This window comes from Micromonospora sp. CV4 (genome assembly GCF_003667455.1).
Classification (GTDB): domain Bacteria; phylum Actinomycetota; class Actinomycetes; order Mycobacteriales; family Micromonosporaceae; genus Micromonospora.
In genome coordinates, this window is the sequence record NZ_RCVI01000439.1 from 1 (window position 1) to 51,119 (window position 51,119).

General features: G+C 71.3%; 49 protein-coding genes. 27 read left to right on the forward strand and 22 right to left on the reverse strand.

Annotated features, from left to right (window positions below):
- Window positions 1–323: 323 nt before the first annotated feature.
- Both EAD98_RS31105 and EAD98_RS29930 read left to right on the forward strand, forming a co-directional pair.
- On the forward strand, window positions 324–863 hold the full coding sequence (locus tag EAD98_RS31105; RefSeq protein ID WP_158609855.1) for a hypothetical protein: 540 nt from the start codon (window positions 324–326) through the stop codon (window positions 861–863).
- Window positions 856–3,585: a M48 family metalloprotease gene (locus EAD98_RS29930; protein WP_158609856.1), complete on the forward strand. Its 2,730-nt coding sequence runs from the start codon at window positions 856–858 to the stop codon at window positions 3,583–3,585. Before EAD98_RS31105 ends, EAD98_RS29930 begins: the two co-directional genes overlap by 8 nt.
- A 7-nt stretch (window positions 3,586–3,592) precedes the next feature.
- On the opposite strand, the gene EAD98_RS29935 is transcribed toward EAD98_RS29930, so the two are convergent.
- From EAD98_RS29935 to EAD98_RS29965, 7 genes are all read right to left on the reverse strand, one after another.
- Complete coding sequence (locus tag EAD98_RS29935) at window positions 3,593–4,687, reverse strand: hydroxyneurosporene dehydrogenase (protein ID WP_121657296.1); 1,095 nt, start codon at window positions 4,685–4,687, stop codon at window positions 3,593–3,595.
- 74 nt (window positions 4,688–4,761) lie between these two features.
- The gene (locus EAD98_RS29940) at window positions 4,762–5,577 is read right to left on the reverse strand and encodes an NAD(P)-dependent oxidoreductase (RefSeq protein WP_121657297.1); all 816 of its coding nucleotides are present in this window, start codon (window positions 5,575–5,577) and stop codon (window positions 4,762–4,764) included.
- Between the two features lie 15 nt (window positions 5,578–5,592).
- The gene (locus tag EAD98_RS29945) at window positions 5,593–5,997 is read right to left on the reverse strand and encodes a cupin domain-containing protein (protein WP_121657298.1); all 405 of its coding nucleotides are present in this window, start codon (window positions 5,995–5,997) and stop codon (window positions 5,593–5,595) included.
- A gap of 41 nt (window positions 5,998–6,038) precedes the next feature.
- Window positions 6,039–7,436 (reverse strand): PLP-dependent aminotransferase family protein, encoded by a 1,398-nt coding sequence (locus tag EAD98_RS29950; RefSeq protein WP_121657299.1) that lies wholly within the window; start codon window positions 7,434–7,436, stop codon window positions 6,039–6,041.
- Window positions 7,437–7,573: 137 nt separating this feature from the next.
- Complete coding sequence (locus tag EAD98_RS29955; protein ID WP_233584033.1) at window positions 7,574–8,545, reverse strand: RNA polymerase sigma-70 factor; 972 nt, start codon at window positions 8,543–8,545, stop codon at window positions 7,574–7,576.
- A 17-nt stretch (window positions 8,546–8,562) separates the two neighbouring features.
- Window positions 8,563–8,925: a sigma factor gene (locus EAD98_RS29960; RefSeq protein ID WP_121657301.1), complete on the reverse strand. Its 363-nt coding sequence runs from the start codon at window positions 8,923–8,925 to the stop codon at window positions 8,563–8,565.
- 29 nt (window positions 8,926–8,954) lie between these two features.
- Complete coding sequence (locus EAD98_RS29965) at window positions 8,955–9,389, reverse strand: hypothetical protein (protein WP_121657302.1); 435 nt, start codon at window positions 9,387–9,389, stop codon at window positions 8,955–8,957.
- A gap of 176 nt (window positions 9,390–9,565) precedes the next feature.
- Between EAD98_RS29965 and EAD98_RS29970 the strand changes: the two genes are divergently transcribed.
- The 7 genes from EAD98_RS29970 to EAD98_RS30000 all read left to right on the forward strand — a co-directional run bounded on the left by EAD98_RS29970 (window position 9,566) and on the right by EAD98_RS30000 (window position 14,452).
- Window positions 9,566–10,177, forward strand: coding sequence for a copper resistance CopC family protein (locus EAD98_RS29970; RefSeq protein WP_121657303.1), 612 nt, complete (start codon window positions 9,566–9,568; stop codon window positions 10,175–10,177).
- Window positions 10,178–10,429: 252 nt separating this feature from the next.
- The gene (locus EAD98_RS29975; protein ID WP_233578240.1) at window positions 10,430–11,092 is read left to right on the forward strand and encodes an SDR family oxidoreductase; all 663 of its coding nucleotides are present in this window, start codon (window positions 10,430–10,432) and stop codon (window positions 11,090–11,092) included.
- Complete coding sequence (locus tag EAD98_RS29980) at window positions 11,089–11,586, forward strand: hypothetical protein (protein ID WP_121657305.1); 498 nt, start codon at window positions 11,089–11,091, stop codon at window positions 11,584–11,586. Before EAD98_RS29975 ends, EAD98_RS29980 begins: the two co-directional genes overlap by 4 nt.
- A 265-nt stretch (window positions 11,587–11,851) precedes the next feature.
- Complete coding sequence (locus EAD98_RS29985) at window positions 11,852–12,265, forward strand: DUF6069 family protein (protein ID WP_121657306.1); 414 nt, start codon at window positions 11,852–11,854, stop codon at window positions 12,263–12,265.
- A 38-nt stretch (window positions 12,266–12,303) separates the two neighbouring features.
- Window positions 12,304–12,657, forward strand: a complete 354-nt coding sequence (locus tag EAD98_RS29990) for a YciI family protein (protein WP_121657307.1) — start codon at window positions 12,304–12,306, stop codon at window positions 12,655–12,657.
- Between the two features lie 20 nt (window positions 12,658–12,677).
- The gene (locus EAD98_RS29995; protein ID WP_121657308.1) at window positions 12,678–13,877 is read left to right on the forward strand and encodes an RNA polymerase sigma factor; all 1,200 of its coding nucleotides are present in this window, start codon (window positions 12,678–12,680) and stop codon (window positions 13,875–13,877) included.
- On the forward strand, window positions 13,874–14,452 hold the full coding sequence (locus EAD98_RS30000) for a dihydrofolate reductase family protein (protein ID WP_121657309.1): 579 nt from the start codon (window positions 13,874–13,876) through the stop codon (window positions 14,450–14,452). The genes EAD98_RS29995 and EAD98_RS30000 overlap by 4 nt, the downstream gene beginning before the upstream one ends.
- Window positions 14,453–14,587: 135 nt before the next feature.
- Here EAD98_RS30000 and EAD98_RS30005 read toward each other — a convergent pair whose 3' ends face one another.
- From EAD98_RS30005 to EAD98_RS30015, 3 genes are all read right to left on the reverse strand, one after another.
- Window positions 14,588–15,571, reverse strand: a complete 984-nt coding sequence (locus tag EAD98_RS30005) for an aldo/keto reductase (RefSeq protein WP_121657310.1) — start codon at window positions 15,569–15,571, stop codon at window positions 14,588–14,590.
- Window positions 15,572–15,650: 79 nt separating this feature from the next.
- Window positions 15,651–16,535, reverse strand: a complete 885-nt coding sequence (locus EAD98_RS30010) for an aldo/keto reductase (protein ID WP_121657311.1) — start codon at window positions 16,533–16,535, stop codon at window positions 15,651–15,653.
- 299 nt (window positions 16,536–16,834) lie between these two features.
- Window positions 16,835–17,872, reverse strand: coding sequence for an alcohol dehydrogenase catalytic domain-containing protein (locus EAD98_RS30015; protein WP_121657312.1), 1,038 nt, complete (start codon window positions 17,870–17,872; stop codon window positions 16,835–16,837).
- Between the two features lie 190 nt (window positions 17,873–18,062).
- Between EAD98_RS30015 and EAD98_RS30020 the strand changes: the two genes are divergently transcribed.
- Entirely contained in the window at window positions 18,063–18,941 is an 879-nt protein-coding gene (locus tag EAD98_RS30020) for a helix-turn-helix transcriptional regulator (RefSeq protein ID WP_121657313.1), read from the forward strand.
- A gap of 126 nt (window positions 18,942–19,067) precedes the next feature.
- Here the strand turns inward: EAD98_RS30020 and EAD98_RS30025 are convergent, their stop codons facing one another.
- From EAD98_RS30025 to EAD98_RS30040, 4 genes are all read right to left on the reverse strand, one after another.
- A complete protein-coding gene (locus EAD98_RS30025; RefSeq protein ID WP_121657314.1) occupies window positions 19,068–19,778 on the reverse strand; it encodes a flavodoxin in 711 nt (236 codons plus the stop codon).
- 165 nt (window positions 19,779–19,943) lie between these two features.
- Window positions 19,944–21,101 (reverse strand): aldo/keto reductase, encoded by a 1,158-nt coding sequence (locus EAD98_RS30030; protein ID WP_121657315.1) that lies wholly within the window; start codon window positions 21,099–21,101, stop codon window positions 19,944–19,946.
- A 310-nt stretch (window positions 21,102–21,411) separates the two neighbouring features.
- A complete protein-coding gene (locus EAD98_RS30035) occupies window positions 21,412–22,266 on the reverse strand; it encodes a phosphotransferase family protein (RefSeq protein WP_121657316.1) in 855 nt (284 codons plus the stop codon).
- Window positions 22,267–22,477: 211 nt separating this feature from the next.
- On the reverse strand, window positions 22,478–23,452 hold the full coding sequence (locus EAD98_RS30040) for an LD-carboxypeptidase (protein ID WP_199723620.1): 975 nt from the start codon (window positions 23,450–23,452) through the stop codon (window positions 22,478–22,480).
- A 481-nt stretch (window positions 23,453–23,933) separates the two neighbouring features.
- Here EAD98_RS30040 and EAD98_RS30045 point away from each other — a divergent pair, with 481 nt between their 5' ends.
- Window positions 23,934–25,442 carry an aminotransferase class I/II-fold pyridoxal phosphate-dependent enzyme gene (locus EAD98_RS30045; RefSeq protein WP_158609857.1) on the forward strand — a complete coding sequence of 503 codons (1,509 nt, stop codon included), beginning with the start codon at window positions 23,934–23,936 and terminating at the stop codon, window positions 25,440–25,442.
- Between the two features lie 15 nt (window positions 25,443–25,457).
- On the opposite strand, the gene EAD98_RS30050 is transcribed toward EAD98_RS30045, so the two are convergent.
- Together EAD98_RS30050 and EAD98_RS30055 are read right to left on the reverse strand one after the other, a co-directional pair.
- Window positions 25,458–26,066, reverse strand: a complete 609-nt coding sequence (locus tag EAD98_RS30050) for a bifunctional 2-polyprenyl-6-hydroxyphenol methylase/3-demethylubiquinol 3-O-methyltransferase UbiG (protein ID WP_121657340.1) — start codon at window positions 26,064–26,066, stop codon at window positions 25,458–25,460.
- 702 nt (window positions 26,067–26,768) lie between these two features.
- Complete coding sequence (locus EAD98_RS30055; protein WP_158609858.1) at window positions 26,769–29,474, reverse strand: BTAD domain-containing putative transcriptional regulator; 2,706 nt, start codon at window positions 29,472–29,474, stop codon at window positions 26,769–26,771.
- Window positions 29,475–29,859: 385 nt separating this feature from the next.
- Between EAD98_RS30055 and EAD98_RS30060 the strand changes: the two genes are divergently transcribed.
- Both EAD98_RS30060 and EAD98_RS30065 read left to right on the forward strand, forming a co-directional pair.
- The gene (locus EAD98_RS30060) at window positions 29,860–30,330 is read left to right on the forward strand and encodes a phage holin family protein (protein WP_121657320.1); all 471 of its coding nucleotides are present in this window, start codon (window positions 29,860–29,862) and stop codon (window positions 30,328–30,330) included.
- 83 nt (window positions 30,331–30,413) lie between these two features.
- Window positions 30,414–31,343, forward strand: a complete 930-nt coding sequence (locus EAD98_RS30065; RefSeq protein ID WP_121657321.1) for a diacylglycerol kinase family protein — start codon at window positions 30,414–30,416, stop codon at window positions 31,341–31,343.
- On the opposite strand, the gene EAD98_RS30070 is transcribed toward EAD98_RS30065, so the two are convergent.
- Window positions 31,340–32,266: a 5'-3' exonuclease gene (locus EAD98_RS30070; protein ID WP_121657322.1), complete on the reverse strand. Its 927-nt coding sequence runs from the start codon at window positions 32,264–32,266 to the stop codon at window positions 31,340–31,342. The genes EAD98_RS30065 and EAD98_RS30070 overlap by 4 nt on opposite strands.
- A gap of 58 nt (window positions 32,267–32,324) precedes the next feature.
- Window positions 32,325–32,552 (reverse strand): hypothetical protein, encoded by a 228-nt coding sequence (locus EAD98_RS30075; protein WP_121657323.1) that lies wholly within the window; start codon window positions 32,550–32,552, stop codon window positions 32,325–32,327.
- A gap of 119 nt (window positions 32,553–32,671) precedes the next feature.
- Between EAD98_RS30075 and EAD98_RS30080 the strand changes: the two genes are divergently transcribed.
- Window positions 32,672–33,772, forward strand: coding sequence for a DUF4037 domain-containing protein (locus EAD98_RS30080; RefSeq protein WP_121657324.1), 1,101 nt, complete (start codon window positions 32,672–32,674; stop codon window positions 33,770–33,772).
- On the opposite strand, the gene EAD98_RS30085 is transcribed toward EAD98_RS30080, so the two are convergent.
- The gene (locus tag EAD98_RS30085; protein ID WP_121657325.1) at window positions 33,753–35,030 is read right to left on the reverse strand and encodes an MFS transporter; all 1,278 of its coding nucleotides are present in this window, start codon (window positions 35,028–35,030) and stop codon (window positions 33,753–33,755) included. The two genes, EAD98_RS30080 and EAD98_RS30085, sit on opposite strands and share 20 nt — an antisense overlap.
- A gap of 84 nt (window positions 35,031–35,114) precedes the next feature.
- Between EAD98_RS30085 and EAD98_RS30090 the strand changes: the two genes are divergently transcribed.
- The gene (locus EAD98_RS30090) at window positions 35,115–35,996 is read left to right on the forward strand and encodes a winged helix-turn-helix transcriptional regulator (RefSeq protein WP_121657326.1); all 882 of its coding nucleotides are present in this window, start codon (window positions 35,115–35,117) and stop codon (window positions 35,994–35,996) included.
- Between the two features lie 66 nt (window positions 35,997–36,062).
- Here EAD98_RS30090 and EAD98_RS30095 read toward each other — a convergent pair whose 3' ends face one another.
- Window positions 36,063–37,433 (reverse strand): glycosyl hydrolase family 18 protein, encoded by a 1,371-nt coding sequence (locus EAD98_RS30095; protein WP_121657327.1) that lies wholly within the window; start codon window positions 37,431–37,433, stop codon window positions 36,063–36,065.
- Between the two features lie 251 nt (window positions 37,434–37,684).
- Here EAD98_RS30095 and EAD98_RS30100 point away from each other — a divergent pair, with 251 nt between their 5' ends.
- The 3 genes from EAD98_RS30100 to EAD98_RS30110 all read left to right on the forward strand — a co-directional run bounded on the left by EAD98_RS30100 (window position 37,685) and on the right by EAD98_RS30110 (window position 40,563).
- A complete protein-coding gene (locus EAD98_RS30100; RefSeq protein ID WP_121657328.1) occupies window positions 37,685–38,800 on the forward strand; it encodes a Xaa-Pro peptidase family protein in 1,116 nt (371 codons plus the stop codon).
- Window positions 38,797–39,939, forward strand: coding sequence for an acyl-CoA dehydrogenase family protein (locus EAD98_RS30105; protein WP_121657329.1), 1,143 nt, complete (start codon window positions 38,797–38,799; stop codon window positions 39,937–39,939). The genes EAD98_RS30100 and EAD98_RS30105 overlap by 4 nt, the downstream gene beginning before the upstream one ends.
- A gap of 117 nt (window positions 39,940–40,056) precedes the next feature.
- On the forward strand, window positions 40,057–40,563 hold the full coding sequence (locus EAD98_RS30110; RefSeq protein ID WP_121657330.1) for an Lrp/AsnC family transcriptional regulator: 507 nt from the start codon (window positions 40,057–40,059) through the stop codon (window positions 40,561–40,563).
- On the opposite strand, the gene EAD98_RS30115 is transcribed toward EAD98_RS30110, so the two are convergent.
- The gene (locus tag EAD98_RS30115) at window positions 40,493–41,104 is read right to left on the reverse strand and encodes a histidine phosphatase family protein (protein WP_121657331.1); all 612 of its coding nucleotides are present in this window, start codon (window positions 41,102–41,104) and stop codon (window positions 40,493–40,495) included. The genes EAD98_RS30110 and EAD98_RS30115 overlap by 71 nt on opposite strands.
- A 176-nt stretch (window positions 41,105–41,280) precedes the next feature.
- On the opposite strand from EAD98_RS30115, the gene EAD98_RS30120 reads away from it, so the two are divergent.
- The 3 genes from EAD98_RS30120 to EAD98_RS30130 all read left to right on the forward strand — a co-directional run bounded on the left by EAD98_RS30120 (window position 41,281) and on the right by EAD98_RS30130 (window position 42,880).
- Window positions 41,281–41,475 (forward strand): CsbD family protein, encoded by a 195-nt coding sequence (locus EAD98_RS30120; protein ID WP_121657332.1) that lies wholly within the window; start codon window positions 41,281–41,283, stop codon window positions 41,473–41,475.
- 73 nt (window positions 41,476–41,548) lie between these two features.
- Window positions 41,549–41,890, forward strand: coding sequence for a YnfA family protein (locus tag EAD98_RS30125; RefSeq protein ID WP_121657333.1), 342 nt, complete (start codon window positions 41,549–41,551; stop codon window positions 41,888–41,890).
- Window positions 41,891–41,977: 87 nt separating this feature from the next.
- Complete coding sequence (locus EAD98_RS30130; RefSeq protein WP_233584034.1) at window positions 41,978–42,880, forward strand: polysaccharide deacetylase family protein; 903 nt, start codon at window positions 41,978–41,980, stop codon at window positions 42,878–42,880.
- 127 nt (window positions 42,881–43,007) lie between these two features.
- Here EAD98_RS30130 and EAD98_RS30135 read toward each other — a convergent pair whose 3' ends face one another.
- The gene (locus tag EAD98_RS30135; protein WP_121657334.1) at window positions 43,008–44,414 is read right to left on the reverse strand and encodes a KamA family radical SAM protein; all 1,407 of its coding nucleotides are present in this window, start codon (window positions 44,412–44,414) and stop codon (window positions 43,008–43,010) included.
- Window positions 44,415–44,569: 155 nt separating this feature from the next.
- Here EAD98_RS30135 and EAD98_RS30140 point away from each other — a divergent pair, with 155 nt between their 5' ends.
- From EAD98_RS30140 to EAD98_RS30165, 6 genes are all read left to right on the forward strand, one after another.
- Window positions 44,570–45,619 (forward strand): zinc-binding alcohol dehydrogenase, encoded by a 1,050-nt coding sequence (locus tag EAD98_RS30140; protein WP_199723621.1) that lies wholly within the window; start codon window positions 44,570–44,572, stop codon window positions 45,617–45,619.
- A gap of 4 nt (window positions 45,620–45,623) precedes the next feature.
- Window positions 45,624–47,189 (forward strand): amidohydrolase, encoded by a 1,566-nt coding sequence (locus EAD98_RS30145; RefSeq protein ID WP_121657336.1) that lies wholly within the window; start codon window positions 45,624–45,626, stop codon window positions 47,187–47,189.
- Window positions 47,186–48,745 (forward strand): lysine 5,6-aminomutase subunit alpha, encoded by a 1,560-nt coding sequence (locus EAD98_RS30150; protein WP_121657337.1) that lies wholly within the window; start codon window positions 47,186–47,188, stop codon window positions 48,743–48,745. Before EAD98_RS30145 ends, EAD98_RS30150 begins: the two co-directional genes overlap by 4 nt.
- Before the next feature lie 65 nt (window positions 48,746–48,810).
- Window positions 48,811–49,560: an OAM dimerization domain-containing protein gene (locus tag EAD98_RS30155; protein WP_121657342.1), complete on the forward strand. Its 750-nt coding sequence runs from the start codon at window positions 48,811–48,813 to the stop codon at window positions 49,558–49,560.
- Window positions 49,557–49,949 (forward strand): hotdog domain-containing protein, encoded by a 393-nt coding sequence (locus EAD98_RS30160; protein WP_121657338.1) that lies wholly within the window; start codon window positions 49,557–49,559, stop codon window positions 49,947–49,949. The genes EAD98_RS30155 and EAD98_RS30160 overlap by 4 nt, the downstream gene beginning before the upstream one ends.
- A partial coding sequence (locus tag EAD98_RS30165; protein WP_121657339.1) for a glutamate mutase L occupies window positions 49,946–51,119 on the forward strand: 1,174 nt, incomplete at its 3' end. The genes EAD98_RS30160 and EAD98_RS30165, both read left to right, overlap by 4 nt.

Consider the following 51,119-nt stretch of genomic DNA (forward strand, 5'->3'; position numbering starts at 1 on the left):
GATGGCCTTCGGCTTTCACTCACCCGACGCCCTGATCGCCCTGGCCATGCTCAGCCTGGGCGGCCACCGACCCCAACTCCCCAGAAGATGAGCACCATCGACCCACACACCCAACAGAAGACCCATAAATATGCCCCTGAGGTACAGCGCTCGTTGGCAACCCCGTCCGGGATCGCCCCGCTCGACCACGTCCGCCGCAGGGCCGGCGGATCGGGTGACGTCACTGAAGGTGACTGTCTGATTGCTGATCGCGCCGCTCGGGCTCGGGTCCTAACGTGATCGCCGCACCGCGCAGCGACCACCGGCCCGGAGACACGATCGTCATGAGCCCGACCAGGCAGGCCGCCAGCGGCGGTGCGGAGGAGGACCTCGCCCGGCTGGCGATCCGGGCGGTGGCTCCGGAGGAGGAGCCGCTGCTGGTATTCCTGCAACCGGCGTACCAGCGTCGGCCGTGGCGGTGGCGCGAGGACCCGCGTGCTCTTCTGCGGGTGGGCGGCGGCGAGGCCGGCGGCGGGGGCTTCGCGGAGACCGTCGAGCCGCTGCTGCCGTACGTGATGGTGCTGACCGGCGTCGCCCTCGCCGGGTTGCGCGACGCGGTCCAGGCACAGGCCACCGATGCGATGCGCGGGGGATTGCGCCGGCTCGGCCGGCGGTGGTGGACCCGCCGCTCGGGCGAGGTGCCGCCCCGGACGGTGCGGCTGCGCCCCGGTCAGGTGCTACGTATCGAGGAGGCGGTCACGGCCGCGGCCCGCGACCCGCGCTGGGCGCTCACCGAGGACCAGGTCGCGGTGCTGCGCGACGCGGTGCGCGAGGCGTTCGTCGCCCGGTTCGGGATGGACGCCGGGAACATCGACGGTGAGTGACCCGACAGCCGGCCCCGCCCTGGCCGGGGTGACCCCTCCGTTGCCGTCACCGGCCCTCGGCCGGTTCGTCGCCGCGGTGACCGCGGTCGTCGGTACGAGCGTCTTCGGTTGGCAGACGGTGCTCATCGACGCCGCGCGCACCCGCCAGCGGGCCGAGTGCATCGACGGACTGCGCGGGCTGCCCGCACCGATCGACGTGCGGACCGGCACGGTCAACGAAGAATCGGCAGCGGCGGTGCGACACTGCCTCGGCACGCTGCACGCCGACGCGGTCCGTCAGATGCTCGTCGGGATGGCCGTGCTGGCGGGGGTGACGGCCGTGATCTACCTGGCCGCGCCGTGGTGCGAACGACGGCTGCGCGACCTGCGCCGCCTGGACCGGATGCCGGGCACCGAAGCGCTGCGCGCGGACCTGTCCGCCCTGGTACGCGAGGCGGGGCTGCGTCGGGCGCCGACGTTCGTGGTGTCGCGGTCGGCACGGGTCAGCGGCAACACCTTCGGCGCGTTCCCCGTCCGCTACGTCCGGCTCGACCTGGGGCTGGTGCACGCCCACCGGGTGGCGCCGGGCGTGTTCCGGGCGGTCGTGCTGCACGAGCTGGCCCACCTCCGCAACGCGGACGTGGGCCTGACCCGGCTGACCATCGCGCTGGCCTGGGCCTTCCCGCTGGCGGTTCTCGTACCCGTCGCGGTCAACTACGCGGGCGCCGTGCCCGCCGCGCACCTGCTCGACGACGTCTGGCGGTTGGCGACGTTCGCGCTGGTGGTGCAGGTCTCGGCCTGGTCGGTGCTGCGGGCCCGGGAGTTCGCCGCGGACGCCCGGTTGACCGGGGCCGACGCGGCGACCATCCGGGCGCTGCTCGCGACCAACCCCACCCGCGCCGGACGCTGGCCCCGCCTCGCGGCGATGTTCCGGTTCCAGCCGCTGGCCCGGGCACGCGCCGACGAACTGGACCGGCCGGTGCGTCGAGTCTCCGCTCGCCCCGTCGAGGCGCTGGGCGCCGGCCTGGCTGCCGGGATCGCCGCGCCGCCGTTGGCGGACCTGATGGCGCAACTGCCCCGTACCCTCGGCGGTCCTGATCCGCTCACCGGCGGCGCATTCCTGGTGGGGTTGCTGCTCGGTGTGCCGTTGGCCCTGGTCACCACCGGCGCGCTGTGGCGGTCGGCCTGGTGGGCGCGGCACGGTGGTGGCACGGCGGCCGGCGGCGGTCTGTTTGGTGCGGCGCTGGCCGTGGGGCTCCTCGTGGGCCGCCGGCTGGCCTGGTCGGCGGCGTATGCCAGCGACCGGCCGGCCTGGTGGATCGAGCTGGCGTGGGCCGTGCTCGGGATCGCCGCAGGCGTCCTGCTCGGCCGCTGGGTGGCGCTCGGCGCTCGGGCGCACCTGCGGCGGATCCCGGTGACCGACGCGGGTCGTACCCGTCTGGCGTGGGCCGGCGCCGCCACGGCCACCGCACTGCTCATCGCCGCGTTCGTGGCGTCGATCCTGATCCTGGACTCGTGGTCGGCGGACTCCGAGGTGAGCATGCTGCGGGTGCTCGCCGCACGCGAGGGTCACCCCGAACACGTCACCGTGCTCACCCTGGGGGACACGCTCGGCTGGTACGTGCGCGTGCTGGCCGACCACGCCCCGTACCTGCTCGCGTTGCCGCTGGCCGCCGCGCTGCATCCGGTCCTGGCGGACCGGCACGCGACCCGGCGGGCGCTGCGGCTCGGCATCGTCTCGGGGGTCGTCGGCGCGGTGGCGCTGCCCCTGGTGGTGGTGGGCATCGCGGTCGCCGCCCGGGACCCGGGCCTCGGGCCGGCGGCGCTGCGGAGCCTCGTCGACGGCCATACGCTGCTGCCGGTCACCCTGGTCGAGATGACTGTCGCGGTGGCGGCGGTGGCCAATCGGCGGCTGTCGGTGTGGCACGCGCTGCTGGCCGCGGGCACGGCGGGTCTGCTTCTGGCGCCGGTGCTGGTGGCCGCCATGGCGGCGCTGCCCTGCCTCGGCACCGCCACGGGGCCGGGCTGCGTCCGCCCTCCCGAGCAGGTCCTCGCCGTGCGGGCGATCAGCCACGCCCTGCTTGTCGCGCCGGTGTTCGCGACCCTCGCGGCGGCGCTCGGCGCCGCGGTGGCGGCGGCACTGACCGTGGTCGTGCGCCCCCGCCACCGCCGGTGGTTGACATCCGGGGCCGCCGTCCTGGTGCTGCTCGGCGCGTCCGGTGCCGTCGCCGCCGCGCACCGGACGTCCGGGCCCGCGGCAGTGACCGGACACGATGGCTGCCTCGTCGGCGTGTGGCGTCTCGCCGCCGGGCGCTACCACGTGCCGGTCCCCGCCGACTCGCCGCTGGGCACGATCACCGGGCTGCGGCAGGACGCGAGTGTCGACCTCACCAGTGGTCCGGAGACCGGCTTCGCCAGCGCCTACCGGATCGACGGCACGGCGACCGACCTGTTCGACCGGGCCGCCGCCGAGGGCTTCCTCAACGGCCACACCGTGCGCAACGTCCGCCGGGGCATGCAGACCTACCGGTGGACTGCCCACGCCGGCCGGTACCGGCAGCGCGACGGCGTGACGGCAGGCGACGTGAACCTGCTGCGGGTCGGCGACAGGGAGCTGGACATCAGCTCGGTCATGGCTGATTCGGAGGGGTCGTACCGCTGTGCGGGTGACCGGCTGGTCATCCGGATGGAGGCCGACGACGGGTCATGGGGCGAGGAGATCTTCGTCCGAAGCGGCGCCTGACGGAGCCTCACGCGGCCGATGTGACTCGGGCGTGCCCGAAGTACATGAGCTCCCAGATCGCGTCCTCGGCGAACTCCTCGACCACGCGTCCGCCCTTGTGATGCTCGATCGTGAGCAGGCCGGCGAAGCGGAGGTAGGCGCCGTCGAACCGGACCAGCCGGGCCGCGGCCCTCTTCCGCCAGGGCAGGTCCTTGGTGAGCGGGTTGCGGACCAGGTCGCGCTTGCGGTCGAAGGTCACCACGTACGTGTCGTCGTCGTCCACGTACGTGTACCGGACCATGCCCGCCACCGGCTTGCCGGTCTTCGCGTCGGTGTAGACCCGGTGTCGTTCGAACGTCATCTTCTCCGGGTCGTCGCCGATGATCCGGCCGTCGCGGGCCAGCATGAAGATGGGGATCTCGGCAAAGCCGTACTTCTCGGCGCTGGTGATGAACGACGCGATGACCGTGTACGGCCCGGCCTGCCCCCGCCCCCAGTACCAGTCATTGATGATTTTCTGCAGCCCGACGTTTCCCCAGTTGTGGTCGTGGTAGCCGACGCCGGTCGTCTCGTGCCGCACCCCGTCGATCATGTACGAGCCGCGCACGGCTCCCTGCGGGACCGAGGGCAGCCAGTTGAACTCGAGGTCGCGCTTCGCGCCGAACAGCATGTGCCCGGTGGCCGGGCGCCAGGCCGGGACCTCGGATGTCAGCGTGAAGTCGACCCGCAGCCTCCCGGCGACCGCCTGGATCCGGTACTCGCGCAGGTTCTCGCCCTGGAAGCGGTTGTCCGGGCCCATCCTTACGTCCGTACGCCCGCTCGCCGCCGACCATTCGGCCGGGGGGATCGCGATCGTGTTGTTGGACATCGTGCCGTCGGGAAGTTCCAGGTTGACGCGGAGTTGCGGCGACAGCGGGCTGCTCGCCGCGCCGAGGTCCTTGTTCATGAACACCACGACCACCTTCGCGCCGTCCTCGAGGTGGGCGTCGAAGTACCACCACTCGTACGACCCGGCGCGATCGTCGGTGCGGGCGCCGTCCTCCCATTCGCGTACGACATCGCGCTCCAGATCGAAGCGTGCGTAGTCGTCGCTCAGCGCGGCCAGTTTGAGGTGTTCCGGCATGACTCTTCCTCTTCGTTGCCTTGCAAGATCAAGATGTGTGACCCGTTCTCGGACACCGACGGTGGGCGGATGGCTCACAGGGTGGCGAATCCCTCTCGCCAGGAGGGACGAGTCGGGATCCAGTCGAGGTGCGTGCGGGCGTAGTGGTTGCTCGCGCCCCGTGCCCAGCCGTGCCGCTCGCCCACTGTCACCGCGGGTGCCGGGACCCCGGCCGCCGCGCAGAACGCGGGCACCCACTCCGCGGCCGCGGCGGGCTCGTCGTCGCAGACGTTGACCGCGCCGGCGGGCCACTCCAAGGCCGCGACCGCGGCGGCGACGGCGTCGTCGATATGCAGCAGGCTACTCACGTCCGCGTCGGCGGGGACCTTGCCGGCGGCGGCGAACTGGGCCATCAGGCCGTCGCGGGCGTACCAGGTGTCCGGGCCGTAAACGGTGCCGTACCGCAGCACGACCCACTCGGGCGCCTCCTGGACGGCGGATTCGAGCGCGGCGACACCGGCCACACTGGTCTGGCGCGGCTCTGCGGCGCCGAGGTCGAGCGGGGTCTTCTCGGTCGCGGGCTCGGCGCCCGGTTCGTACGCCCAGGCGATGCTCTGTGCCACGATCCGCCGTACTCCGGCGGCGAGCGCCGCGTCGACCAGGTTGCGGGTCCCGACCCGACGCAGCCGCGAGTTGGCGGCGAGGTCGCCGGTGCTCAGGCTGGTCAGCTGGTGCATCACCACGTCGGGCCGGGTGTCGCGGACGGCGGCCGCCACCGCGTCCCGGTCGAGCACGTCGACGGCCAGCGGGCCGTTACGGGCCAGCCCGATGACCTCATGCCCCTGGGCGGCCAGGAGCGGCTCGAGCCGGCGGCCGATGGTGCCGGTCGAACCGGCGAGAACGATACGCATGAGTGTGCTTCTCCGTCAGTTCGGCCGGGGTGAGCGGCGGTCCTTGCGCTGTTCGAGCTCCTCAGGGCTGACCAGCACCAGCATTTCCTGGCCGGGCGCGCACACCATGACGACCAGGAATGTGCTCACCTGATCGGGCAGGTTGTTGGCGGATCGGTAGTGGATGACGTCGCCGCCAGGCTCCCAGAACGCCTCACCGGCCCTGATCACCCGTTCCGGCTCGCCCTCCAGCTCGAAGATCATCTCGCCGTCGAGCATGTAGCCGAATACCGGGCCGGAGTGCCGGTGCGGCGGCGTGCCGGGGTCGCCCGGTGGTAGTTCGATCGTCGCGGTCATCACATGCGAGCCCTCCGGTAGCTCCGGCGGCATGGCCGTGCCCAGCAGCACGACCTCGTTGTTTCCGATCTTCATGGTCTGCATGAGTCGAACGTATCCCCGACTGGACCAGCAGAATGGACCAGTTAGCGACCGGTCTCATGGACCAGTTGGCAGAGTTCGGACAGTGCCGCCTGCCAGGCGTGAGCCGGTGGCGCCGCGTACCCGATGACCAGGGCCGCCGCCTGCCGCTCATCCGCCGGATCGTGCCAGTAGCCGTTGCTGTGCAGGCCGATCAGGTGCAGTCCCTGGCGGCGTCCGGCCTGGATCAGCCAGCGTTCCTCCGCGACCGAGGCCAGCGGCAGCAGCGCATGCATGCCGGCCGCGATGCCCTCCAGCGAAGTGGTGGTCACCTCGGCCAGGCGGCCAGCCAGCTCGATCCGGCGGCGCCGGTAGGTCAGACGCATGCGGCGGATGTGCCGGTCGTAGTCGCCGTGCGTGAGCAGGTCGGCCATGGCGAGCTGGTCGATCGCGGAGACTGCGGCGCCGGCCTCCACGATCGTCGTCGTCAGTTCGCGACGCAGTGGCTCGGGTGCGACGAACCAGCCCAGGCGGACGCCCGGCGCCAGCGATTTGCTCGTGCTGCCGGCGTACACGATCCGCTCTGGCGCCAGCGCCTGCATCGCGCCCACCGGCCGCTGGTCGTAGCGGAACTCGCCGTCGTAGTCGTCCTCGATCAGGAATGCGTCGTGCTCCCGTGCCCAGGCGATGACTCGGTAGCGTTGCCGTGGGGTGAGTACCACTCCGGTCGGATGCTGGTGCGCCGGAGTGAGCAGCGCGGCCTGACCCGCCGCGTTGTCCGGGTCGGCCCCGCCCGCGCCGACGGTGAGTGGCGTGACCGTCAGGCCCGCGGCCCGCAGCACCATGCGGTGATGGGCCAATCCGGGGTTCTCGGTGGCGATGGCGCGTACGCCGCGCCGGTGCAGCGTCCGCGCCAGCAGGGAGAGGCTCTGGGTGAAGCCTGCCGTGATCACCACCGCGTCCGGGTCGCAGAGCACTCCACGAGTACGCGCGAGATAGTCGGCCACCGCCGCCCGCAACGCGGGCAGCCCTGCCGGCTCGGAGTAGTCCAGCGTGCCGCGCGAAGCGGTTGCCAGCGCCCGGCGGACACTGTCGGCCCAGGCCGTTCGGGGGAACGAACCGAGATCGGGAATCCCCGGCCGCCACTCGATCACCGGCCCGGCCGCGATCGACGGCCGCGGTTGCCTACGTGGGCCGGGCGGATCATGGAGCACGTCCGCGACCCGGGTGCCCGAGCCGGGTGCCGCCACCAGCCACCCTTCCGCCACCAACTGCGCGTACGCCTGCACCACCGTGCCCCGGGCCAAACCCAGGTCGGTGGCCAGGCTCCGGCTCCCGGGTAGACGCGATCCGGCCCGCAGCCGGCCGGTCCGAATGCTCTCCCGTAACGCGCTCTCCAGCGAGCGACCCGGGAAACCCGCACCCCGATCGAACTCCAGATGCAGGTCAAGCGACTTCGCCACTCAGCAACGATCTCCTCCGTGCGAGCAGCGCCGGCAGGTTCGGCGACAACTCACGTGCCAGACTCCGTCGACCCGGCCGCATCGCGGCGGTGCCAGCCGGACGGGGCTGCCCGTCGCTGTGTCACCGGTGACGAAGGTTACCGCTGGAACAGGGCCAGTTTCTGTGGGTTGAGGATGACCAGCACTCGTTCGATTCCGGCGGGGGAGGCCTCGATGGTGACCAACGCGACCGTTGTACCGGGCCGCGAGACGAGGATCGCGGCCTGGCCGTTCGATTCGACGATCTCCAGTGCGAGGTCGTGGCCGAACTTGCGCATCAGTCCCAGGATGTAACGCGCGACGTTGTCACGTCCGACGATGGGTACCTGGGCGGCTCGAACGATGCCGCCGCCGTCGGCGTAGGACGTGGCTGTTTCGGCGAGCAGCTCCTCGAGCCGGGTCAGCTCACCGGACCGGGCAGCGGCGAGAAAGGCACGCAGCAGGCGGTCGTGGTCGGCGTGGGCGACCCGATCGCGCCGCTGCTGGGCCAGGTGCGTCCGGGCGCGTCGGCCGAGCTGCCGCGCGTACGCCTCACTGACGTCGAGAATCTCGCCGATCCGCCGGAAGGGGTAGTCGAACGCCTCGCGCAGCACGTACACCGCCCGCTCGGCCGGGGTGAGCCGTTCCAACAGAAGCAGCACGGCGAGTTCGAGTGACTCGTTGCGTTCGGCCTGCAGTGTCGGGTCGGCGGTGGTGTCGACGGGCTCGGGTAGCCACGGTCCGGGATACAGCTCACGTCGGGCGCGAGCCGATGTCGCGGCGTTCAGAGCGAGCCGAGAAGTCGTCGTGACCAGGAACCCGATCGGGTCCCGTACCTGGCTGCGATCGGTCTGCTGCCACCGGAGCCAGGCTTCCTGCACGACGTCCTCCGCCTCGGCGACACTTCCGAGCATCCGGTAGGCGATGCCGAACAGCCGCGGACGGACCCCGCCGAACACCCCCAACGCGCCGATCAGTGTCCCGTCTTCCCCTCGCCCCACCATGACCGCCCGCCTCGTCGCTTCTGTCCCTGACCATGCAGGTGAGCTCGAACCACCGCCGATATCGCTGCTGTCCGGGCACCAACGCATACCCGTGCGCGGCCGTACTACAGCATCGGCGCGTCGCGCCAGGCACCCCACCGCTGAGGCGGACGGTCCGCACCATGGAGGCGACCCGCTCGATCGGCGGTCTGGACACCGGCTCGGGGCGGCGACGATTCGAGCAGACCGATACAGATCCGCACGAGCGTGCCGACGAGCCAGGTGAAGGGGCTGTCGATGCCATCCTGTTGGTCGTCCGGCATCGTGTACCAGCCGGTGTACGCCTCCTGCACCGCGTGCTCGGCGACGTCGACCGAACCGAGCAGGTGATATGCGAGGTTCTTGAGGTGGCGTCGTTCGGCGACGACGACGCAGAACGCGCTGGGTAACGCGTTCGACCGACGTGGCCGGCGGGGTTCGGGAACCATCGGTTCTCCCAGTGGTTGACGCGGAAGGTTCAGTGGGCGGCCCGAGCCGAGGCGAAGCCGCGCCGAGCCGCTGAACGGTCGCGCAGCACCGTCAGGAGGATGATCACCAGGCCGACGAGCGCCACGGCCGCGTTTCCGGTGGTGAGGAGGATCGCCTCACCTACGGTCGCCCCCTCCATGTTCGTGAGGTGGTAGAAGAAATGTGGCACCGCGAAGACCGAATAGGCGCCCGCGGCGGGGATGACGAAATGGGCCTTGGGTTTGATCGCCGCGATGCCCAGTACCAGGGCGATCGCCAGTGATGCCGTGCCGAAGTCCCGCGCGTAGTGCTCGCTGAACGGCGGCGTGAGGTCCACTGTCGGGAAGTACGCGTAGAAGCCGGCCGGCCAGATCGCGTTCCAGGCCCCGACCACGAAATTGTCGACAAACAGGATCGCCAGTGCGATGCGGATGGTGATGGTCATGACTCATTGCTCCTTGCGCCGTCCTGCGGGTGGTGAGCCAGCGTCACCAGTACGGACCGAGCGGGCCTCCGATTCGTGACAGCTGGCCCAGCGGCTAGCTCTGCTGTCACGAATCGGGGGGCCACTCGGTCCACTTCCCAGATGCCGCGGTCGCTCGCGGCGGAGGGGAGCACGCCATGAAGAGAAGCGTCGCGGCGCCCGCGACCGGCAAATCAGCCACCGGTCGAGCGCCTCGCACTCGTCGTACCGTCGGATTGATCGTCACGGTCGTGCTTGCTGCCGGTCTCTCGCCGACGGTCACGCCCGCTCCCGCGTTCGCCCACGGCGCGAGGTATTCGATCACGCCGGCCGACGGCGCCGCGCTCGTGACCGCTCCGGAACGGGTCGAGGTGGCGTTCGCCGCCGACATCACGTCTGACAGCAGCATCACGATCGTTGACCACACGGGAACGAATTGGTCCCACGGTCGGCCAGCTGTCCACGGAGCGAGGCTGATTCATCAGGTGAAAGCGGGAATGCCTGACGGCGGGTACGAGATCAGCTGGCGAGCAACCTTCACCGACGGACACCCGGTAACCGGCACGGCGGAGTTCACTGTGGGAGCGGACACCGCGGCGGCCGCCGCAGCGAATCCGTTGCGTGCCCGGCTCACGCACGACGGGGTCGTCGCGTTCTACGCCGCCGCAGGCGTCGTCGTACTCGCTCTCCTCCTCGCGATCATGACGCTCTCGCGTGGTGTCTACGCCGGCACCAGACGCGCGGCCGCAGGTGAGAAATCCACGCTTTAGTGCGAGTTGCCTAGTTTGAACCTCGGTGAGAAGCCTTGGAGAGGTAGAACCATCAGTGACATCACAGCGGTTGATTTCTCTTTCACCCCGGCGCCCGGTCCGGGCGACGCACCTCTGCGGCGTTACGGCGAATCGGGAGGTGGCTCAGTGCGTATCGCGGTAGCTGGCGGGACCGGCTGGGTCGGACGTCTCGTCGTCGACGCCGTACGGGCTGCCGGCCACGAGCCGCTCATCCTCGCCCGCTCCACAGGCGTGGACCTGATCCGCGGTTCCGGGCTGGACGAGGCGCTGACCGGCGTACCGGTCGTGATCGACGTCAGCAACGTGTCGACGACCAACCGGAAGAAATCGGAAAACTTCTTTGGCACGGCGACAGGTAACCTGCTCACGGCAGGCCAGCGCGTCGGCGTGCGGCACCACGTCGCGCTGTCGGTTGTCGGCGTCGACCGGGTGAATTGGGGTTACTACGCGGGCAAACGACGCCAGGAGAAGCTCGTCCTGGACGGTGCGGTACCCGCCACAGTGCTCCGCTCGACGCAATTCCACGAGTTGGCCGCGCAGATGCTCGCCTCCGTCCCCGGCCCGATCGCAGTGGTACCCCAGATGCTCAGCCAGCCGATCGCGGCCCACGAGGTCGCTCACTGTCTCGTCGACCTCGCCCTGGCAGACCCGGCCGGCCGGGCGCCGGACATCGCCGGCCCACAACAGCTGCACATGCCGGACATGGCCCGCCGTCTGCTACGCGCCCGCGGAAGTCACCGCGTCGTCCTGCCCGTCCGGCTCCCGGGAGCGACCGGTCGAGCCATGGCCGGAGACGGCCTGCTGCCCACCGGCCCCGGCCCCCGAGGCAGACAGACCTTCGACCAGTGGCTGGCCAGCCCGGCAGCGCAAAGAACCATCGGGCGGACCCGGTGAGCGAAGGCCAGTCACCCGTCCCCGCCGCACCGCAGGTCGCGTCAACAGACGGACGGGGCTCCGCGCTGACCGCGCTCATCCGGATCGCCCTGGCCGTACTCTTCCTCGACGAACTCGTTGTCGGGTTCTGGAACCAGGTCTTCCCCGAAAGCTTCTACGACAACTTCCCGACCGTCACCCTCACCCCGCCGCTCAGCGAGCACTACGCGCGAGACTTCGGCGGAGCCACCCTCGGCCTGGCCGTCGTCCTCGGCATAGCGCTCGTCGCACCTCGAGCCGCGTTCACCATCCCCGCGGCGGCGGCATTCTCCACCTTCGCCATACCCCACTTCTTCTTCCACCTGACCCACCTCGACGACGCCACCGCTGGCGAGGCGGTCTTCCTCACGACCGCCAACGCCGTCGTCGCCCTGCTCGGCCTTCTCGTCATCGCCCTGACGCTCATCCGAGACGCCAGACATCGCCGGTCCCAGGGCAGCGCCGCCAGCGGATGAGCGACTCGTAGCAGGGCTGACTGGAGGGCGCGGCGCAGCCGGCACCGTGGTGAAGTCGGGTCGTGCCGCGCGGCTCATCGAAGCCGAGAGAGGCGCGCGCGTATCGTCGGGCATCATCCGCGATGCCCGGGACTGCCTCGACGTGCGCCGGAGTCGAAAGTCTTCGAAAAGATCCGGGTGTGCTTGTCGATTGGCGTGGGTCCCGTTCGTAGCCCTGGTGAGAGCCCGGCATCCGAGACGGGCCACGCACCCGCTGGAGGGCACGATGACCACCACCGCGAACACGACCCGCGCCACCACGTCGACCTTCGCTGCGCTGATCGGAACCGGTGTCATCGCCGCGGTTGCCGCGAGCGCCGCCACCATGGCCGTCGCCGCAGTAGGCCACGCCGCAGGGATCAGCCTCGACCTGGACGGCGCACCGATCCCGGTGGCGGGGTTCGGTGTGCTGACCGTGGCCTTTTCGCTGATCGGCGTGGTCATCGCCGCGCTGCTGTCCCGTTTCGCTCGGCGCCCGCGGCGCACGTTCGTCCGCACGACGGTCGTGCTGACGGTCCTGTCGCTCGTGCCGGACGTGATCGCCGACGCCGGGACGGCCACCAAGGCGCTGCTGATGCTCACCCACCTGGTCGCGGCCGCGATCGTGATCCCCGCTGTCGCGCGTCGCCTGGCCGCCTGACCTGTCGTCATCCCACCATCGACCACCGGAGGATCGTCATGAAGCAGTACCTGCTGTCCGTCCACTTCGTCGAGGGCGCGCCGGACCCGTCCGACGAGGAGATGCAGACCATGTTCAGGGAGACCGGGCGAATCAACGACGACATGCAGGCCGCGGGCGCCTGGGTCTTCGGCGGGGGACTCACGTCACCGGACAGCGCCACCGTCGTCCGGATCGAGAACGGCACCACCACCATGAGCGACGGGCCGTTCGCCGAGACGAAGGAGCACATCGCCGGGTTCTGGGTCATCAGGTGCGCGGACCTGGACCAGGCGCTGGCCTGGGCCGAGAGGTGCGCGGCGGCCTGCGGTCCGGTCGAGGTGCGTCCATTCGACGACCTGTCCCAGGCCTGACCAGGAGCCGGTCTCCCGACATGGACCTGGCGAGCATCTATCGCGCGGAGTACGGCCGCTGCGTCGCCACCCTGGCCCGCATCCTCGGTGACATCAACCTCGCCGAGGAGGCGGTCCAGGACGCCTTCACCACCGCGCTGGAGAAGTGGCAGACGCCGCCGCCGAACCCGGGCGCCTGGATCGTGACCACGGCACGCAACCGGGCCATCGACCGGCTCCGCCGCGAGTCGACCCGCGAGGCCCGGCACGCCCAGGCCCTCCTGCTGCATCAACAGGACGAGCCCAGAGAGGTGGGACCGGTGAAGGACGACCAGCTGCGACTCATCTTCACCTGCTGCCACCCGGCGCTCGCTCCCGACGCGCGCACCGCCCTCACGCTCCGCCTGCTCGGTGGCCTCGACGTGCCGGAGATCGCCCGGGCCTACCTGATGCAGGAGGCGACCGTCGCTCAGCGGATCGTGCGCGCCAAGAAGAAGATCCGGGACGCCGCCATCCCTTACCGGGTACCCGCCGAACATGAGCTGCCGGACCGGCTGCCGCCCGTGCTCACCGTGCTCTACCTGATGTTCAACGAGGGCTACGCGTCCACCGCCGGACCGCTGATCAGAACGGACCTGTGCACCGAGGCGGTCCGACTCGCCCGCGAGCTCGCCGCGTTGATGCCCGACGAGCCGGAGGTCCTCGGCCTGCTCGCCCTGCTGCTGCTGACCGAGGCGCGCCGCCCCGCCCGGCTCGGCCCGACGGGCGAGCTGGTGCTGCTGGCCGACCAGGACCGGTCGCTGTGGAACCGGGCGCTCATCGCCGAGGGCCACGACCTGGTCCGCCGTTGTCTGCGGCGCGACCGGCCCGGCCCGTACCAGATCCAGGCCGCGATCAGCGCGGTGCACACCGACGGCGCCGCCACCGACTGGACCCAGGTCCTGGCACTCTACGACCAGCTCCTCGCGCTCGCCCCGACCCCGATCGTCGCGCTCAACCGCGCGGTCGCCGTCGCCGAGGTGCACGGACCGGCGGTGGCCCTCGCCGCGTTGGAGGACGTCGAACTTCCCGGGTACCACCGGCTGCCCGCCACCCGGGCCGAACTGCTGGCCCGGCTCGGACGCGACGCTGAGGCCGGAGCCGCCTACGACCAGGCCATGGCATTGGCCACCAACGAGACCGAACGTGCCTTCCTGCGGACCCGTCGTACCGAACTCACTCGCACGAGGAGAGCATCATGACCGCGACCTACACCTTCGACGTCTTCTCCAGCCTCGACGGCTTCGGCACCAGCAGCGGAAACTGGGGCGGCTACTGGGGTAAGCAGGGTCCCGAGCTGCTCAAGCACCGCCTCGCCGTGTACGGCGAGGAGCAGCGCATGGTCTTCGGAGCCAACACGTACCGGGCGTTCGCGCAGATGCTCGCCGCGAGCACCGAGGAGTCCGAGGTCCGTGACGCCTGGGTCACCCGGATGAGGAGCCTCCCTGCGACGGTGGTGTCGAGCACGCTCGACGGACCCCTCGACTGGCCGGACGCGACCGTGGTGAGTGGGGACGCCGTCGAGGTCGTCGCCCGGCTCAAGGAGGAGTCCGAGGTGCCCCTGCGATCGCACGGCAGCCTGTCGATGAACCGGGCGCTGATGGCCGCCGGTCTGGTCGACCTCGTCCAGGTGACGGTCTTCCCGGTGATCACCGGTCAGACCGGTACGGAGCCGATCTTCCAGGGGGCGGCCGACTTCGACCTGGAGTTGGTGGAGAGTCGGACCCTCGACGGTCGCTCCCAGGAACTCATCTACCGGCCCACCCTGCATGTCTGAGTCGTCCGTGTGCCCCAAACACATGCACCCGTTGCGGATGCCGGCCCCAGCGGCGAGCCGGAACAGCTGCTGGCCTCTCCGCGCGCTGCCCGCGCCATCACCTGCGGCAGGAACGGCTCGGCCTCGTCGAGCCGCTCAGCGCTCGATCACCTGCATCTGCTCGTCGGTGTGGTGACCGCCCTCGGCGACGGGCAGCGCGGTGAGGGCGGCAACCTGTTCGGCCGTGAGCGTGACGGTGTCCGCGGCGGCGTTCTCTTCGACACGACTGACGCGCTTGGTGCCAGGGATGGGGACGATGTCGTCGCCCTGGGCCAGCAGCCAGGCCAGGGCCACCTGGGCCGAGGTGGCTCCCACCTGGTCGGCGACCGTCTGCACCTGGTCAGCGATGCGCAGGTTGCGCTGGAAGTTCTCCCCGGTGAAGCGCGGGTGGTTCTTGCGGAAGTCGCTGTCGTCGAGGCGCTCGACGTCGGCCGGGGTGCGCAGGGCGCCCGTGAGGAAACCGCGTCCGAGCGGGGAGTACGCCACCAGGCCGATGCCCAGCTCACGCAGCACGGGCAGGATCTGTTCCTGATCACGGGTCCACAGCGAGTACTCCGACTGCAGGGCGGTGACCGGGTGTACGGCGTGAGCGCGGCGGATGGTGTCGATCCAGGCCTCGGAGAGGCCGACGTAGCGGATCTTGCCTTCCTGCACCAGGGCCGCGAGGGTGCCCATGGTGTCCTCGATCGGAGTGTTCGGGTCGACGCGGTGCTGGTAGTACAGGTCGATGTGGTCGGTGCCGAGTCGCTTGAGCGAGCCCTCGACGGCGGTGCGGATGTTGTCCGGGCTGCTGTCCAAGCCTCCTGGGACGCGGCCGTCGTGAGAGATGAGGCCGAACTTGGTTGCCAGCACGACCTGGTCGCGGCGGCCCTGCAAAGCGCGGCCGACGAGCTCCTCATTGACGTACGGGCCGTAGATCTCCGCGGTGTCGATCAGCGTGACACCCAGCTCGAGGGCCCGGTGGATGGTGCGGATGGACTCGGCGTCGTCGCTGCCGGCGCCGCTGTAGCCGTGCGACATTCCCATCGCACCCAGGCCGATGCGGGCGACCTCGAGCTCACCCAGCTTTACCGTACGCATGCTTGTTCTCCCTGTCGTTGGTCGAATGGATACCCGCCGTCCCGAGACGCGCGCCTGCGGACAGCAGGCTCGGGGTGGATCAGGCTTCGGGGATCGGCATGCCGAAGGTGGCCAGGGTGATGTCGGCGGGCTCGGGACCACCGCGCTTGCCGGTGTCCAGGGCGTCGATCGTGGCGAGCTGCTCGGCGGTGAGCTCGAAGTCGAACACATCGAAGTTCTCCGCGATCCGCGCCGGCTTCGTGGACTTCGGAATCGCCGAACGACCCTGCTGCACGTGCCAGCGCAGCATCACCTGCGCCGGGGTCTTGCCGTGCGCCGTCGAGATCTCACCGATCACCGGATCCTGCAAGGTGCTGGTGTGCTCGCCGTCTCGATAGAACGTGATACCACCGATCGGCGACCACGCCTGCGAAAGAATGCCGTGCTGCGCGCCGAAGGTCTGCACCTCACGCTGGGCGAAGTAGGGATGCACCTCGATCTGGTTCACCGCAGGCACGACGGTCGCCCTGTCGAGCAGCGTGGTGAGGTGGTCGACCATGAAGTTGCTGACCCCGATGGCGCGGACCTGGCCGTCGGTCAGCAGCTTCTCCAGAGCCCGGTACGCATCCAGCGTCCGGTCGAACTCCGACGGCAACGCCTGGTGCAGGATTAGCAGGTCGATCTGCTCGACGCCGAGCTTGGCGGCGCTCTTCTCGAAGCCGTGCAGCGTCTGGTCGTACCCGTAGTCGCTGATCCAGATCTTGGTCTCGATGAAAACCTCGGAACGGTCGACGCCCGACGTGGCAATCGCCTCGCCGACCTCACGCTCGTTGCCGTAGGCGGCCGCAGTGTCGATGTGCCGGTATCCCGTGGCGAGCGCTGCTTCGACTGCGGAGCGGGTTTCCTGCGGAGGCGTTTGGAATACACCGAGTCCGACGGCGGGGATCTGGACGCCGTTGTTCAGCGTCAGGTGCGGGGTTGGCATGGAAGCGCTTCCTTTCAACTGGGGGGAAGTCGGCGGATTCTGACCTCGCGTGTCTTCTCCCCTACGACGGAGCCCACGATCGCGGGCCCCGCAACGTCGTGATCTCCAGCTTCTCGGCGCGACTGATCCCTCGCCAGCTCATCGCCCGACCAGTGCGTCGTCATCTCGTGTGCCACCGCATCCCCTCTGACCTAGGCCGTGCCGGTCCTGCTTTCATCAAGCACACACCGCAGTCAGGTTTCCGGGGAGCCCCTGCTCAAACGAGTACTGGCAGGATCCCCCAACCGAGGTTTAGAACTTCAGGCGCTGATACGGACGAGCGACTTGGTCGCGCGGCGGTCGAGCATCGCGGCGTAGGCATCGCGGATGCCGTCGAGATTGGTTTCATGGTCGAAAACCAGGCCCGGGTTGATGCTGCCATCCAAGACATCCTCGAGCAGCTCGGGAATGTAACGGCGGGCAGGGGCGACCCCACCACGCAGGCCGACGTTGCGGAAGATGACCGTCTGCAGCGGCACGGCGGAGTCGTGCGGCACCCCGACCGCGCCGACGATCGACCCGACGCGGGCGATGCCGAACGCGGTGGCCATGGACTGGCCGGTGCCGACGCACTCCAGCGCGGCGTCGACGCCGAGACCACCGGTCATCGCCATGATCCTCTCGGTGGCGTCGTCGCCGCGCTCGGCGACAATGTCGCTAGCGCCGATCGTCCGCGCGAGGGCCTGCCGGACCGGGTTGCGGCTCAACGCGATGATCCGCTCGGCACCGAGGCGCTTGGCGGCAATGACCGCGCACAAGCCGACGGCGCCGTCGCCGACGACGGCCACGGTGTCACCGGCCTTGACGCCAGCGCTGAACGCGGCGTGATGCCCGGTACACATCACGTCCGACAAGGCCACCAAGGACTTCATGACCGCGTCGGAGTGGCCGCTGCCGGGCACCTTGACCAGCGTGGCGTCCGCGTACGGGACGCGGACGTACTCGCCCTGGCCGCCGTCGACCCCGTGGTTGCCGAACGAGCCGCCGTTGAGGCAGTTGCCGGTCCAGCCGGCGACGCAGGTGGCGCAGGTCCCGTCGCAGAAGGTGAACGGCGCCACGACCAGATCGCCGGTCTGCAGGGTGGTGACCTCGGCGCCGACCTGTTCGATGACGCCGATGAACTCGTGGCCGATCGGGCCTGGCGCGTGCGGGTTGACCCCGCGGTAATACCACAGGTCGGAGCCGCACACGCAGCCCAGCGTGACGCCTACGACCGCGTCGGTGGCGTTTTCGAGGCGCGGGTCGGGGCGCTCGCCGACGGTGACGTCGCCGGGCCCGCCGTAGAGGGTGGCACGCATGGCGGTGTGTCCTTTCGTCGTGATGCGGTAGCAGGATGCCCTCGTCGTGGCGCTCAAGAGGGGTGGGCGCGCGTGGTGGAGCGGGACATGCTCCGAGAAAACTCCCAGCCAGGGCGGTAAGGGAGACACCGCTGAGAGGGGTACCGCCAGGGACCCCCTCATGCCGGAGGTGATGCCTAGCCTGGGGAACATGGACAACCGCAGCGAGGTCCGAGCGTTTCTTACCTCCCGCCGGGCCAAGATCAGCCCGGAACAGGCCGGCATCCCCGCGTACGGCAACCGCCGAGTCGCCGGGCTGCGCCGCGGCGAGATCGCCGCGCTGGCCGGCGTCAGCGTCGAGTACTACACCCGCCTGGAGCGTGGCAACCTCGCCGGCGCATCCGACAGTGTCCTGGACGCCATCGCTCGCGCGCTGCAGCTCGACGACACCGAAACCGCGCACCTGCACCACCTCGCCCGCGCCGCCGGCCCCCAGCCGGTCCGCACCCGCGCCCGCCGCGACAAGGCCCCCGAGATCCGGCCGGCGATCCGCCGAGTGCTGCACTCGATGACCGGTGTGCCTGCGTTCCTGCGCAACCACCGCTTCGACATCCTGGCTGCGAACCCGCTGGGCATGGCCCTCTACGCGCCCATGTTCGCCGCCAACGCGGCGCTGCCGGTGAATTCGATGCGGTTCACCTTCCTGGACCCGCACGCTCAGGCGTTCTACCCGGACTGGGCGCAGGTGGCCCGCCCCGCCGTCGCCGCGCTGCGCATTGCCGCCGCGCAGCACCCGGACGACCAGCAGCTGATGAACCTGATCGGTGAGCTGTCCATGCGCAGCGAGCCCTTTCGCGCCTGGTGGGCCGCCCAGGACGTCTACGTGCACCGGCACGGCACAAAGAGTTTCCGCCACCCCGTCATCGGCGAACTGGACCTGGCCTTCGAAGCGCTTGAGTTGCCCGGCGACGAGGCTCTGACGGTCCTGACGTACTCCGCCGAGCCCGGCACCGGCTCCGGTGACGGCCTGGAGCTGCTCGCCACCTGGGCCGCCACGCAGGAGGGCGTCGCGACCCGGGCCAGCGAATGAGCAGCCGATACGGCGCAGCCATGCCCCGAAGGCCGGTTCGGCGAACTTCTTGATCGAGGGTCGGCTCGCGAAAGTCGATTTCCTCCCGCCCTCCCAGGTGGCGCCGCCCAGCAGTTCTCCGGCGGGTCAACGGGTAAGCAGGCCGATGCGGCGCAGCCAGTCCGTTACGTCAGGTTCCGCGTCGGCGACCTCCTCGCCGCGCACGGCCAAGCCTTCCCCGAGGGTCGCACCCGGGCAGGTGGCGGCGTAGTCGCGTTCGGTGGTTCCGAGCCCGCTCATCGCGTGTGTGGTGAGCGGGTGGACGGTCTTACCGGTGAAGTTCCGGCCTTCGACAAACGTTGTCATGATCATCGGCGCCCGGACGTTCCAGATCGGGCTGCCGAGCAGGACCGTGTCGTAGCGTTCGATCGAGTCGAGTGGGTTGGCAATGCCCGGGCGGGCGTTCGCGTTCTGTTCCCGCACGTTGCGCGCGACGGTCGGCTCGTAGTCGTCGGGATAGGGGTCGGCGGCCTCGATGCGGTGCACGTCGCAGCCGATGAGCCGGGTGATCATGCCCGCCACGACCTCCGTGTTGCCGACGGTCAAGCGGCGGCGGCCGCCGTTGAAGTAGTTCTCCCCGGCGCGGGAGAAATAGGCCAGCAGCACCCTGCTGCCCGACGGCGAGGAAGAAGTCGGGGCGCTGCGCGACGCGCGACCGGTTGGGGTGGAATCCGGCGACCGGGCAGCCTCCGGTGCATCGGTGCAGGCGCTCAGCGCCGCACTGGACGCCGTCCCGGCAGCACCGAGCAGGACGCCCCGCAGCAGCGCGCGGCGCGGGTACGTGTTCCTCGCATCCATCAATTCTCCCGGTGTCAACAGTACGTGGATGACTCGTCGCGGGTTGTGGGAGCCGGAGAGCGGCCGCCGAAAGCGCTGCTCGCCCGGGTCGGCGCACTCGTGCAGGGGGCGAACGAAGCAGGCCGGGAGGCCATGACGCCCTCGCGGCCCGTTGCCGGGAGTGTGTCAGCGCGGCATGGGGGCTTCGACGCCCGACAGTGCGAGCACCGGCGCCGGCAACCGCTCGCCGTGAATCTGGATCGCATTGAGTGCGGTGGTGAACTCGCGCAGCTCGTCGGCGGTGAAGGTGACCTCTTCGGTACCGATGTTCTCCAGCAGGTGCGAGGTGCGGGTCGCGCTCGGGATCGGGACAATCCACGGCTTCTGCGCCTGCAGCCAGGCCAGCGACAACTGGCCCGGCGTCGCTCCCTTGCGTACGGCCCACTCCGACAGCATTTGCACCAGGGGCATGTTCGCGGTCATATTCTCCGGCGAGTTACGAGGCACAAACGCCCGGAAGTCCCCTTCCGTGAAACGGGTGTACGGGTTGATCGTGCCGGTGGTGAAGCCGTACGCCAGCGGCGCCCAACACACGAACCCGATCCCCAGCTCCTCACACAGGGGCAGGATCTGCTGCTCGGCGCCGCGCCACATCAGGTTGTACTCGTTTTGGATCGCCGTCAGCGGCTGCACCGCGTGCGCGCGACGTACCGTCTGCGGTCCCGGCTCGGACAGCCCCCAGTGCCGTACCTTCCCGGCCGTGATCAGGTCTTTGACCGCGCCGGCCACGTCCTCGATCGGCACCGCGGGGTCGACGCGGTGCTGGTACAGCAAGTCGATGTGGTCGGTCCGTAGGCGCCGGAGCATGCCATCGACGGCTCGCTTGATGTGCTCCGGGCGGCTGTTGAGGCCTGGGAGCTGCTGGCCGGTGTCCGGGTCGATGTTCCAGCCGAACTTCGACGCGATCACCACCCGGTCCCGCACCGGCCGCAGGGCCTCACCGACGATGCGCTCGGACTCGAACGGCCCGTACGCCTCGGCCGTGTCGAAGAGGGTAACTCGCTGGTCGACTGCCGTACGAATGATCCTGATCATGTCCTTGCGGCTGCTGACCGGCCCGTACAGCCTCCCGGTCATGGTCTGGCAACCCAGTCCGATGCTCGAGACCTTGAGCCGGCCCAGCTGACGACGGCTGGTCAGCGTCGTGACCTCCTCAGCCGTGCCGCCACGGCCGGCGGCGGACGCCGGAGCGGAACCCGCGAGGCCGGCCACCGCAGGAGTTGCCGCGAGGGCGGCCGCACCCACCAGGAACCGACGGCGACTGCTGCTGTTGTTGTCAGACATTGAGCACCTTCTCGTTGGCGCGACAGGGGTATGGCTCGCGACCCCATGCAACCCGCGACTCCGACGGTAAGGGAGCCCCTGCTGAAAGGGGTGACGACAGCAACCCCCAGATGACGGCAGAACCCGTGCAGAATCTGCCATGGCCTGGTATAGCATCCGTCGATCTCTGAGGACTACGCCGGAGGGGATGGGTCCTGAGGGCACCTCCCTGCGATCGGCGCGGGCTTGATTCACGGTGGTCAGGCCTGCAGTCCGCACCCTGCCGGGTTGCGGGTGTCGGGCGGGCTCACTGCCGCGCTTCCTTTCTCCGTCAGGTTCGCGAAGATGAGAGCGCCTCGGCGATCATTCGGTGGCCCTGGGCTTCGAATGGCTCGTCGCCAACGTGATACGCCCAGGCTGCGGTGCCGATCGCGGCGCGAACTCGTTCGCGGTGCCACGCGCCCGGCTCGCGGGGATCGGTCCCGTACCCGTCCAGAAAGGCTGCCTCGAGGTTCGGGTTGCGGCGGAAGTCCTGGGCGGCCAGCCGGGCGAAGTCCGTGGATGCGGGACGCATCGCCGCACGGCCGAAGTCGATGACGCCCACGACGCCGTGGTGGACGACCCAGTTCCGGGGCTGCCAGTCCCCGTGGGTGGGTACGAGGATCGCGGGCGGCGTCGGCCAGGTGGCGATTTCGGCGCGTAGTCGTTCCGCGATGGTCGCAGCGATTCGGTGTGGTCCGCTGAGCGACGCGAGTGACTTCTCGTTCTCGCGCCTTTCGTAGTCGTCGTCCGTGACGGGAGTCTGTGCGTGTAACAAGGCCAGCAGCTCGCCCGCCTGCCGATAGGTGGAGGTGTCGTCGGCCTGCTTGCTGCCGAGCACCAGTTCACCGGGCAGGTACCGGGTGATGAGCAGCTTCGCGTCCGCGCTGCCCTGCACCAGAGTCGGTGCGCGTCCCCTGTCGGTCCATGGGCGCAACCAGTTGAGATGGGCATGGAGCTCTCGCTGGACGTGGTGGTCGTCGTCGCCGCCGGCCTTGACGATTAATCGTGATCCGGCGTGGGTCATCTCGAGGACAGTGGTCGCTACCAGGCCCCAACTGTGGTCCCTCACGACCGTTGCGCCGGGAAGCCACTGGTCCACCAGTGCCCGCTGCTGCGGAGACAGGTTTCCGAGCGCAGATGTCACAGCGGGATAGTACGAGGTGAACGACCGGACCGGCCGAAAAGTCGGTCGCGGGCAGGACGCCGGCGCCCACGGCTCAGCGATACGTGCCGGTCAGGCCGGCGATGTTGTTGAGCGTGCGCGTGGACAGGGCGCGGGTCGGTGGCGGTCCCCGTCGAAGGGATCGGCTAGCGCAGCGGGGTCAGGCAGTCGGTGCCATCCGGTCGCGGTGGACCTAGGGGATGCTCACGTGGTCGGTTCGGTCAGCATGAGTGGCCCGTACCACCGGTTCGAGCAGCGACAGTGTCCGTTGTTGCGCATCGAGGGCGACGCGGATGCCGACCGGCATCGGCAGATTCGGGCCGGCATGTCCGAACTCGACGTTGCCCAGGACCGGGATGTCGCGGTCGCCGAGGACGTCGAGGACGATCTCGCGCAGGGTCGGGGACACGTCCGGGGCTTCGAGTCCGTCGATCGCATGCGGCACGCCCACGACCATGCCGGCGATCCGGTCGAGGACGCCGGAGTGCCGCAGCACCTGTAGATAGCTCCATACATACGATGCCAGGCCGCCCGTCTCCTCCCAGAACAGCACCGCGCCGTCGAACCATTCGAGCGGCAGCGCGTAACGCGTCGCTTGCATCAGCACAATGCGATTGATCACCCCGCCGACGAGGAGACCTTCGGCGCGACCAGGACGCCAGCACTCCCACGAGGGGCTGGCCGGCAGCGCACCGATCGGCTCCGGGCTGGTCAGCAGCGCCGAGTAGAGCTTCTCAAGTTCCGCTCTGCGCGCTGCGGGCGCAGTTTGCCACGCGCCGCCGAGACCAGGTGTCGCCAGGTCGGCATGGAATCCGACCAGGCCCGTGCGCGCGTAGAGCACCAGATGCAGCAGCGAGATGTCGCTGTAGCCAAGGATCGGCTTGGGGTCGGCCGCGATCGCCTCGACGTCGATCAGGTCGAGGTAACCGAGCGCCGTCTGGCCACCGTCATGCGCGATGATGGCCCGCACCTCAGGATCGCGCAGGAGAGCATTGAATTCCCTGGCGATCTCCGCCGGCGTAGCCGCGCTCCACCAGTGGTGCCGCCCTGCTTCGAGCAGCGGTGCCCGGCGCACACGGAATCCCATCCCCTCGAGCACGATGACCGCCTGCTCGAGATCGGGCTCGTAAGCGGCATGCAGCGGCGCGGACAACGACGCGATGACCACGAGATCTCCGGGTGCCAGGGCACGCGGTCGAAGCAACTCCGGTAGCGCAGAACCGTTCACCGATCCAGTATCCCGACACCGCTACCAACACGGTGCACCGGCCGTTCTACGACACCGTCAACGGCGGTGACTTCCGCTCCCGAAAGTCGCCACCCACCTACCGATCGGCCGCACAGCAGGCCTAGCGCACCGTCCGGATCTGCCGCGATCGGCCCGCCGGAATCCGCCCCGTCACAGCGGGGACAGTCGGGGGAGAGCGCTCATCCAAACTCATGGCGCGGTGCAGGCGCAGCCCTTACTCGTAGATGCATCCGGCGTGCAGGGCGTCCGCGAACAGTTGCCAGGTCGGTTGTGCCGGGAGAGGGTGGCCGGCGTTGGCAGAGGCAGGAGGCGGCCGTCGAGACGCCGGCCACGCTCTGGGGACGAGCGGGGCGGCGGCGGGGGCGAACGCCAGGACATGATCCAAACTATCCTCCGGCTCATGACTTCGATCTCACCCGACGGGCGCGGCGTCGACTCGGCCCTGGATCCGTCGGCGGAGCAGATCCGGGACATGGGTGGCCGCGCCGTCGAGTGGATCGCGGCCCACCACGACTCGATCCGGGACCTGCCGATCAGCCCGCGCACCTCCGCTGCCGTGTTGAAGGAGCTGCTCACCGAGCCGCTGCCCGCCGAGGGCCGTGACTTCGCGGACCTGCTGCGGGTCTTCCGTGAGGTGGTCGTGCCCGGCAGCCGGCACAACGGGCATCCCCGCTTCTTCGGGTACGTCTCTGCGCCGGGCTCCGCCGTCGCCGCAGTGGCCGACCTCCTCGCGTCGACGCTGAACGCGAATGTGGTCGCGTGGCGGTCGGCACCGGCTCCGACGGAGCTGGAGCACGTGGCCATCGACTGGATCAAGGAGGCCATCGGGTGTGACCCGGGCGCCGGAGGCCTGTTCATGAGTGGTGGCTCGATGGCCAACTTCACCGCGCTCGCTGCCGCCCGACACCGCCACTGCGGCGACGCGGTCGCCACCCACGGTATGGCCGCCCACCCGGCGCCGCTGCGCGTCTACGCCTCCACCGAGACCCACCACTCGATCCACAAGGCTGCCGCGCTGCTCGGTATCGGGCGGACCAACGTCCGCGAGATTCCGGTCGACGCGTGTTTCCGAATGGACGTCGACGCCCTCGTCAGCGCCATCGCGGAAGACCGGGCCGCCGGTGCGGAACCGTTCTGTGTGGTGGCGAACGCCGGCACCGTCGTCACCGGCGCGGTCGACCCGCTGGCCGACATCGCGGTGGTCGCACGGGAGCACGGGCTCTGGATGCACGTCGACGCGTGCTACGGCGGCTTCGCGCGGCTCGCCCCCTCGGCCCGGCCGCTCTTCGACGGCTTGTCGGAGGCCGATTCGATCTCCCTCGACCCGCACAAGTGGCTCTACCTGCCCGCGGACTGCGGCTGCCTCATCTACCGCGACCCCGAGGCGGCACGCCCCGCCTTCAGCATGGACGCCCACTACACCCGCGTCATGGAGACCGAACCGGCCGAGGCCTTCGCCTTCTGGGACTACGGGCCGGACCTGTCCCGGCGATTCCGGGCGCTCAAGGTCTGGATGACGCTGGCACACGCCGGCTCGCAGACTGTCAGCGATGCGATCGAGAGCAACCTCGACTGCGCCCGTCACCTGGCCGAGCTCGTCACCGACAGTGTCGACTTCGAGCTGCTCGCCCCGGTCGAACTTTCCATCTTCTGCTTCCGTTACCTGCCTCCGGGCGCGCGAGCCGGCTCGCGCTCGCAGGCCGATGAGGAGCACCTCGACCGCCTCAACGAACGGATCATGGTGACGCTGCAACAGGCCGGCAGCTCGTACGTGTCGAACGCGACCATCAACGGCCGCTTCGCGCTGCGCGGATGCGTGGTCAACTACCGCACCACCCGGCGTGACATGCAGATCCTGCTCGACGACGTACGCCGCGCCGCCGAGCAGGCGATCGAGGAGATGCGCTGACGCCTCGACCTCGGCTCAGCCCTCGGTTGCGGTCGCCGCGATGGCGGCGTGCGGCCGATGAGTGTCGTCGCTGAGCCGCGGCAGGCGCTCGACTTCCGTGAAGCCGGCTCGCGTCAGTCGCTCAGAGACCTCGTCGAGGGGCCAGCGATAGGCGGTCGCGACCTTGTGATCGAAGGCGTCGACCTCGTCGCCGACGAAGAGACCGAGCACCAGCGTTCCGGACGGGGCCATGGCTCGCCGGAACCGGGTGAGCACGCCGTCGAACTGCTGCGGCGGTAGGTGGATCAACGAGTACCAGGCCAGGATGCCGGTGACGGAGTGGTCGGGGATGTCCAGGTCGTCCATCGACCCGAGTTGGTACCTGCCGCTCGGGTGGGTCGCGCGCGCGTGGGCGATGAACTCGGGGACCATGTCGACACCCGTTGCGTCGACGCCCAGGGAACGAAGGTAATCGGTGATGTGGCCAGGCCCGCAGCCGAGGTCGAGCACCGTGCCAGATCGGCCCGCCAGATGTCGCGCGATGAAGGCGAGGTCGTCGGCGTGCACCTGCTGGCTCGTGCCGAACAGTTCGATGTAGAGCTCCGCGACGGAGGCGTACGCCTGCCGGACCTGTTCCAGTTTCACCGCCTGACTATAAGAGCTCTCGGATTGGGCAGAGCCGACTATCGCCGGGCTCACGACGGTCAGCAGGACGACCGAGTCCTCGACCGCGGTCAGGGCGTGCCGCTGGGGCGGGATCGTGACGTGATCGCCGTCCCTGCCCTCCCACTCCTCGGTCGAGGTGGTGAGGCGGGCGTGGCCGCGTAGCACCAGCAAGGTCGCCTCGCCCGGGCTGCCGCGGTGCGAACGGGCTGACCCGCGAAGACGGCACGTGGAAGCAGGACGACTGCCGAGGATCAGGCCCCACCCAGGGAGAAGGTGGGGCCTGACGATGCGCACAAGCCGAGCGGGGAACTGCGCGTCACAGTTCCTTGAGCAGGTGGTACTGGGAACCCGACCGGCTGCACTGGTAGTTGCGGTCCGTCTGCGGGCGCAGGAAGCCCGCGTGGAATACGCAGGCGGTGGGACTTCTGCTTCTTGTTCCGCCTGGCATCTTCAGTCTCCGTTCTCCTGGTGCATTGCTTGCGTGCATGCGCCGGCGACCCCGGGCCCGAGCGCAGCCGCGCACCCCCGTCTGTCTCGTACGGATGCCACGGTCTCCCTCCCAGGGGCCTTGGCTGGCTACCGATGTCGCAGTCTCCCAGCAGGATGTTGGCTCGATGTTGGCCGAAGTGCGGAGGACGTCACCGGCTCTCGCGTCAGCGACCGAGGACCTCGACGAAGGCGCTACGCCGGCGACTGTCCTGCGGTGGTGTCGGAGAGCAACTCGGACAGCCGCGCGCGCATCTCGTCGAGGCGACGATCGCCCAGGGGTTCGAGGATCGTGACGGCTTCCTGCAGGGCTGCGACGGCGGCCGGAAGATCTCGTCGGGCTGCGGCGACATCGGAGCATCCGTGCAGCGCCCAGGCTTCCCGCATGCGGTCGCCGGTGCTCCGGGCCAGCCGGACCGCTGTGTCGTAGTGGTGTCCGGCCTGATCAAAGTTGTTCTGAAGGAGGTGCAGCCGGCCGAGATTGGTGTGGACGCTCGCCGCCAGCCAGTCCCGGTTGCCGGACCGCTCGGCGGCCGACAACGCCGACGTGTAGGCGTCGAGTGCCTCCTGCTGGCGGTTGGCGCGTCGGTGCAGGTAGCCAAGGTTGAGTTCGACCTTGAAGGTGAGATCGGGGTCGTTCAGCAGGGTCGCGAGATCCCGCGCCCGCAGCAGCGGGGGGAGTGCCTCGTCAAGCTCTCCGCTGTCAGCCAGCATCGCACCCAGGCTCGCCTCGACGTCGGCCCTGCCGGCCGGGTCGCCGCTGTGCCCGAAGAGTGCGATGGCGCGCTCGTACGCGGCGCGGGCCTCGGTACGTTGCAGCAGAAGGCTGTGTGCGACGCCCAGGCTTCCACGCAGGATGGCCTCGCCGGTGCTGCTGCCGGCCAGGACGGCGGAACGGATGCCCTGCTCGATCACGGCGATCCAGGTGTCGCGGGGCGCCCGGCGTTGCAGCCAGCCGCGTATGTTGACGGCGAGGGGCCAGGCCAGGTCAGGGTGGGTCCGGACGTGCTGGGCGATCAGCCCGATGATCGTGTCGGCCTCCGTGTCGACCCAGCTCACAGCTTCGACCGTTTCGGTCAGGTCCGGCAGGAAGAGATACCGCGGGTCGGGGACGGCAGCACCGTCAGCTCCGCCTGCCGTGGGCCGGATGCGGTGCTGTGCTTGGCGGGTTGCGTGCCCGTACCAGCGGAGCAGTTCCCGTTCGGCGGCCGCGCGATCGGTCGAGGTGTCTTCGAGCTGGCCCTGCTGACGGGCGAACATGCGGGTCAGCTCATGGAGGCTGACCCGGCCGTCGGCGTCGACCGTGACGAGATTGGCCGCGGCGAGTCTGTCGATCAGGTCCGTCAGGACGGCGCCGCAGGAGATGCCGGCCACTGCGGCTGCGGCGCCGAGCGGAACGGCATGGGTGTCCACCAGTCCGAGATGGCGCAACAGCCGACGTGCCGGTGCGGCCAGCCGCCGGTACGACACCGCGATGACGGCCCGCACGCTCGCATCGCCATCGGTGGTGGTGAGCCGGGCGAGCCGGGTGCGCTCATCGTGCAGGGCCGCGACGAGGGCGTCCGGTCGGGCTCCCAGCCGAAGGTGGGCTCCCACGATCCGGATGGCCAACGGCATCCCGTGGCACAGCTCCACCAGCGTACGGATGTCGCCGGTCGCGGAGCCGGACATCCCGGCGGTCGCTTCGAGCAGAGCGGTCGCCGGCTCGACGTGCAGCGGGTTGAGCACCAGGAGGTGAGTCCCTTCGCGGGCGACGAGCCCGTCCAGCCGGTTCCGGCTGATGATGACCAGCATGCTGTCGCCGGCGCCGGGAAAGAACGGCCGGGCCTGCCGGGCGCTGCCCACGTTGTCCAGGACCAGCAGCACCGTGCGGCTGGACAGCAGCGAACGCAGCTGCGCGGCGCGTGTCTCCGCCTGCCGAGGCACGTCGTCGGGGGCGATGCCGAGATCGACGAGGGCCCTGGCCAGTGCCACCGTCGCGGGAACGTCGTTGTCGAGATCGAGGTAGAGCTGCCCTCCGGGAAAGCTCTGTCGGTTCTGATCTGCCCAGTGCGTGACCAGCGCTGTCTTGCCCATGCCACCGGACCCTGTGACGACCACTGAGCCGCTCGGGCGCTGACCGGATCGGGATTTCGCGTGCTCGGCGTCGAGGACGCCGAGCTCGTCGTGCCGCCCGACGAAGTTGCTGGGTGGGACGGGTAGCTGCGCCGGCCGGACCGCGGCAGGAGCGACGGAGGGTACGACCGCAGGCGTGGGGCCCTGCAGGATCGCGGTGTACAGCTGCCGCAGGCGCGTGCCCGGGTCCGCTCCGAGTTCGTCGGCGAGGATGCGCCTGGTCCGTTCGTAGACGGTCAGCGCCTCGGCGCGACGGTCGCTGCGAACGAGCGCCAGCATCAGCTGCGCCTGGAGGCGCTCGCGCAGCGCGTTCTCGGTGGCCACGGCCGACAGCTCGGCGCACAGGTCGCGGTGCAGTCCGAGACTGAGTTCGATGTCGACGCAGCTCTCGTAGGCGGTCAAACGCTGCTCGCTCAGGCGGTTGGCTGCCGCCCGTACGAGATCGGTGTCGGCGGCGCCGTGGTAGGCGTCCGTTCCCCGCCACAGTCGCAGCGCCGCCCGGTGGCATTCGCGCGCCTCGGCGAACCGCCCCTGCGCCTCGTCGCGCGCCGCCGCATCGACCAGAGCGACGAACTCGTCGGCATCCACCTCGTGACCGGCCAGCCTGATCCGGTAGCCGCCGGTCGCGCGAATGATCGATCCAGGGCCCGCGGTACGGCGCAGATGATGAACGAGGACGCGCAGAGCCCCGTGCTTGTTGTCGCTGGGGTCGCGACCCCACAGGGCTTCCAGCAACGTGCTGTCGGCGACCGTCCGTCCACCGGCGGCGAGGAGGCAGGCGAGCACCACCTCATGTTGACGCCCGCCGACCGGCACCACTGATCCGGACGTGTCGACGGCTCGCAGTGGCCCCAGGACTTCGAACCGCATGGATTCCTTCTTCGGTCGCGAGCGGTGTGGGACCCGACGATCGTGGCACGGCGGGCAGCACTCAGCGATCCACCCGAAAGATAGACATCGCCCATTGGCAGTGGTGCTGCGCCCACCGGACAAAATGAGAAATCAGGACAGACATCGCCGCACCGCAGGAGCCGCGCAGCGTTCAGCCCGGTGGCCTGCGCCGGGAGGTGGGAGGGGCGCGGCTGCACCTCGACGGCAGGCGGCAGACGGCGGGTATGACGGTGGCGTTTGCGGGTAAGCGGCCGCCCGCAGCGAGCGGAGGGGGCGACCGATGAGTGACCCGGCGACGCAACGGTCCGGAGGACCCGGACCAGCGGTCAGCCCGACCGAGCGGTTGGCAGCGGATGTGGCCGAGGTGGTGCGTGCGGAGGTCCGGGAGATGCGCACCCAGGTGATGACCGTGGCACGGCCGACCGGAGTCGGCCTGGCGCTGCTCGCCACGGCCGGGGGATGTCTCGTCCTGGGCGCCGGGGCGGCCTCGGCAACCGCGTTGCGCCTGCTGGAGACCTTTCTGCCCCGCCGGCTGGCCACCGCGGGGCTCACCGGGGGCTACCTCGTCGCCGCCGTTGTGCTGGCACGGGCAGGACTGCGACAGCTGCGGGCGGCCGGAGGTGGCTCGGCCTGGCTGGCGGACGAGGTGCAGGATGCCGTGGCCACCACCGCGAGTCGGGTGGTGCCGGCCGGTGCCGCCGCCGTTCGGGACGAGCTCGACCAGTGGGGCTCCGGCCGGCCGGACCGCTGACGTCGACCTGTGCGGCGCCGACCGCCCCGCTCGGTGGCGAAGGTCAGATCTCGGATGACCATCCGACGATAGGCTCCGGGCCTATGCGGACGAAGCCGGAGCTGAGCGATGCCATCCGACGGGAGCGGCGCGCGGCGCTCGTGGTCAACACCCACTCCCGCCGCGGTCGCCGGCTCTACGAGCACGCTCGGGATCGGCTCACGTCCGCCGGCTTCAAGCTTCTGGCCGCGTACCCGGTCGACCAGCCCGCCGAACTCGAACAGAGCCTCGCCGCCGCCGCCGGCCTCGGGCCGGACCTGCTGATAGCGGGCGGTGGCGACGGCACGATCAGCACCGCCGCACGCCTGCTCGCGCACCGCGACATCGCGCTCGGTCTGCTGCCACTGGGCACCACCAACAACTTCGCGCGCACCGTGGGCGTCCCGCTCCACCTCGACGCGGCCGTGGCGGTCCTCGCCGACGGCAAGGTGATCGACGTCGACCTCGGGCTCGTGGGTGGCATGCGGTTCACCAACCACGTCGGCGTCGGCCTGTCCGCCGACGTGGCGCTCCGGACGCCGCCCCGCCTCAAGCGGGCCACCGGCCGGCTCGCGTACCCGGCCACGGCGCTGACGCTGCTGACCCGGCACCGTCCGCTGCGTGCCGTGGTGCGTGCGGAGGGGCGGGAGCACGAGTTCGTCACCCATCAGCTGTACGTGGCGAACGGCGGCTTCCACGCCGGCCGGCCGATCACCGCGGACGCGGATGCCGACGACCGGCTCCTGGTCGCCTATCCGGTCGGCGGCCGGCCCCGCCGTGAGCTGCTGCGGGAGACGGCCCGCAACGCCGCGACCGGGCACCGTCGTACGCTCGGCGACGAGCCGTTCCTCGCCGTCCGCCAGCTCTGGCTGGAGACCGACCGACCCGCGCCCGTGGAGGTCGACGGCGAGCTGCACGGCGAGACCCCGATCCGGATCGGCCTGGATCCCAACGCGCTACGCATCATGGCTCCCGCCCACAGCCCGGACCGTTAGGCCTCGGCGCGGGCGGCGAGGGCGTCCACCAGCCGGCGGGCCGAACCGGCCAGATTCCACGTGCCGGCCAACTCGAGCAGCCGGTCCGGGTCGGCGGGGGTGGTCGGCAGCGCGGTGGGCAGCTCCGGCAGCGGCACGTCCAGCGCGACGCGGACCACTGTCGGCGCGACGGCCAGGTAGTCGCGGGCGGCGGCCAGCTTGGCCCGCAGGCCCGGTGCGAAGGCCGAGTCCGAGTCGTCCAGGGCGGCCAGGATGCCGGCGATGCTGCCGTACCGCTCGATGAGCCGCGCGGCGGTCTTCTCGCCGACGCCCGGCACCCCGGGCAGCCCGTCGCTGGGGTCGCCGCGCAGCGCGGCGAAGTCGGCGTACCGGTCGGCCGGCACCCCGTAGCGGGCCCGCACGGCCGCGTCGTCGCAGTCGTCGAGCTTGGCCACACCGCGCCCGACGTAGAGCAACCGGACCGGCCGGGCGTCGTCGACGAGCTGGAACAGGTCCCGGTCGCCGGAGACCACCTCCACCGGACCCGGCTGGGTGACCGAGAGGGTGCCGAGCACGTCGTCGGCCTCGTAGCCGGTCGCGCCGACGGAGGTGATGCCGACCGCGGCCAACACCTCCAGGATCATCGGCACCTGCGGGGAGAGCGTGTCCGGGACGACCTCGCCGCCCTGCGGAGCCACCCGGTGCGCCTTGTACGACGGCAGCAGGTCGACGCGCCACGCCGGACGCCAGTCGTAGTCGAGGGCGCAGACCATCCGGTCCGCGCCGCGCCCGCGGATCAGGGTGGCGAGCATGTCGAGGAAGCCGCGCACCGCGTTGACCGGGGTGCCGTCCTCGGCCCGGGCGGCGGATTCCGGGATGCCGAAGTAGGCCCGGAAGTAGAGGCTGGGTGCGTCGATCAGCAGGATCGGGGATCGGTGTGCCACGCCCGACAGCCTGGCACAGCCGTCCGACGATCAGGGGTACGCCCGGCCGCCGTCCGCGTCAGCGTCGGTCGTCGTGTCGGTAGACGGTCTCCCGTCGGGCCAGGTACTGCACGGCGTAACTGGCCACCAGCAGCAGGATCGCGACGAGCACCTCGACCCAGGCCGCGACGCCGTCGGCCACGGTGAGGCCGATGATCAGCAGGACCAGGCCGGCGAGCGCGAGGACCCCGGCCCACAGTTGCCGGCGTCGGCGCGTCGCCGCCCGGTCCGCCTCGTTCGCTGCCACGTCGGTCCTCCCGGTCGCGGCGCCCGTGCGGGCGCCCCGGACCCAGGCTATGACCCCCGGGGCCGTCCGACCGGGCAAACCGTGGTGCGGCACAGGCCCGACCGGCGCAGACTGCCGGTGTGGCGTTCCTTCCCGGGCTGACGCTCGCCCGCCGCTACCACGACGAGGTGGTCGCACCGGTCCTGCGCCGCCGCTTCCCGGGTCTGCGGTACGCGGCCGGTCTGCTCGACGGCGGCTCGGAGTTGCTGGGCCTGGACACCGAGCGGTCCACCGACCACGACTGGGGGCCGCGCGTGCAGGTCTTCGTCGGGAGCACCGACGCCACCCGGATCCCCGGGGTACGTGCCGCGCTGGACGCCGACCTGCCAACCGAGTTCCTCGGTTGGCCGACCCGCTTCGCCGGCGACGACGGGCGCCTCGGCGTCGCCGACCCGGTGGGCAGGCGGCACGGCGTCAGCGTGGACGAGCTGGCTGGTTGGTGGCGCCACCGGCTCGGCTTCGACCCCGCAGCCGGTGTCACCGTGGCGGACTGGCTGGCCACCCCCACGCAGCGGCTGGCCGAGGTGACCGGCGGCGCGATCTTCCACGACGGCCTCGACGGCGCGCTGACGGCTCGCCGGGTGGCGCTGGCCTGGTATCCGCCGGACGTGTGGCGGCACGTGCTCGCCGCGGCGTGGACCCGGATCGCACAGGCCGAGCATCTGCCCGGCCGGTGCGCCGAGGTCGGCGACGAGTTGGGCAGCCGGGTTGTCGCCGCCGGCCTGGCCCGGGACCTGATGCGACTCGGTCTGCTGCTGCGCCGGCGCTGGCCGCCGTACGACAAGTGGCTCGGCACGGTCTTCGGCGGGCTGCCCGACGCGGCGCCGGTGGTCGCGGCACTGACCGACGCGCTCGGCCCGGGCGACTGGACCCGGCGCCAGGCCGGGCTGGTCGGGGCGCTGGAGGCGGTGGCCCGGTGGACCGACGAGACCGGGCTCGCGGCACCGGTGCGCGCCCGCGCCCGGCAGTTTCACCGTCGCCCGTTTCTGGTGCTGCACGCCGAGCGGATCGCCGTCGCGCTGCGCGGCGGCGTGCGCGACCCGCTGCTGCGCGACCGGCCGCCGCTGGGCGCGGTCGACCAGTACGTGCACAGCGTCGACGTGCTCACCCACGCCGGCCGGATCCGTCCGCTGGCCGACAGCCTCTGGTCGGGCAGCGGGCTCACGGACCCCCGACGGTGACCGCCGTCGCGGCGGGACGCGGCGGGTCGTCGTCCCGGTCGTGGTCGGTGAGGTCACGCAGGTGCCGGACGGGTGAGAACAGCAGCGCCAGCGGCGCGCACACCACCACCGCCGCGACGATGAACAGGGTGGTGCGCGCGCCGAGGGAGCCGGCCAGTGCGCCGGCGACCAGCCCGCCGACCGGGATCGCGCCCCACGAGACGAACCGGACGGTCGCCATCACGCGCGAGAGCAGGTCGGGTGGGCTGGCGATCTGCCGGTAGGTCCGGGTGGTCACGCTGAGCACCACCGTCCCGAGGGAGAAGACGACGTTGCCGGCGGCGAAGGCGGCGTACGCCGGCCAGCCGGTGCCCCAGGGGATCAGGAAGGCCCCGGCGACGGTGGTGAATCCGGCGGCGATCAGCGCGCGGGCGGTGCCGATCCGTGCGGTGATCCGTGCGGTGAGCGCCGCCCCGACCAGGGCGCCGACCCCCTCGACGGCGAGCAGCACCCCGACCAGGCCGATCGGGGCGTGCAGCTCGCGGACCAGGTAGAGGGGGTGGAGCGCGTACTGCGCGCCGCAGACGAAGTTCATGGCCGTGGCGGCCCACATGCCGGGCCCCATCACGGGGTGGTGCGCGACGAAGCGCCACCCCTCCCGGATCAGCTCGCCGACCGGTGGCCACCGGTCCGGAGCGTCCTCGCGGCGGGCGGGCAGGGTACGCAGCAGCGCCGCCGAGACGAGGTAGCTGACCGAGTCGACGAGCAGGGTGGGCACCGCGCCCAGCGCGTGCACGGCGAGCCCGCCGAGCGAGGGGCCGCTGAGCTGGGTGGCGGCGTGGGTTGCCGAGGTGAGGCTGTTGCGGGACTGCAACTCCTCGCGGTCGACGATGCTGGGCAGGAAGGTCGAGTTCGCCACGTCGAAAAGCACGTTGGCGAAGCTGACCACGAGCGCGACGAGGACCAGGTGGAAGACGGTGAGGTGGCCCCACCACCAGGCCAGCGGGATCGACGCGACGGCGGTCGCGCGGGCCAGGTCGGCGCCCACCTGGGCGCCGCGCAGCGGCAGGCGCTGCACGATGACGCCGGCGGGCAGGCCGATCACGATCCAGGCGACGTAGCTGGCGGCGGCGATCAGGCCCATCTCGAACGCGGTGGCGTCGAGCACGGTGAGTGCGGTCAGCGGTAGGGCCACCGCGCCGACCGCCGACCCGACCATGCTGGTCGTGCCGGCGGTCCACCATCGCCAGAACACCCCGGCCCGATCGTCGACGTGCATGTCGTCCGCCCCCGTTCGACCGTGCCAGTCAGTTCCAATCTGGAACGGACTATAGTCGAGGGCGGAGCGGACGGAGGTGACGGGGTGCGGCGGGAGGATCTTGCCGACGCCGACTGCGGCATCGCGCAGGCGCTCGGCGTCCTGGGGGACTGGTGGACCTTCCTCATCGTGCGCGACGTCGCCGGCGGAACGACCCGCTTCGACGCCCTCCAACGCGAGCTCGGCGTCAGTCGGCGGGCGCTGACCGACCGTCTCGCGGCGCTGGCCGAGCACGGCGTGCTGGAGCGCCGGCCCTACTCCCAGCACCCCCCGCGCTTCGACTATCTGCTGACCGCCAAGGGCGCGGGGCTGCTCCCGGTGCTGATCGCATTGCAGGACTGGGGGACGAGACATCTGATGGGTGACGGTGAGCTGACCGCGACCGCGGGCCCCGACTCGGCCGAGGCGCGCCGGGTGCACGACCTGATCGGGCGGCGGCTGCCCGAGGTCGAGCTGGCGGGGCCGGACGGCCAGCCGGTCGCCCTGACGGGCGGCGACGCGTGGAGCGTCCTCTACTTCTTCCCGGGGGCGTACGCGCCGGGGACGCAGGGCTACCCGCCGGGCTGGGCCGAGATCCCCGGCGCCCGTGGCTGCACCCTGGAGTCGACCACCTACGCCGACCGCTACGCGGACTTCCAGGCGTCCGGGGCGCGGGTGTGGGGGGTCAGCACGCAGCGGCCGGATCAGCTCGCCGACTTCGCCGCGTACGCCCGGCTGCCGTTTCCACTCCTGTCCGACCAGGACAACCGGCTCGCCGCCGGGCTGCTGCTGCCCACCTTCCGGGCCGGCGGGATCCCCCGGTTCAAGCGGCTGACGCTGCTGGTCGACCCGGCCGCGGTGGTCCGCGCGGTGCAGTTCCCGGTCACCGATCCGGCCGGCTCGGTCGACGAGATGCTCGACGTGGTCCGCGAGCACCGCGCCGCCTGATCCGGGTGTGCCGAAGGGCCCCCGGTCGAACGCTCGGCGTCGACCGGGAGCCCTGCGCACCGCGGGTCAGGCCGGGAGGGTCCAGCGCTGGTTGGCGCCGGCGAAGCAGTCCCAGATCTGCAGCCGGGTGCCGTCGGCGGAGCTGTTGCCGGTGGTGTCCAGGCACTTGTTCGACTGCGGGTTGCGCAGCGTGCCGTTGGACTGGGCCTGCCACACCTGGGCGCCGCTGCCGTTGCATTCCCAGAGCTGCACCTGGGCGCCGTTGGCGGTGGAGCCGCTGGCGACGTCGGCGCACTTGCCGAGGGCGCGCAGCGTGCCGTTGCTGGCCACGGTCCAGCTCTGCGCGGTGGTGCCGTTGCAGCCCCACAGCTGCACCGCCGTGCCGTTGGCGCTGCTCGCCGAGGCCACATCGACGCACTTGCCGCCGATCCCGGTGATCGGGCCGGTACGGCCGGTCGGCGGTGGGGTCGTGCCGCCCATGATGGTGTCGTACATCGCGCTGACCAGCGAGGTCGAGCCGGTGGTGTCCTGGGACAGCTCCCAGTTCATCACCCCGCCGGCGTTGGCCAGGGCCCACTGCGTCTTGCGCTTTACCGTCGGGATGCCGTTGTAGCACTGCTGCGCGCCGCCGACGGTGGTGCAGTCCCGGTTGGCGTTCGCCGGGTCCATTCCGACCAGCGCCGAGTACGTGTAGTAGCCGGGGCGGCTGTAGAAGGGGATCCCGAGGACGGCCTTGCTGGCCGGCAGCCCGCGGGACTTCCACAGGTTGATGCTGGCGATCGACCAGTCGTAGTTGGCGTGCGGGCTGCCGCCGTCGTACGCCATGATGTTGAGCCAGTCGACCTGGCCGAACACGGCCGTCTGTACGCCCTGGACGCTGCCGCCCTCGGAGACCACGGCGGCGGTGAGCAGCTTGCCGCGGCTGTGCATCGCGCTGCTCAGCTGCGTCATGAGTTGGGTGTAGTTGTTGGCCGAGGCGCCCGGGTCCGGGTACTCCCAGTCCATGTCGACGCCGTCGAGGTTGTACTGGTTGACGAAGTTGACCAGGTTGTTGACGAAGGTGGTCCGGCTGCCGGCGTTGGCGGCGAGGGCCTCGAAGGCCGAGTCGTTGCCGTCGTTCCAGCCGCCGACCGCGATCGACACCTTGACGTTGTTGGCGTGCCCGAGCGAGACCAGCGAGGAGAGTTTGCTGGGGTTCTCCACCGGGCGCAGGCTGCCGTCGTTGTTGGGCAGCACGAAGGCGTAGTTGATGTGGGTGAGCTTGTTGTACTGGACGGTGTTGACGTTGCCGGCCCAGGAGGGCATGTAGCCGACGCTCTTGAAGTTGTTCGGCAGCACCACGGCCTGCGCGGCGGTGGGGACGAGGGTGAGGGTGGCGCCGGCCGTGGCCAGCGCGAGCAGACCGGCGGCGAGGGCGCGGCGGAGTGGTGAGGACATCGGGGGCCTTCCCGTGGGCGGGGGACGACAGCCGCCCACGCAGGGTGGTCGCGGGCGGTCGGTGCGGGACGCAGGGACGGGGGGCCTCGAGGCAGCCAAATCTTAAAGAGTGTTAACTGTCCGAGTCAATCAACGTCGGTGGATTTCCGGACATGCGTGCCGTCGCGAAGGATCCGGCGCCCCGCAACGCCGCCCCTCCGTCGGCTGTGCGCCGGCTGCCGGGGATCCCAAACGACCGTTAAGCTGACCGGGTGGGAATCGACGAGCTGTACCCGTCCGACCGGCTGAGCGCCGCGCAGCGCGCCACCGCTGCCGCAGGCCTGGACGCCCTGCTGCTCACGCCCGGCTCCGACCTGCGCTACCTCACCGGGTACGACGCCCACGCGGGCGAGCGGCTGACCTGTCTGGTGCTGCCCGCCGAGGGCACGCCGACGCTGATCGTGCCCACGCTGGAGCGACCGGCCGCCGAGGCCTCCCCGGCGCCGGCCACCGGAGTGCGCATCGTCGATCACGCCGACGGGGCCGACCCGTACCCCCTGGTCGTCGCCGCCCTCGACGCCCCGCCCGCGGCGGTCGGCCTGGCCGACCGGATGTGGGCCGAGCAGGTCCTCGCGCTGCGGGCCGCGCTGCCCGGCGCGGCGCAGCGGCTCGCCGGCGAGGTGCTGCGCGAGCTGCGGATCCGCAAGTCCCCGGCGGAGGTCGCGGCCCTCGCCGAGGCCGGCGCGGCGATCGACGAGGTGCACCTGCGGATGGGGGAGTGGCTGCGCCCGGGGCGCACCGAGGCCGAGGTGGCGACCGACATCGCGGCGGCGATCCGCGCCGCCGGGCACGTCAGCGTGGACTTCGTGATCGTGGCCGCCGGGCCGAACGGGGCCAGCCCGCACCACGGCACCTCGGACCGGCCGATCGGCGCCGGTGAGCCGGTGGTGGTGGACATCGGCGGCACCATGGCATCGGGGTACCGCTCGGACTGCACCCGCACGTACGTCGCGGGCGGGCCGGCTCCGGCCGAGTTCCTGGACTACTACGCGGTGCTGCGCGACGCCCAGCGCGCCGCGGTGGCGGCGGTACGGCCCGGAATCAGCGGCGCCGCGGCCGACGCCGCCGCCCGGGAGCCGATCGCCGCCGCCGGCTACGGCCCCGCGTTCCTGCACCGCACCGGCCACGGCATCGGCCTGGACGGTCACGAGGAGCCCTACCTGGTGGCCGGCAACGACCGGCCGCTGGAGCCCGGAATGGCGTTCTCCATCGAACCGGGCATCTACCTGGCGGGCCGGCACGGCGCCCGCATCGAGGACATCGTCGTCTGCACCACGGACGGCGTGCAGCGGCTCAACACCACCCCCACGGAGCTCATCGCGCTATGACTGTCGACCGGATCCTCCCCACCGACGAGGCCCACGACCTGCTGGACCTCGCCACCGAACTCGCCGATCGCGAGCTCGCGCCGAAGGCCGTCGGCTTCGAGGAGCGCGCCGAGTTCCCCCGCGAGGTGCTGCGAACCCTCGGCCGGGCCGGCCTGCTCGGCCTGCCGTACCCGGAGGAGCACGGCGGCGCCGCACAGCCGTACGAGGTGTACCTCCAGGTGCTGGAGATCCTGGCCAGCCGCTGGCTCGCGGTCGCCGAGGCGGTCAGCGTGCACACCCTGTCCTGCTACCCGGTGGCCGCGTTCGGCAGCGACGAGCAGCGCAAGCTGCTGCCCGACATGCTCGGGGGCGAACTGCTCGGGGCGTACTGCCTCTCCGAGCCGCAGGGCGGCTCCGACGCGGCGGCGCTGAGCACCCGGGCGGTCCGCGACGGCGACGCGTACGTCGTCTCCGGCACCAAGGCGTGGATCACCCACGCCCGGACCGCCGACTTCTACAACGTCTTCTGCCGCACCGGCGGGCCCGGCCCGAAGGGCATCTCCTGCCTGCTCGCCGACGCGGGCACCGCCGGCATCACCCCCCAGGCGGCCGAGCGGACCATGGGTCTGCGCTCCTCGCCGGTGGCGCAGATCGCCTTCGACGAGGCGCGGGTGCCGGCCGAGCGGCTGATCGGCGGCGAGGGGGCGGGTTTCACCATCGCCATGTCCGCACTGGACTCGGGCCGGCTGGGCATCGCGGCCTGCGCGGTCGGCCTGGCCCAGGCCGCACTGGACTACGCGGTGGGGTACGCGCGCGAGCGGCAGCAGTTCGGTCGGGCGATCGTCGACTTCCAGGGGCTGGGCTTCCTGCTCGCCGACGCGGCGACCCAGATCTCCGCCGCCCGCGCGCTGACCCTCGCGGCGGCCCGACTGCGCGACGCCGGGCGTCCGTACTCGATCGAGGCGGCCAAGGCGAAGCTGTTCGCCACCGACATGGCGATGCGGGTGACGACCGACGCGGTGCAGGTGCTCGGTGGCGCCGGCTACGTGGCCGACCACCCGGTGGAGCGGTACATGCGCGAGGCCAAGGTGTTGCAGATCGTGGAGGGCACCAACCAGATCCAGCGGCTGGTCATCTCCCGGGCTCTGGCCAGGGGCTGAGCGCGGGTCGACGATGCGTGGCGGCGCGGCTGCGGTGGGTCCACCGCCGCCCGCCGCCGGCACGGCCAGGTGGGCGCCTCGTCGCCGTCGGGCGTTTTTCCCGGTAGGTTGCTCGCCGTGGAGGAGATCGACCGCGCCATCGTCGCAGCGTTGACCGCTGACGGCCGTCTGTCGTACACCGACCTGGCCGACAAGGTGGGGCTGTCGGTGTCCGCCGTGCACCAGCGGGTGCGCCGGCTTGAGCAGCGCGGGGTGGTCAAGGGGTACGCCGCGCGGGTCTCCTTCGAGGCGCTGGACCTGCCGTTGACCGCGTTCGTGGCGATCCGCCCGTTCGACCCGTCGCAGCCCGATGACGCCCCGGAGCGGCTGGCCCACCTGCCCGAGATCGACTCCTGCTACTCGGTGGCGGGGGAGGACTTCTACATGCTGCTGGTGCGGGTTGCCAGCCCGGCCGACCTGGAGCGGGTGCTCCAGGAGATCCGTACGTCGGCGAACGTGACCACCCGGACCACGGTGGTGCTGTCCACCCCGTACGAGAACCGGCCGCCGAAGATCAGTGCCGGGCCACCGAGTCGGTCGCGGTCCCGGGCGCCGGAGGAGCCGGCTGGTTCCACCGCAGGATGACCTGCCGGCCGTGCTCGTGACCGAGCACGCTGACCGTGGCGGTGTCCAACCGCAGCAGGCCGCCGGCGGACGGCGGCAGGCCGATCCAGCGGGCGCCGAGCACCCGCAGGCTGTGCGCGTGGCCCACCAGCGCCACGGTGCCCCGGTCGAGCAGCGGGGCGACCCGGGTCAGCACCCGGTCGAGGCGGGTGCCCACCTGCGCGGGCGACTCTCCGCCGGGGCAGCCGTCGGTCCAGATGTTCCAGTGCGGTTGGTCCTCGTGGATGTCGACGGTGGTGCGTCCCTCGTACTCGCCGTAGTTCCACTCGCTGAGGTCCTCGTCGACGCCGTCGACGGTGAGCCCGGCCAGCTGCGCGGTGCGCAGCGCCCGGGAGCGGGGGCTGGCCAGCACCGTGACGAATCGCCGCCCGGCCAGGAACGCGGCGAGGGTGCGGGCCTGCCGCTCGCCGTCGGGGGTCAGCTCCAGATCGGTGTACGAGGTGTGCCGCCGAGTGGCGCTCCAGGTGGTCTCGCCGTGCCGGATCAGCAGGAGCTCTCCCATGCGGCCAGTTAACCATCGCGGACATCGCGGCACCCGGCGGCCTCCGATGCCACCGTCCCGGATACTCAACCTATCTTCCTAGGATGCCTTACAGGGTGTGCCGACCGGCACCACCGGTTTCGGCACCGGGAGAGCGGGCAAGCGAGCCGGGAGAAACGCCAGACGGAGGAGGCGCGATGAGCTTCACCGAGAAGGCCCGAAACAAGGTCGAGCAGATGGCCGGTGCCGCGAAGGAGCGGATCGGCGACAAGACCGACAACGAGCAGATGCGTGGCGAGGGCGCCAGCCAGCAGAGCGACGCGCGCGCCAAGCAGGCCGGTCAGAACGTCAAGGAAGCCGGCCGCAACGTGAAGGACGCCTTCACGAAGTGACCTGAGCGGTCCACCGGGTCCCTGGGCGGTCGCCGCCCGGGGACTCGGCGTGTGCTCCGGTTAGGGTCGCGGGGTGACCGTGCTCCGCTCCCTGGTGTTGTTCGCACTGGCCGCGCTGGCGGAGATCGGCGGCGCATGGCTGGTCTGGCAGGGCTGGCGGGAGCAGCGCGGCCTGTGGTGGATCGCCGCCGGCGTGGTGGCGCTGGGCTGCTACGGCTTCGTGGCCACGTTCCAGCCGGACCCGAACTTTGGCCGGATCCTGGCCGCGTACGGCGGGGTGTTCGTGGCGGGCTCGCTGGGCTGGGCGATGGTGGTGGACGGCTTCCGGCCGGACCGGTGGGACCTGGCCGGCGCGGCGCTGTGCCTGCTCGGCGTCGCTGTCATCATGTACGCGCCGCGCGGCGGCTCGGCTTGATTCCGCAGGACGCGCTCCACGCCTCCCGGACGGGGGCGGCGCGAGCGGGGGCACCGAACTCCATTCACGTCTGCCATGATCCACGTTGTGATCCGGCCTCGACTCCGTCCGCTGCTCGCTGCGCTGGCGACGGGGACCGTCCTCTCCGGCGCCGCGTGCGCGGTCCCGCCCTCCCGGGCCGCACCGCCGATCTTCGTCGGCCCGTCGGTCACCACGGCCGCGCCGCCACCCGCCGCCACGGCCGGACCGTCACCCACCGCCACGGGGCTGGAGAGTCCGCCGGCGGCTGGCGTTCCGGGTGCGACGCCGGTGGGGGCCCGGCCACCGGTGGTGGATCACGGACCGCGTAGCGGTAACCGGGTGGCGCTGACCTTCGACGCGGACATGACCGACGGGATGCTGCAGAACCTGCGCACCGGTCGGGTGAAGTCGTACGCCAACCTGCGCATCGTCGACCTGCTGGAACGGGAGCAGATCCCGGCGACGTTCTTCCTGACCGGCAAGTGGGTGCAGCGGTATCCGGAGGTGACCCGTCGGCTCGCCGGTAACCCGCGCTTCGAGTTGGCCAACCACACGTACGGGCATGAGGCGTTCACCGGCGACTGTTACGACCTGCCCCGGGTGCGGGCGACCGGGATGACCGACAACGTGGCGAGGACGTTCCGGGCAATCGAGCCGTACGGCGGCCGGCAGACCCGGTACTTCCGCTTTCCGGGGCTCTGCCACGACGCGGCGGCGCTGGACGCGCTGGCACCGCTCGGGCTGACGGTGGTGGACGGGGACGTGGTCAGCGGTGATCCGTTCGCCACGGCCTGGGAGCCGCTCGTGCGGGCGGTGCTGGACAACGTGCGCCCCGGGTCGGTCGTGATCATGCACGTGACCGAGGCGAATGCCCGGATGACGGACGAGGCGCTGCCGCACATCCTGGCGGGGCTCCGCGAGCGGGGCCTGGTCCCGGCGACGCTGTCCGAGGTGCTGGCGGGCGCCTGAGTGGCGCCGGCAGGACGCCGGTGAGCGTGATACCTCAGGGTCATTTTCATACCTGAGAGTCATCGCGCTCATGCGGCACCGACCGACCCCCGGGGGAAGGATCCCCGGGGGTGTCGTGGGTGGTGGGTCAGTCGTCGCGGTGGTCGGCCCACCACTGCTGGCCGCTGTCGGGCAGGGTGTCGATCGGGTCGTAGTAGGCGTAGCGCTTGTTGAGCGCCTCCAGGTCGGCGGACTCGATGGAGGTGCGGTAGTTCTTGGTCCAGTAGGAGATGCCGCGGTCGCGGTCGTAGTCGGTGAGCATGTGCACCCAGCGCTTGCCGACGAAGGGGACGTCGCAGACGATCCGCGGGGTGGCGTAGCCGGGCAGGTAGCCCATGATGTCGTGCTGGAGCTGCTGGGCGTGCCAGACCGGGACCCGCCAGTGTTCGGCGTTGGGGATCATGTCGCACATGTAGAAGTAGTACGGCAGGATGCCGGCCTCGCCCTGGAGCGCGAAGCAGAGGTCGAGCAGCTCGGGGGTGGTGGCGTTGACGCCGCGCATGAGCACGCCCTGGTTGCGGACGTCGCGGACGCCGACGTCGAGGGCGGTCTGGGCGGCCTTGGCGACCAGTGGGGTGAGCGACTGGGCGTGGTTGACGTGGGTGTGGATGGCGAGGTTGACGCCGCGGCGGGCGGCGGTGCGGGCGACGCGTTCCAGGCCTTCGACGACGTCGGGCTGCAGCCAGTGTTGGGGCAGGCCCATGAGGGCCTTGGTGGCGAGCCGGATGTCGCGGACCGTCTCCAGTTCCAGCAGGCGCATGAGGTACGACTCGAGATTGCGCCAGGGCACGTTGGCCACGTCGCCACCGGAGACGACGACGTCGCGGACGCCGGGGTGGGCCTTGAGGTAGCTGATGTGGGCGTCGTAGCGCTCGACGGGCTTCAGGGTGAGTTTGAGCTTGTCGACGGCGGGGGTGGAGTTGCCGACGAGGTCCATCCGGGTGCAGTGCCCGCAGTACTGGGGGCAGGTGGAGAGCAGTTCGGCGAGGACCTTGGTGGGGTAGCGGTGGGTGAGCCCTTCGGCGACCCACATGTCGTGTTCGTGCAGTGAGTCGCGGCTGGCGTACGGGTGCGACGGCCAGTCGGTGCGCCGGTCGGAGGCGACGGGGATCATGTAGCGGCGGATGGGGTCGGCGAGCAGCGCCTCGGTGGTGAGGGGCGCGAACGGCACCATCGTGTTGATCATTTGGGGTGGCACCAGCATCGACATGGTGGCCAGGGCCTTCTGGTCGGCCTCGAGGTCGGTGTAGAAGCTCTCGTCGATGAGGTCGCCGAGGACGGTGCGCAGCTGCTTGATGTTCTTGACGCAGTTGACGCGTTGCCACTGGGCGGATTCCCACTGGTCGCGGGTGACGTGGCGCCAGCCGGGGAAGCGGGTCCAGTCGGGTTCGACCAGGGGGTGGCGGCGGTATTCGTACGGCTGCCCGGCGGTCGGTACGGCGACCGGGGCGTGACGGGGTTGAGGGATGGTCTCAACCGGTTGGGTCTGGGTCACGGCCCCTCCTCGGTGCTGCGGCTGATCAACGAAACCCGAAGGCTACTGGAAAATATCCGGTGAAGAAATTAGTCTGCCGTAAGTTTTCCCGTTACGCGATCCCCCGACCGGGGCTTCGGGCGGCTGAAGAGGGGGAGGTCGGCGTGACGTCACCGGTGGGACTGCACCGCGTCGTGGAACCGGCGGGGGTGCTGCCGCAGGCGGCCTGGCGGTTGGACGCGTCCGCCGCGATCGCGCCGAACGAGGTGCGGATCCGGGTGGAACGGCTGAACCTGGACGCGGCGAGCTTCCGGCAGCTGTCGGAGAAGCACGGTGGGGACGGCGACGCGGTCCGCGCCGAGGTGCTGGAGATCATCTCCACCCGGGGGAAGATGCAGAACCCGGTGACCGGGTCCGGTGGGATGCTGATCGGCACGGTCGAGGAGGCCGGCCGGCGTTCCCCGCTGGGCCTCAAGCCGGGCGAGAGGGTCGCCACCCTGGTGTCGCTGACCCTGACGCCGCTGGTGGTGACCGACGGGTTGGCCCGTTGGGACGGGCGCAGCGAGCAGGTGCCCTGCGACGGGTGGGCGATCCTGTTCGCCCGCTCCATCGCCGCGGTGCTCCCGGACGACGAGGACCCGCAGCTGTCCCTGGCCGTGCTGGACGTGTGCGGGGCGCCCGCGCTGACCGCGCGGGTGGTGTCGCGCTACGTCGAGGAGCGGCACCGTGCGGGTGATCCGACGCCGGTGCGCGTCGCGGTGATCGGCGGCGCGGGCAAGAGCGGGTCGCTGTCGCTGGCCGCGGCGCGGCGGGCGGGCGCCGCGCGTACCGTCGGGGTGGTGCCGGTGGCGGCGGAGCGCGACGCGCTGACGGCCGCCGGCCTGGCCTCGGTGGTGGCGATGGCCGACGCCCGGGACCCGGTGGGGCTGTCCACGGCGGTGACCACCGCGCTGGGCGCCCCGGCGGACGTCACCGTGGTGTGCGTGGACGTGCCGGGCTGCGAGCACGGGGCGGTGCTGGCCACCGCCGACGGCGGCACGGTGATCTTCTTCTCGATGGCGACGAGCTTCTCCGCCGCGGCGTTGGGCGCCGAGGGGTTGGCCGCGGACGTGACGATGCTGGTGGGCAACGGGTACGTGCCGGGGCACGCGGAGCTGGCGTTGGGGCTGCTGCGCGCCGAGCCGGGGGTCCGTCGGCTGTTCGCGGCGCGGATCGCGGCAGACTGAGGTCATGACGAACCCCTCGACCTTGTACCGCGGCGGCGTGCTGCACTGTCCCGCCGACCCGAGCGCTACCGCGCTGCTGGTTTCCGGTGGGCGGATCGCCTGGCTGGGCACCGACGGTGACGCGCCGCCCGCCGACCGGGTGGTGGACCTCGGCGGGGCGCTGGTGACGCCGGCGTTCGTGGACGCGCACGTGCACGCCACCGACACCGGGTTGACGCTGTCCGGGCTGGAGTTGTCCGGGGTGCGCTCGGCGGCGGAGTTGCTGGACGCGGTGGCCGCGTTCGCGGCCGGCCAGCCGGCGGACGCGGTGGTGCTGGGGCACGGCTGGGACGAGTCGGGCTGGCCGGACCCGGCGCTGCCGGACGCGGCGGCGCTGGACCGGGCGGCGGGCGGCCGGCGGGTGTACCTGTCGCAGGCGTCCATCCACTCGGCGCTGGTGTCGACGGCGTTGCTGGCGGCGTGTCCGCAGGCGGCGGCCGCGCCCGGGTACGACGCGTCGGGGTGGCTGCGTCGTGACGCGCATCATGTGGTGCGGGCGGCGGCGCAGGGATCGGTGAGCCGGGCGCAGCGGGTCGCCGCGCAGCGGGTGGCCCTGGCGCACGCGGCGTCGCTGGGTATCGCCGCGGTGCACGAGTGCGGTGGCCCGGACATCTCCGACGAGGAGGACTTCACCGGCCTGCTGGGCATCTCCGGCGCCGGGCTGCCGGAGGTGTACGGGTACTGGGGTGAGCTGGGTGGCGCGGCGCGGGCCCGGGAGTTGGGCGCGGTGGGCGCCGGCGGTGACCTGTTCGCGGACGGGGCGTTGGGTTCGCGGACGGCGCACGTGTCGCAGCCGTACGGCGACGGTGACGGTTGCGGGCACGGGTACCTGTCGGTCGAGCAGGTGCGCGATCACCTGCTGGACTGTGCGGCGCACGGTATGCAGGGCGGGTTCCACGCGATTGGTGACGCGGCGATCGGCACGGTGCTGGAGGGCTTCGCGGCGGCGGCGCGGACGGTGGGCGTGGAGCGGTTGCGCGCGGCCCGGCACCGCATCGAGCACGCGGAGATCATGAGTAAGCGGCTGATCGCCGGGTTCGTGGAGTACGGGGTCGTGGCGAGCATGCAGCCGGCGTTCGACCGGCTGTGGGGTGGCGCGGGCCGGATGTACGAGTCGCGGCTGGGTCTGGACCGGTCGTTGGAGTCCAACCCGATGGGCGCGATGCACGGGGTGGGGGTGGCGCTGGCGTTCGGGTCGGATTCGCCGGTGACGCCGCTGGACCCGTGGGGGTCGGTGCGGGCGGCGGCGGCGCACCACAACCCGGCGCAGCGGATGAGCGTGCGGGCGGCGTTCGCCGCGCACACGCGCGGCGGGTGGCGGGCGGTGCACCTGGACGTCGAGGGGGTCCTCGCCCTGGGCGCGCCGGCGACGTTCGCGGTGTGGTCGACGCCGGCCGGTGTGCAGCAGGGCCTGCCGGTGCTGCTGGCCGAGGATCCGGAGCTGCGGGGTCCGGACGACCCGACGCCGCTGCCGGTGTGCCGGAGCCTGGTGCTGCGCGGTGAGGTCATCTATGAGGAAGGTTCGTCGTGACCGGGAAGCTTGATCTTGACCCTGCGCTGGTGGCGCGGGCGCGGGAGTTGGCGCGTCGGGCCGGGCAGCCGGTGGTGGACCTGGCGCGCAGCCACACCACGGTGTCGGTGGAGCGGGCGGTGCTGCGGCTGGCCGGGGTGACCGGCGCCGACCCGGACGGCATTCCGTGGGTGAACCGGCTCGTCGACGCCGTCGTCGCGGACGTGGGGCTGGGTCACGGGGTGGCCGTGCCGGTGTTCGACGCGCTGGCCCGCGAGGGCGTCACGGACGTGACGCTGCTGGCGCAGAAGGCCGCCGCCGGTTCGGTGCGGTTCACCCAGCCCACCGGGCGGGCCGCCACGGCCGCCCGGTCGGCGGCGCGCCGGGCGGTCGGCGCGGGCATCCGGCGTATCGACCGGCGGCGCGCCGAGCGTGATCGCCTCGTCAAGCGGCACGGGGATCCGGCGCAGCGGCCGTGGATCTACCTGATCGTGGCGACCGGGGACATCTACGAGGACATTCCGCAGGCGCAGGCCGCGGCCCGGGCCGGCGCGGATGTCATCGCGGTGATCCGCTCCACGGGGCAGTCGCTGCTGGACTACGTGCCCGAGGGCGCGACCCGGGAGGGGTTCGCCGGCACGTACGCCACGCAGGAGAACTTCCGGCTGATGCGGGCGGCGCTGGACGAGTCGTCGAAGGAGTTGGGCCGCTACGTGCGGTTGACCAACTACGCGTCCGGGCTGTGCATGCCGGAGATGGCGACCCTCGCGGGGTTGGAACGCCTCGACATGATGTTGAACGACTCGATGTACGGGATCCTGTTCCGCGACATCAACCCGATCCGCACCTTCGTCGACCAGCGGTTCTCCCGGCAGGTCCACGCCCGCGCCGGCATCATCATCAACACCGGTGAGGACAACTACCTGACCACCGCCGACGCCGTCGACGAGGCGCACACGGTGACCGTGTCGCAGCTGCTCAACGAGTTCTTCGCGCACGAGGCGGGCCTGGCGGACTGGCAGTTGGGGCTGGGGCACGCGTTCGAGATCAACCCGGAGGTGCCGGAGTCGTTCCGGTTGGAGTTGGCGCACGCGCTGCTGGCCCGGGAGTTGTTCCCGGACGCGCCGCTGAAGTGGATGCCGCCGACCAAGCACATGACCGGTGACGTGTTCCGGGGCAACCTGCTCGACGGGTTCTTCAACCTGGCGGGAGCGCTGACCGGTCAGGGCATCCTGCTGGTGGGGATGATGACCGAGGCGGTGGTGACGCCGTGGCTGTCCGACCGGGACATCGCCCTGCAGAACGTGCGGTACGTGCTGGGCGCCGCCGGTGGGCTGCACGAGGACTTCGTGCCCGCGCCGGGCGGGTTCATCCGGCGGCGCGCCAACCAGGTCCTCGGCGAGGCGTTGGACCTGCTGGAGCGCATCGGGGAACAGACGCTGCTCGCGGCGATCGCCGAGGGCACGTTCGGGATCATGAAGCGGCCGGCGGACCGCGGTAAGGGCCTCGCCGGGGTCGCCGCGCACGAGGCTGACTACTGCAACCCGGCCACCGAGATCCTGGAGGCGGCGGCGTGAGCGAGCGCAGCGAGCGAACCGGCCAGCACAGCAGCCACGCGCTCACGACGCCGCGAAGCGGTGGCGTGAGCAAGCAGATCGTGCGGCCGTACGGGGACACCACCGGCGACGGGATGGTGCAGGTGTCGTTCACCCTGCCGGTGTCGCACGACAAGCGGGCCGAGGGCGCGGCGGTGCAGCTGGCCAACAAGATGGGCATCGACCCGGCGATGGTGGTGCACGCCAAGCCGATGGGCGACGGGTTCACCTTCTTCGTCGTCTACGGGCGGGTGAACCACCTGGTCGACCTGGGCGCCGTGCAGGTGGTGGAGCGGGACTTCGCGCTGCTGTCGGCCAAGGAGGTCAACACGGTGGTCAAGCAGCGGCTGCGGCGCAAGCTGTCCGTGGTCGGGGCGTGCATCGGCACCGACGCCCACACCGTGGGCATCGACGCGATCCTCAACGTCAAGGGCATCGCGGGGGAGAAGGGCCTGGAGTACTACCGGGAGTTGAAGGTCACCAACCTGGGCGCGCAGGTCAGCGTGCCGGAGCTGGTGGAGGCCGCCCGGGCCGAGAAGGCCGACGCGGTGCTCGTGTCGCAGGTCGTCACCCAACGCGACGCGCACCTGCACAACACCCGGGAGATGTCCGCGGCGTTCCGCGAGGCGATGCCCGCCGGGCGGCGACCGCTGCTCATCGTCGGCGGCCCCCGGTTCGACGAGACGATGACCGACGAGTTGGGCGTGGACCGGATCTTCGGTCGGGGCACCACGCCCGGCGAGGTGGCCAGCTACCTCGTGCACGCCCTGATCACGCAGCGAAAGGCGATGGCATGACCGACTCCAGGCTCGGGTTGACAGTGACGCACCGGCGGTACGTGCCGTACTCGCACGCCCACTACGCCGGCAACCTCGTCGACGGGGCGTACGCCGTCGGACTGTTCGGCGACGTCGCCACCGAGGTGTGCATCCGCACCGACGGCGACGAGGGTCTGTTCGCGGGCTACTCCGACGTGCGGTTCAGCGCGCCGATCCGCGCCGGTGACGTCATCGAGGTGACCGCGCAGGTGTCGCGCGTGGGCACCCGCAGCCGCACGCTGGAGTTGAGCTGCGCGGTGGTGTGCCGGGGCCGGCCGGACCGCTCCGAGTCCGCCGCCGAGGTCCTGGACCCGCCGATCGTGGCGGTCACCGCGACCGGCACCGTGGTCGTCCCCGCCGCGTCGTGACCCTGGCGGTCTGCGCGGACGTCGGCTCCACGTACACCAAGGCGGCCGTGGTGGACCTGGCCGCCGGGCTGCTGGTGGGCGCCGCGGCCGCGCCCACCACGGTGGGCAGCGACGTGCTGCACGGCCTGGACGCCGCGGTCGCGGCGGCCACCGCCGGGCTCGGCGTGCGCGAGATGCCGTGGTACGTCTGCTCGTCGGCCGGCGGTGGGCTGCGGCTGGCCGTGATCGGCTACGAGCCGCTGGTCACCGCGCAGGCGGGCCGGCGCGTCGGGCTGTCCGCCGGCGCGCACGTGGTGCACGTGGCGGCCGGGCGGCTCGGCGCGGCGGACCTGGCGGCCCTGCGGGCGGCGCGACCGGACGTGGTGCTGCTCGTCGGCGGCACCGACGGTGGTGACGCCGACACGATCACCCACAACGCGACCCGGCTGGCCCGGGCCCGCTGGCGGGTGCCGGTGGTGCTCGCCGGCAACGGCGACGTCCGCGCGGAGCTGACCGGGCTGCTGGAGTCCGCCGGGGTGCCCGTGACGGCGGCCCAGAACGTGCTGCCCCGCATCGGGGTGCTCGCCCCCGCGTCGGCGCGGGCGGCGATCCGCGCGGTGTTCCTGCGCCACGTCATCGGCGGCAAACGGCTGTCGCGGGGCACCCGGTTCGCCCGGCTGGTCCGCGCGGCGACCCCCGACGCGGTCCTCACCGGCGTGGAGGTCCTCGCCGACACCATCGGCGGGGACCTCGCCGTGGTCGACGTGGGTGGGGCCACCACCGACGTGTACTCGGTGCTCACCCCCGACGAGCGGGCCACCGGGCCGGGCCGGGAGGTCGCCGGCAGCCTGTGGCGGGCCCGCACCGTGGAGGGGGACCTGGGCATGCGGTGGAGCGCCCCCGGGGTCGTGCGCGCCGCCGAGGACGAGCGGCTGCTCGCCCCCGGTGAGCGGGACGACCTGGCGGCGGCCGCGCAACGCCGCGCCGCCGACCCGGCGTTCCTGGCCGCCGACGACGCCGAGCGGGCCGTGGACGCCCGGATCGCCACCCTCGCGGCCACGGTGGCGCTGCGCCGGCACGCCCGGGGCGCCGCGACCGGTGAACGCGCCGGCCGGGACCTGCGCGACGTGCGGCTCATGGTGGGCTCCGGCGGGGTGCTGCGGCACGCTCCGGAGCACACGGCGGGGCAGG

What these genes read in the sequence shown, in the direction of transcription:
- EAD98_RS30085 (WP_121657325.1), bottom strand. Translation starts at nt 35,030, where the DNA reads ATGCACGTCGACGATCGGGCCGGGGTGTTCTGGCGATGGTGGACCGCC.
- EAD98_RS30030 (WP_121657315.1), bottom strand. Translation starts at nt 21,101, where the DNA reads ATGTCTGACAACAACAGCAGCAGTCGCCGTCGGTTCCTGGTGGGTGCG.
- EAD98_RS30060 (WP_121657320.1), top strand. Translation starts at nt 29,860, where the DNA reads ATGAGTGACCCGGCGACGCAACGGTCCGGAGGACCCGGACCAGCGGTC.
- EAD98_RS30145 (WP_121657336.1), top strand. Translation starts at nt 45,624, where the DNA reads ATGACGAACCCCTCGACCTTGTACCGCGGCGGCGTGCTGCACTGTCCC.
- EAD98_RS30120 (WP_121657332.1), top strand. Translation starts at nt 41,281, where the DNA reads ATGAGCTTCACCGAGAAGGCCCGAAACAAGGTCGAGCAGATGGCCGGT.
- EAD98_RS30105 (WP_121657329.1), top strand. Translation starts at nt 38,797, where the DNA reads ATGACTGTCGACCGGATCCTCCCCACCGACGAGGCCCACGACCTGCTG.
- EAD98_RS30000 (WP_121657309.1), top strand. Translation starts at nt 13,874, where the DNA reads ATGACCGCGACCTACACCTTCGACGTCTTCTCCAGCCTCGACGGCTTC.
- EAD98_RS29960 (WP_121657301.1), bottom strand. Translation starts at nt 8,925, where the DNA reads ATGGTTCCCGAACCCCGCCGGCCACGTCGGTCGAACGCGTTACCCAGC.
- EAD98_RS30045 (WP_158609857.1), top strand. Translation starts at nt 23,934, where the DNA reads ATGACTTCGATCTCACCCGACGGGCGCGGCGTCGACTCGGCCCTGGAT.
- EAD98_RS29935 (WP_121657296.1), bottom strand. Translation starts at nt 4,687, where the DNA reads ATGCCGGAACACCTCAAACTGGCCGCGCTGAGCGACGACTACGCACGC.
- EAD98_RS30115 (WP_121657331.1), bottom strand. Translation starts at nt 41,104, where the DNA reads ATGGGAGAGCTCCTGCTGATCCGGCACGGCGAGACCACCTGGAGCGCC.
- EAD98_RS29990 (WP_121657307.1), top strand. Translation starts at nt 12,304, where the DNA reads ATGAAGCAGTACCTGCTGTCCGTCCACTTCGTCGAGGGCGCGCCGGAC.
- EAD98_RS29970 (WP_121657303.1), top strand. Translation starts at nt 9,566, where the DNA reads ATGAAGAGAAGCGTCGCGGCGCCCGCGACCGGCAAATCAGCCACCGGT.
- EAD98_RS30065 (WP_121657321.1), top strand. Translation starts at nt 30,414, where the DNA reads ATGCGGACGAAGCCGGAGCTGAGCGATGCCATCCGACGGGAGCGGCGC.
- EAD98_RS29965 (WP_121657302.1), bottom strand. Translation starts at nt 9,389, where the DNA reads ATGACCATCACCATCCGCATCGCACTGGCGATCCTGTTTGTCGACAAT.
- EAD98_RS30015 (WP_121657312.1), bottom strand. Translation starts at nt 17,872, where the DNA reads ATGCGTGCCACCCTCTACGGCGGGCCCGGCGACGTCACCGTCGGCGAG.
- EAD98_RS30160 (WP_121657338.1), top strand. Translation starts at nt 49,557, where the DNA reads ATGACCGACTCCAGGCTCGGGTTGACAGTGACGCACCGGCGGTACGTG.
- EAD98_RS30005 (WP_121657310.1), bottom strand. Translation starts at nt 15,571, where the DNA reads ATGCGTACGGTAAAGCTGGGTGAGCTCGAGGTCGCCCGCATCGGCCTG.
- EAD98_RS30010 (WP_121657311.1), bottom strand. Translation starts at nt 16,535, where the DNA reads ATGCCAACCCCGCACCTGACGCTGAACAACGGCGTCCAGATCCCCGCC.
- EAD98_RS31105 (WP_158609855.1), top strand. Translation starts at nt 324, where the DNA reads ATGAGCCCGACCAGGCAGGCCGCCAGCGGCGGTGCGGAGGAGGACCTC.
- EAD98_RS30095 (WP_121657327.1), bottom strand. Translation starts at nt 37,433, where the DNA reads ATGTCCTCACCACTCCGCCGCGCCCTCGCCGCCGGTCTGCTCGCGCTG.
- EAD98_RS29995 (WP_121657308.1), top strand. Translation starts at nt 12,678, where the DNA reads ATGGACCTGGCGAGCATCTATCGCGCGGAGTACGGCCGCTGCGTCGCC.
- EAD98_RS29985 (WP_121657306.1), top strand. Translation starts at nt 11,852, where the DNA reads ATGACCACCACCGCGAACACGACCCGCGCCACCACGTCGACCTTCGCT.
- EAD98_RS29945 (WP_121657298.1), bottom strand. Translation starts at nt 5,997, where the DNA reads ATGCAGACCATGAAGATCGGAAACAACGAGGTCGTGCTGCTGGGCACG.
- EAD98_RS30025 (WP_121657314.1), bottom strand. Translation starts at nt 19,778, where the DNA reads ATGGATGCGAGGAACACGTACCCGCGCCGCGCGCTGCTGCGGGGCGTC.
- EAD98_RS29940 (WP_121657297.1), bottom strand. Translation starts at nt 5,577, where the DNA reads ATGCGTATCGTTCTCGCCGGTTCGACCGGCACCATCGGCCGCCGGCTC.
- EAD98_RS29955 (WP_233584033.1), bottom strand. Translation starts at nt 8,545, where the DNA reads ATGCGTTGGTGCCCGGACAGCAGCGATATCGGCGGTGGTTCGAGCTCA.
- EAD98_RS30020 (WP_121657313.1), top strand. Translation starts at nt 18,063, where the DNA reads ATGGACAACCGCAGCGAGGTCCGAGCGTTTCTTACCTCCCGCCGGGCC.